General features: G+C 66.0%; 50 protein-coding genes (2 of these 50 cut by a window edge). 21 read left to right on the top strand and 29 right to left on the bottom strand.

What is annotated here, in order from left to right; all coding sequences use genetic code 11:
* Positions 1–684, bottom strand: partial view of a penicillin-binding protein 1A gene (locus tag J3U95_RS05440; protein WP_229519649.1) — the 5' end (the start) only. 1,743 nt of this gene lie to the left of the window's left edge; the window shows 684 of its 2,427 coding nt (coding positions 1–684); it begins with the start codon at positions 682–684; its stop codon lies off the left edge, out of view.
* Between the two features lie 193 nt (positions 685–877).
* On the opposite strand from J3U95_RS05440, the gene J3U95_RS05435 reads away from it, so the two are divergent.
* Positions 878–3,148: an OPT family oligopeptide transporter gene (locus J3U95_RS05435; protein WP_208277618.1), complete on the top strand. Its 2,271-nt coding sequence runs from the start codon at positions 878–880 to the stop codon at positions 3,146–3,148.
* Positions 3,149–3,202: 54 nt separating this feature from the next.
* On the opposite strand, the gene J3U95_RS05430 is transcribed toward J3U95_RS05435, so the two are convergent.
* A complete protein-coding gene (locus tag J3U95_RS05430; RefSeq protein WP_208277617.1) occupies positions 3,203–4,114 on the bottom strand; it encodes an NAD-dependent epimerase/dehydratase family protein in 912 nt (303 codons plus the stop codon).
* A gap of 105 nt (positions 4,115–4,219) precedes the next feature.
* Here J3U95_RS05430 and J3U95_RS05425 point away from each other — a divergent pair, with 105 nt between their 5' ends.
* Positions 4,220–5,119 (top strand): LysR substrate-binding domain-containing protein, encoded by a 900-nt coding sequence (locus J3U95_RS05425; RefSeq protein WP_208277616.1) that lies wholly within the window; start codon positions 4,220–4,222, stop codon positions 5,117–5,119.
* A 60-nt stretch (positions 5,120–5,179) separates the two neighbouring features.
* On the opposite strand, the gene J3U95_RS05420 is transcribed toward J3U95_RS05425, so the two are convergent.
* The gene (locus J3U95_RS05420; RefSeq protein WP_441295262.1) at positions 5,180–6,628 is read right to left on the bottom strand and encodes a peptide MFS transporter; all 1,449 of its coding nucleotides are present in this window, start codon (positions 6,626–6,628) and stop codon (positions 5,180–5,182) included.
* 323 nt (positions 6,629–6,951) lie between these two features.
* Between J3U95_RS05420 and ppnN the strand changes: the two genes are divergently transcribed.
* The gene (gene ppnN, locus J3U95_RS05415; RefSeq protein ID WP_208277614.1) at positions 6,952–8,358 is read left to right on the top strand and encodes a nucleotide 5'-monophosphate nucleosidase PpnN; all 1,407 of its coding nucleotides are present in this window, start codon (positions 6,952–6,954) and stop codon (positions 8,356–8,358) included.
* A 132-nt stretch (positions 8,359–8,490) separates the two neighbouring features.
* Here the strand turns inward: ppnN and lysS are convergent, their stop codons facing one another.
* The 3 genes from lysS to prfB form a co-directional block, all read right to left on the bottom strand.
* Positions 8,491–10,029: a lysine--tRNA ligase gene (gene lysS, locus J3U95_RS05410; RefSeq protein WP_208277613.1), complete on the bottom strand. Its 1,539-nt coding sequence runs from the start codon at positions 10,027–10,029 to the stop codon at positions 8,491–8,493.
* A gap of 26 nt (positions 10,030–10,055) precedes the next feature.
* Positions 10,056–10,721: an HAD family hydrolase gene (locus J3U95_RS05405; RefSeq protein ID WP_208277612.1), complete on the bottom strand. Its 666-nt coding sequence runs from the start codon at positions 10,719–10,721 to the stop codon at positions 10,056–10,058.
* 15 nt (positions 10,722–10,736) lie between these two features.
* A protein-coding gene (gene prfB, locus J3U95_RS05400; protein ID WP_109343710.1) for a peptide chain release factor 2 occupies positions 10,737–11,841 on the bottom strand; the annotation gives its coding sequence in 2 pieces (ribosomal slippage) (positions 10,737–11,759 and positions 11,761–11,841; 1,104 coding nt in all).
* 153 nt (positions 11,842–11,994) lie between these two features.
* On the opposite strand from prfB, the gene J3U95_RS05395 reads away from it, so the two are divergent.
* Complete coding sequence (locus tag J3U95_RS05395) at positions 11,995–13,977, top strand: bifunctional 2',3'-cyclic-nucleotide 2'-phosphodiesterase/3'-nucleotidase (protein ID WP_502572560.1); 1,983 nt, start codon at positions 11,995–11,997, stop codon at positions 13,975–13,977.
* Positions 13,978–14,016: 39 nt separating this feature from the next.
* Here the strand turns inward: J3U95_RS05395 and J3U95_RS05390 are convergent, their stop codons facing one another.
* From J3U95_RS05390 to J3U95_RS05380, 3 genes are read right to left on the bottom strand one after another with little or no spacing between them, the layout of a single operon-like run.
* A complete protein-coding gene (locus J3U95_RS05390; RefSeq protein WP_208277610.1) occupies positions 14,017–14,337 on the bottom strand; it encodes a DUF2288 domain-containing protein in 321 nt (106 codons plus the stop codon).
* Positions 14,338–14,348: 11 nt separating this feature from the next.
* Positions 14,349–15,035 (bottom strand): RES domain-containing protein, encoded by a 687-nt coding sequence (locus tag J3U95_RS05385; protein WP_208277609.1) that lies wholly within the window; start codon positions 15,033–15,035, stop codon positions 14,349–14,351.
* A gap of 3 nt (positions 15,036–15,038) precedes the next feature.
* On the bottom strand, positions 15,039–15,476 hold the full coding sequence (locus tag J3U95_RS05380) for an antitoxin Xre/MbcA/ParS toxin-binding domain-containing protein (protein WP_208277608.1): 438 nt from the start codon (positions 15,474–15,476) through the stop codon (positions 15,039–15,041).
* Positions 15,477–15,600: 124 nt separating this feature from the next.
* Between J3U95_RS05380 and J3U95_RS05375 the strand changes: the two genes are divergently transcribed.
* The gene (locus J3U95_RS05375; RefSeq protein WP_208277607.1) at positions 15,601–16,053 is read left to right on the top strand and encodes a YybH family protein; all 453 of its coding nucleotides are present in this window, start codon (positions 15,601–15,603) and stop codon (positions 16,051–16,053) included.
* 7 nt (positions 16,054–16,060) lie between these two features.
* Here J3U95_RS05375 and J3U95_RS05370 read toward each other — a convergent pair whose 3' ends face one another.
* Positions 16,061–16,492, bottom strand: a complete 432-nt coding sequence (locus J3U95_RS05370; RefSeq protein WP_208277606.1) for a PACE efflux transporter — start codon at positions 16,490–16,492, stop codon at positions 16,061–16,063.
* 93 nt (positions 16,493–16,585) lie between these two features.
* Here J3U95_RS05370 and J3U95_RS05365 point away from each other — a divergent pair, with 93 nt between their 5' ends.
* Entirely contained in the window at positions 16,586–17,479 is an 894-nt protein-coding gene (locus tag J3U95_RS05365) for a LysR family transcriptional regulator (protein WP_208277605.1), read from the top strand.
* Positions 17,480–17,565: 86 nt separating this feature from the next.
* On the opposite strand, the gene J3U95_RS05360 is transcribed toward J3U95_RS05365, so the two are convergent.
* From J3U95_RS05360 to J3U95_RS05350, 3 genes are read right to left on the bottom strand one after another with little or no spacing between them, the layout of a single operon-like run.
* Positions 17,566–18,387 carry a hypothetical protein gene (locus J3U95_RS05360; RefSeq protein WP_208277604.1) on the bottom strand — a complete coding sequence of 274 codons (822 nt, stop codon included), beginning with the start codon at positions 18,385–18,387 and terminating at the stop codon, positions 17,566–17,568.
* A 4-nt stretch (positions 18,388–18,391) separates the two neighbouring features.
* Positions 18,392–19,111, bottom strand: coding sequence for a hypothetical protein (locus J3U95_RS05355; protein WP_208277603.1), 720 nt, complete (start codon positions 19,109–19,111; stop codon positions 18,392–18,394).
* Positions 19,111–20,274 (bottom strand): sialidase family protein, encoded by a 1,164-nt coding sequence (locus J3U95_RS05350; protein ID WP_208277602.1) that lies wholly within the window; start codon positions 20,272–20,274, stop codon positions 19,111–19,113. The genes J3U95_RS05355 and J3U95_RS05350 overlap by 1 nt, the downstream gene beginning before the upstream one ends.
* Positions 20,275–20,601: 327 nt before the next feature.
* Between J3U95_RS05350 and J3U95_RS05345 the strand changes: the two genes are divergently transcribed.
* Positions 20,602–21,690 (top strand): MBL fold metallo-hydrolase, encoded by a 1,089-nt coding sequence (locus tag J3U95_RS05345; RefSeq protein ID WP_208277601.1) that lies wholly within the window; start codon positions 20,602–20,604, stop codon positions 21,688–21,690.
* A gap of 3 nt (positions 21,691–21,693) precedes the next feature.
* Here J3U95_RS05345 and J3U95_RS05340 read toward each other — a convergent pair whose 3' ends face one another.
* Positions 21,694–22,806, bottom strand: coding sequence for a metallophosphoesterase (locus J3U95_RS05340; protein ID WP_208277600.1), 1,113 nt, complete (start codon positions 22,804–22,806; stop codon positions 21,694–21,696).
* A gap of 179 nt (positions 22,807–22,985) precedes the next feature.
* Between J3U95_RS05340 and J3U95_RS05335 the strand changes: the two genes are divergently transcribed.
* Both J3U95_RS05335 and J3U95_RS05330 read left to right on the top strand, forming a co-directional pair.
* Entirely contained in the window at positions 22,986–23,771 is a 786-nt protein-coding gene (locus J3U95_RS05335) for a YdcF family protein (RefSeq protein WP_208277599.1), read from the top strand.
* Between the two features lie 14 nt (positions 23,772–23,785).
* A complete protein-coding gene (locus tag J3U95_RS05330; RefSeq protein ID WP_208277598.1) occupies positions 23,786–24,130 on the top strand; it encodes a DUF2185 domain-containing protein in 345 nt (114 codons plus the stop codon).
* Positions 24,131–24,145: 15 nt separating this feature from the next.
* Here the strand turns inward: J3U95_RS05330 and recJ are convergent, their stop codons facing one another.
* The gene (recJ, locus tag J3U95_RS05325) at positions 24,146–25,849 is read right to left on the bottom strand and encodes a single-stranded-DNA-specific exonuclease RecJ (protein WP_208277597.1); all 1,704 of its coding nucleotides are present in this window, start codon (positions 25,847–25,849) and stop codon (positions 24,146–24,148) included.
* On the bottom strand, positions 25,846–26,871 hold the full coding sequence (locus J3U95_RS05320; protein ID WP_208277596.1) for a hypothetical protein: 1,026 nt from the start codon (positions 26,869–26,871) through the stop codon (positions 25,846–25,848). Before J3U95_RS05320 ends, recJ begins: the two co-directional genes overlap by 4 nt.
* Before the next feature lie 159 nt (positions 26,872–27,030).
* On the opposite strand from J3U95_RS05320, the gene J3U95_RS05315 reads away from it, so the two are divergent.
* The 8 genes from J3U95_RS05315 (at position 27,031) to J3U95_RS05280 (ending at position 39,838) form a co-directional block, all read left to right on the top strand.
* Positions 27,031–28,314, top strand: a complete 1,284-nt coding sequence (locus J3U95_RS05315; RefSeq protein ID WP_208277595.1) for a lipoprotein-releasing ABC transporter permease subunit — start codon at positions 27,031–27,033, stop codon at positions 28,312–28,314.
* 48 nt (positions 28,315–28,362) lie between these two features.
* Positions 28,363–29,628: a lipoprotein-releasing ABC transporter permease subunit gene (locus tag J3U95_RS05310; RefSeq protein WP_208277594.1), complete on the top strand. Its 1,266-nt coding sequence runs from the start codon at positions 28,363–28,365 to the stop codon at positions 29,626–29,628.
* Positions 29,621–30,322, top strand: a complete 702-nt coding sequence (gene lolD / locus J3U95_RS05305; RefSeq protein WP_208277593.1) for a lipoprotein-releasing ABC transporter ATP-binding protein LolD — start codon at positions 29,621–29,623, stop codon at positions 30,320–30,322. Before J3U95_RS05310 ends, lolD begins: the two co-directional genes overlap by 8 nt.
* Positions 30,323–30,325: 3 nt before the next feature.
* Entirely contained in the window at positions 30,326–31,132 is an 807-nt protein-coding gene (locus J3U95_RS05300; RefSeq protein WP_208277592.1) for a TatD family hydrolase, read from the top strand.
* 128 nt (positions 31,133–31,260) lie between these two features.
* Positions 31,261–34,083 (top strand): type VI secretion system Vgr family protein, encoded by a 2,823-nt coding sequence (locus J3U95_RS05295; RefSeq protein WP_208277591.1) that lies wholly within the window; start codon positions 31,261–31,263, stop codon positions 34,081–34,083.
* The gene (locus J3U95_RS05290) at positions 34,080–35,786 is read left to right on the top strand and encodes an esterase/lipase family protein (protein ID WP_208277590.1); all 1,707 of its coding nucleotides are present in this window, start codon (positions 34,080–34,082) and stop codon (positions 35,784–35,786) included. The genes J3U95_RS05295 and J3U95_RS05290 overlap by 4 nt, the downstream gene beginning before the upstream one ends.
* A 47-nt stretch (positions 35,787–35,833) precedes the next feature.
* Positions 35,834–37,474 carry a T6SS immunity protein Tli4 family protein gene (locus tag J3U95_RS05285; protein WP_208277589.1) on the top strand — a complete coding sequence of 547 codons (1,641 nt, stop codon included), beginning with the start codon at positions 35,834–35,836 and terminating at the stop codon, positions 37,472–37,474.
* A 12-nt stretch (positions 37,475–37,486) separates the two neighbouring features.
* Complete coding sequence (locus tag J3U95_RS05280) at positions 37,487–39,838, top strand: DNA internalization-related competence protein ComEC/Rec2 (RefSeq protein ID WP_208277588.1); 2,352 nt, start codon at positions 37,487–37,489, stop codon at positions 39,836–39,838.
* A 5-nt stretch (positions 39,839–39,843) separates the two neighbouring features.
* Here the strand turns inward: J3U95_RS05280 and J3U95_RS05275 are convergent, their stop codons facing one another.
* The 3 genes from J3U95_RS05275 to J3U95_RS05265 all read right to left on the bottom strand — a co-directional run bounded on the left by J3U95_RS05275 (position 39,844) and on the right by J3U95_RS05265 (position 43,547).
* Entirely contained in the window at positions 39,844–41,382 is a 1,539-nt protein-coding gene (locus J3U95_RS05275) for a glycosyltransferase family 87 protein (RefSeq protein ID WP_208277587.1), read from the bottom strand.
* A gap of 106 nt (positions 41,383–41,488) precedes the next feature.
* On the bottom strand, positions 41,489–42,859 hold the full coding sequence (locus J3U95_RS05270) for a sensor histidine kinase (RefSeq protein WP_208277586.1): 1,371 nt from the start codon (positions 42,857–42,859) through the stop codon (positions 41,489–41,491).
* A gap of 1 nt (position 42,860) precedes the next feature.
* Positions 42,861–43,547: a response regulator transcription factor gene (locus tag J3U95_RS05265; RefSeq protein ID WP_208277585.1), complete on the bottom strand. Its 687-nt coding sequence runs from the start codon at positions 43,545–43,547 to the stop codon at positions 42,861–42,863.
* 135 nt (positions 43,548–43,682) lie between these two features.
* Here J3U95_RS05265 and J3U95_RS05260 point away from each other — a divergent pair, with 135 nt between their 5' ends.
* From J3U95_RS05260 to J3U95_RS05250, 3 genes are all read left to right on the top strand, one after another.
* Positions 43,683–44,234 carry a Spy/CpxP family protein refolding chaperone gene (locus tag J3U95_RS05260; protein WP_208277584.1) on the top strand — a complete coding sequence of 184 codons (552 nt, stop codon included), beginning with the start codon at positions 43,683–43,685 and terminating at the stop codon, positions 44,232–44,234.
* Positions 44,231–45,139 (top strand): peptidase associated/transthyretin-like domain-containing protein, encoded by a 909-nt coding sequence (locus J3U95_RS05255; protein WP_208277583.1) that lies wholly within the window; start codon positions 44,231–44,233, stop codon positions 45,137–45,139. The genes J3U95_RS05260 and J3U95_RS05255 overlap by 4 nt, the downstream gene beginning before the upstream one ends.
* 66 nt (positions 45,140–45,205) lie before the next feature.
* Positions 45,206–46,012, top strand: coding sequence for an alpha/beta fold hydrolase (locus J3U95_RS05250; RefSeq protein WP_208277582.1), 807 nt, complete (start codon positions 45,206–45,208; stop codon positions 46,010–46,012).
* Between the two features lies 1 nt (position 46,013).
* Here J3U95_RS05250 and J3U95_RS05245 read toward each other — a convergent pair whose 3' ends face one another.
* Entirely contained in the window at positions 46,014–46,268 is a 255-nt protein-coding gene (locus J3U95_RS05245) for a hypothetical protein (RefSeq protein WP_208277581.1), read from the bottom strand.
* Positions 46,269–46,414: 146 nt separating this feature from the next.
* On the opposite strand from J3U95_RS05245, the gene dcd reads away from it, so the two are divergent.
* A complete protein-coding gene (gene dcd / locus J3U95_RS05240) occupies positions 46,415–46,981 on the top strand; it encodes a dCTP deaminase (protein WP_005670287.1) in 567 nt (188 codons plus the stop codon).
* A gap of 7 nt (positions 46,982–46,988) precedes the next feature.
* Here dcd and J3U95_RS05235 read toward each other — a convergent pair whose 3' ends face one another.
* The 9 genes from J3U95_RS05235 to J3U95_RS05195 all read right to left on the bottom strand — a co-directional run.
* Complete coding sequence (locus J3U95_RS05235; protein WP_208277580.1) at positions 46,989–47,879, bottom strand: sigma-70 family RNA polymerase sigma factor; 891 nt, start codon at positions 47,877–47,879, stop codon at positions 46,989–46,991.
* Between the two features lie 84 nt (positions 47,880–47,963).
* On the bottom strand, positions 47,964–50,222 hold the full coding sequence (locus J3U95_RS05230; RefSeq protein ID WP_208277579.1) for an arginine/lysine/ornithine decarboxylase: 2,259 nt from the start codon (positions 50,220–50,222) through the stop codon (positions 47,964–47,966).
* Between the two features lie 177 nt (positions 50,223–50,399).
* Entirely contained in the window at positions 50,400–51,032 is a 633-nt protein-coding gene (locus J3U95_RS05225; RefSeq protein ID WP_208277578.1) for a DUF4337 domain-containing protein, read from the bottom strand.
* On the bottom strand, positions 51,029–51,532 hold the full coding sequence (locus J3U95_RS05220) for a dihydrofolate reductase (RefSeq protein ID WP_208277577.1): 504 nt from the start codon (positions 51,530–51,532) through the stop codon (positions 51,029–51,031). The genes J3U95_RS05225 and J3U95_RS05220 overlap by 4 nt, the downstream gene beginning before the upstream one ends.
* Complete coding sequence (gene thyA / locus J3U95_RS05215; protein ID WP_208277576.1) at positions 51,529–52,323, bottom strand: thymidylate synthase; 795 nt, start codon at positions 52,321–52,323, stop codon at positions 51,529–51,531. The genes J3U95_RS05220 and thyA overlap by 4 nt, the downstream gene beginning before the upstream one ends.
* A 4-nt stretch (positions 52,324–52,327) precedes the next feature.
* Positions 52,328–53,443, bottom strand: a complete 1,116-nt coding sequence (locus tag J3U95_RS05210) for a threonine aldolase family protein (RefSeq protein WP_208277575.1) — start codon at positions 53,441–53,443, stop codon at positions 52,328–52,330.
* 33 nt (positions 53,444–53,476) lie between these two features.
* Positions 53,477–55,498, bottom strand: coding sequence for a methyl-accepting chemotaxis protein (locus J3U95_RS05205; RefSeq protein ID WP_208277574.1), 2,022 nt, complete (start codon positions 55,496–55,498; stop codon positions 53,477–53,479).
* 158 nt (positions 55,499–55,656) lie between these two features.
* Positions 55,657–57,504, bottom strand: a complete 1,848-nt coding sequence (locus J3U95_RS05200; protein WP_208277573.1) for an ABC transporter transmembrane domain-containing protein — start codon at positions 57,502–57,504, stop codon at positions 55,657–55,659.
* A gap of 42 nt (positions 57,505–57,546) precedes the next feature.
* Positions 57,547–57,671, bottom strand: the 3' portion of a protein-coding gene (locus J3U95_RS05195) for a lipocalin-like domain-containing protein (RefSeq protein ID WP_208277572.1). It continues 943 nt past the right edge of the window; only the last 125 of its 1,068 coding nucleotides appear in the window; its start codon lies beyond the right edge, outside the window; the stop codon is at positions 57,547–57,549.

Raw genomic sequence — 57,671 nt, 5'->3', positions numbered from 1 at the left:
GCGCTTGAGGATGGCGTGCTGGCGCGCCTGCGCGCGCTTGGGGTTGGACACCGGATTGGTGCGCGCCGGATTCTGGGGCAGGCCGGCCAGCATCGCGGTCTCGGCCAGGGTGAGCTGGTCGAGCGTCTTGCCGAAGTAGCTGCGCGCTGCGCTCGAGAAGCCGTAGGAGCGCTGGCCCAGGTAGATCTGGTTCATGTACAGCTCGAGGATCTGGTCCTTGGTGAGCGAGTCCTCGATCTTGTAGGCCAGCGCGATCTCGGTGAACTTGCGCGCGAGGGTTTTTTCGTTGGTGAGGAAGAAGTTGCGCGCCACCTGCATCGTGATGGTCGACGCGCCTTGCCGGAAGCCGCCGCGCAGGTTGGCGCGCGCCGCGCCCAGCGCGCGGATGAAGTCGATGCCACCGTGTTCATAGAAACGCGTGTCCTCGATCGCGAGCACGGCGGTCTTCATCATGGCCGGGATTTTCGCGATCGGCACGAAGTCGCGGTGCTCGACGCCGAACTGGCCGATCAGCACATTGTCGGCCGTGTAGACCCGCAGCGGGATCTTGGGGCGGTAGTCGGTCACGGCGTCGATCGGCGGCACCTTGGGCAGGATCGCCGTCATCACGTAGACGACGGCGCCGGCGCCGGCGAGCAGCAGGGCCGCCAGCACGAGCAGGATGAATGCACTCACATGCTTCATGCGGATTGGGTTTCCGGACTTCTTGTCGGTGTCGCTCACTGCCTTACTCTCGCTATTACGCCATATTTACGGCCATGAGCGGGCGATTATAATCGCTTTCAATCTGCGCTTTCTTTCCGTTCGTGCATGTGCGATATTCTCGCTTTGGGTCCGCCGCCGGCATGGCGGGCCGCATCCGCAACGAAGGAATTCCATGCCATTCGACTCGAAACCGGCGGGCTTCAAGCCCTACATCCCCGCCACCGCCCAGCTGCCAGAGATGACCCCGCGCGCCCTGATCATGGGCGTCATCCTGGGCATGATCTTCGGCGCGTCCTCGCTCTACCTGGTGTTGAAGGTGGGCCTGACCGTCAGCGCCTCGATCCCGGTGGCGGTGATCGCGATCACGCTGTTCGGCATGGCGAAGAAGCTCGGCGCGCGCGAATCGACGATCCTCGAGAACAGCGTGGCGCAAACGGCCGGCTCCGCCGGCGAATCGCTGGCCTTCGGCCTGGGCGTGACCATGCCGGCCATCATGATCCTCGGTTTCGACCTCGAGATCTCGCGCGTGATGCTGGTCGGGGTGCTGGGCGGCCTGCTCGGCATCCTGATGATGATCCCGCTGCGCCGCACGCTGATCGTCGACCAGCACCGCGAGCTGAAATACCCGGAAGGCACGGCCTGCGCCGAGGTGCTCAAGGCGGCCGCCACCGACGTTTCGCGCGAAGCGGCAGGCGAAGTGCGCGATCCGGCAAGCGCGGAAGGCAGCGAGGCCATGAAGACGGCGAAACGGCGCGCGATGCTGATCTTCGGGGGCTTCGGCATCGGCATCCTCTATAAAACCCTGAGCGTGTCGTTCAAGGGCTGGCGCGACACCATCAACTTCGAGTTCGGCGCGCCGCTCAAGACCGGCAGCATCGGCGCCGAGATCTCGCCCGAACTGGTGGGCGTCGGCTACATCATCGGCCCGCGCATCGCCTACACGATGGCGGCCGGCGGGGTGCTGGCTTCGCTGCTGCTGGTCCCGATGATCAAGTTCTTCGGCGAGCTGGCGACCGTGCCGCTGTCGCCGGCCACGATCCCGATCCGCGACATGACGGGCGACGACATCCGCGCCTCCTACATCCTGTATATCGGCGCCGGCGCGGTGGCGGCGGGCGGCCTGATCTCGCTGGCGCGCTCGCTGCCGACGATCTGGAATGGCCTGCGCGGCGGGCTGGCCGGCGTGAGGCAGGGGTCGAAAGGCGACGTGTCCCTGCGCACCGACCGCGACATCCCGATGAAGTGGGTCGTGATCGGCTGCCTGGCCATCATCGCCATCATCTCGCTGGCCACGCCGCTGCACATGAACGTGCTCGGTGCGGTGCTGATCCTGGTGTTCGGCTTCCTGTTCGCCACCGTGTCCTCGCGCCTGACCGGCGAGATCGGCTCGTCGTCGAACCCGATCTCGGGCATGGCGGTGGCGACCCTGCTGTTCACTTGCCTGATCTTCCTGGTGATGGGCTGGACCGGCGGCCAGTATTATGTGACCGCGCTGTCGGTCGGCGCCATCGTCTGCATCGCCGCAAGCAATGCCGGCACCACCTCGCAAGACCTCAAGACCGGCTACCTGGTCGGCTCGACGCCGCGCATGCAGCAGTATGCGATCCTGTGCGGCGCCTTCGCCTCGGCCCTGATCCTGGGACCGATCCTGCTCAAGCTGAACGAAGCCGGCACCGTCTACGTGCCGGCGGCGCAGGTGGCGCCTGGCCTCACGGTCGACGCCACGACATTGACCGACACCGCGCAGCTGCAGGGGCCACAGGCCAAGGACGACCCCAACACCTACAAGGTCTGGCACAAGACGGACACGGTGGGCGGCCCGGCCGGCAAATACTTCGTCGACGCCGCGGGCAAGGTGGCATACCTGGTCGATCCGGGCATCAACGGCCACCACAGCACGCGTCCGGACGGCACCGAGGTCAAGAAATACGATGCGCCGAAGGCGGTGCTGATGTCCTACATCATCAAGGGCATCCTGGACCAGGAACTGCCATGGACCCTGGTGCTGTTCGGCGTGATGATCGCGATCGTGCTGGAGATGGCGGGCATCGCCTCGCTGGCCTTCTCGGTCGGCGTCTACCTGCCTCTGGTGGCGACCCTGCCGATCGCGATCGGCGGCACCGTGCGCTGGCTGGCCGATCGCCGCAACAACAAGCTGCCGCAGAATGCGCACCTGAACGAAGAAGAGCGCCAGGCGGCGGGCGACCGCAGCGCGGGCGTGCTGCTGGCCTCGGGCTATATCGCCGGCGGCGCGCTGGCGGGCATCATCATCGCCATCACGGCCGGTGTCTTCACCGACTTCGACGCCGCGATCGGTGCCTGGGCCCAGGCCTCGAACCCGTTCTTCGAAGGAGCGAGCGCGAACTGGCTGAGCATGATTCCGTATGGCGCGATCGTGCTGCTGCTGTGGTGGGTGGCGCGCGAGAAGGCGAAACAGGCCTGAGCGCAAACGACAACGCCGGCTTCGAGCCGGCGTTGTCGTTTGACGGGATGTGGTTCAGACGTGGGCCAGATCGTGCTGGCGGATCGCGCTGTCGATCCAGTCGCCGGTATGGCTGAAGCGGTAGCCGAGCTCCGTTGCGCGGCCGGTGTCGAGCATCAGCGGCGTGAGCAGGTCGAACGGCGATGGACTGCCTGCAGCGACCTTGCGCGTGCGCGCCGCGACGCCCAGCGCCGCCGCCACGCAGCCATGGAGCTCGTAGGCCGACAGCGCGCCGTCGGCCGCCGCGTTCACCGGCCCCGTGAAGTCCTGGGCGCCGGCCCATGCGAGGAAGTCGGCCGCCTCGCGCGCCTCGAGGAAGGAGGTGCGCGCCTTCGCGTTCGTGTAATGCAGGACGACGCCCTGGCGCACCAGGTCGACGTAGTGGGCCAGGCGGCCGGTGAAATCGTCCGGGCCGCCCAGCACGTGGCCCAGGCGCACGGTCGCCACCGGCATGCTGCCGGCGCGGTACAGATAGGCTTCGGCCTGCACCTTGCCGGCGACATAGCTGTCGACCGCGTGCGCCGGATCGTGCCATGGATAGGCGGTATCGATCGGCTGGGCGTCGACGTGCAGCGACTCTTCGTCGAAGGCTTGCGACTGCGGCTCCAGTGCGCGGTAGACGTCGATGGTCGAGGTCATGACGTAGCGGCCGACATTGCCGCCGAAGACGCGGCTCGAGATGGCGGCGTCCAGCGGCGAATAGCACATCTGGTCATAGATGATGTCGAACTTCAGGCCGGCAAAGGCGGCGCGCATGGCGTGCTCGTTGCGGCGGTCGACGCGCACCCGGGTAATGCGCTGGCCGAAAGGATCCCGTGCGTAGCCGCGGGTGGCGATGGTGACGTGGTGGCCGGCCCGGACCAGGCGCTGCACCAGCAGCTTGCCGAAAAACCGGGTTCCACCGATCACGAGAATATTCTTGGGCATGGTGTTTCCTTGTGTGATCACTACTATTTTCCTCGGAGCAGTACAATTCATCAAACGAGAAAAATTCGTTACAATGAATAAGAAAAACTTAGCCATGAGGTCCATGTGAAAGCCTTGCGCAGCCTGTCCGGCCTGATCGACTTCGAGTGCGCCGCGCGCTGGGGCAGTTTCAAGCTGGCCGCGCACGAGTTGCACAAGACCCCGGCCGCGGTCAGCCTCCAGGTCAAGCAGCTGGAAGAGAATGTCGGTTTCGCGTTGTTCGTGCGGCATCCGCGCCACATCGCGTTGACGGAGAAGGGACAGGAGCTGGCGATCGCCACCGCCCGCATGCTGGGCGAGTTGCGCGCCAAGGTCACCGCCTTGCAGAGCGGCGACGAAGAGGCGGTGCTGCGCATCGCCACTACCCACTCGTTCGCGATCAAGTGGCTGGTGCCGCGCATGCACCGTTTCACGAAACTGTATCCGGAACTCGACATCCGGCTCGACTCGAACGACGCGCCGGTCGACCTGCAGGCCGACAGCACCGACGTCGCGATCCGCTATGGTCCGGTCACGGACGGCGATCCGACGGTGCTGTTTCGCGAGCGGCTGGTGCCGGCCTACAGTCCCGAGCTGCTGGCGCCGGGCCAGGCCGCGCTGACGCTGGGCGACCTGGATGAGCATCGCCTGTTGATCGTGCACTCGCCCGAAGCTTGGCTGCAGCTGCTCAACGAAAACCGCGCGCTCAAAGGGGACTACGATTTCTCGCGCGCCTACAGCCATTGGGGCGTGCTGGTGCAGGCGGCGGTAGCGGGGCAGGGCGTGGCCCTGGTGCCCTACGGGATCGCATTCCAGGACATCGCCTCGGGCGCATTGCGCCTGATTCCCTGCCGCAGCGTGCCGTTCGCGAACGGCTACCGTTTTCTCGCCAACCCGCACAAGGAACACATGCTCAAGGTGCGGCGTTTCCGCGAATGGATGGTGGCCGAGATGGCGGCCATGAGCGCGCATCTCGATTACCGGTAAGCGGCCAGGCATGAAAAACGGCGGCCCGAAGGCCGCCGTTTTCAGTTGAAGCGGACGCGCTTACTTCACGCCGTGCATCAGCTTCTGGATCACCGGCGCCAGCAGCAGCAGCAGCACGCCGCCGCCCAGCAGCGACCAGAAGCCGAAGCTGTAGCCGCCCAGTGCCGAGGCCACCGACATGCCCGACTCGCCCGAGACGTGCGAGGCGAAGATGCCCGACAGGTTGTTGCCGATGCCGGTCGACAGGAACCAGCCGCCCATGCCCAGGCCCACGAGGCGGGTCGGGGCCAGCTTGGTCACCATCGACAGGCCGATCGGCGACAGGCACAGCTCACCGATCGACTGGATCACGTAGACCGCGAACAAGGTCCAGAACGGGATCTTGCCGTTGTCGTTGATCAGCTGCGACAGCGCGTACATCAAGAGGCCGAAGGCCAGCGCGTTGAACACCAGGCCGAGACCGAACTTGCGCGGGATCGACGGGTTCGCGTTGCGCTTGCCCAGCATCACCCAGACCGCGGCGATGATCGGCGCGAACACGATGATGGCGACCGAGTTCACCGACTGGAACCAGGCGACCGGGAAGATCCAGCCGCCGAAGTCGCGGTCGACGATATTATCGGCCAGGAAGGTGAACGAGCTGCCGGCCTGCTCGAAGAAGCACCAGAACAGGATGTTGAAGAAGAAGATGATCATCATGGCCCAGGTCTTGTCGCGCGCAACCTTGCCTTCGCGGATGCCTTCGATGACCAGCATCGCGGCCAGGCCGACGAACAGGATGGTCAGGAGGACCTGCAGGTTGTTGGCGCCGGCCTGCAGCAGCAGGTACATGACCGGGATGACGACCAGCGCGCCGACGACCGTGAAGATCAGGCGCTTCGGATTGGCCAGGTCGCCGATCGGCGCGCCGATGCCCTTCAGGGACTTGCGGCCGATGTAGAACCAGACCAGCGAGATCAGCATGCCGATGCCCGAGGCCAGGAACACGATTTTGTACGACGGCATGGCCTGGGTGCCGAACACTTTCTCGGCCAGGATCTGGGTCAGGATCGGCGCGAAGAAGGCGCCGACGTTGATGCCCATGTAGAAGATGGTGAAGCCGGAATCGCGGCGGGTATCGTTCAGCGCATACAGCTGGCCGACCATGGTCGAGATGTTCGGTTTGAACAGGCCGTTGCCGACGATGATGGTCGCCAGGCCCAGCTTGAAGACGTCATGGTTCGGGATCGAAATCATGAACAGGCCGGCGGCCATGAAGATCGCGCCGACGAGGATCGAGCGCTGGTAGCCGATGATGCGGTCGGCGACATAGCCGCCGAAGACGGCGCCGGCATACACCAGCGCAAGGTAGGAACCGTAGGTGAGGTTGGCGTCGGCCTGGCCGGCCGCGTCGCCGCCGTAGAATTGGGCGACGATGTAAAGGACCAGTGCCCAACGAATGCCGTAGAAAGCGAAGCGCTCCCAGAATTCGGTCATGAACAGCATCCACAGCGGTGCTGGGTGGCCCATGATCTGCTTGAATTCTGGAAGAGGTCGGCTGGCGGGTGTAGTAGCTGCACCGCTCATGCGGTTCCTCCCGAAAATGTAATGACTGAGTAATAGTTATATGGAGCGGTTCGAAGGTCGAACATTCCAATAGGCACGCATTCTAGTGCATATTCTTCATCACAAGAAAACTTTTTCCAGATGTGTTAATACGGTTCGAAGATGGTGCACTGCACCCTGCCAGACTCACGGTTTTGGGGCATGCACGGGCCACAAACTGCAGCGGTTTGGCGTATATTGCTGTAAAGGCTGTAACGTTTCTTAGAAGAGAAGAGGAAAACAGGATCATGACCCACGAAGTAGTCGATACACTCGTTTCACCTGAAAGCCTGCAACTGGTCGATACCCTGATTTCGCCCCAAGGACGGCTGGAAGTCCTGTCGAAGGCAGAAGTAGCCAAGCTGCTCGAAACCGGCAAGGCCGGCCTGTACGACGTCTTCCGCAAATGCGCGCTGGCGGTGCTGAACACCGGCAGCGACATCGACGACGGCAAGGAGCTGCTGGAGCGCTATGCGTCCTTCGACATCAGCATCCTGCAGCGCGAGCGCGGCATCAAGCTCGACATCCGCAATGCGCCGGGCAATGCCTTCGTCGACGGCAAGATGATCCGCGGCATCCACGAGCACCTGTTCTCGGTGCTGCGCGATATCGTGTTCGTGAACTTCGACGTCACCGACAACCCCAAATTCGACCTGACCCGCAGCGAGGGCATTACCGACGCCGTCTTCCACATCCTGCGCAACGCGAACGTGCTGCAGCCGCAGCGCAATCCGAATCTGGTAGTGTGCTGGGGCGGCCACTCGATCAGCCGCATCGAATACAACTACACCAAGAAGGTCGGCTATGCGCTGGGCCTGCGCGAGATGGATATCTGCACCGGTTGCGGACCGGGCGCCATGAAAGGCCCGATGAAGGGCGCCACCATCGGCCACTCCAAGCAGCGCCTCGGCAGCGGGCGTTACCTCGGTATCTCGGAGCCGGGCATCATCGCGGCCGAATCGCCGAACCCGATCGTCAACGACCTGGTGATCATGCCGGACATCGAAAAGCGCCTGGAGGCCTTCGTGCGCACCGGCCACGGCATCGTCGTGTTCCCTGGCGGCGCCGGCACCGCCGAGGAGATCCTGTACATCCTGGGCATCCTGCTCCATCCGGACAATGCCGAGATCCCGTTCCCGCTGGTGTTTACGGGACCGGCCTCCGCGCGCGACTACTTCACCCAGATCGACCAGTTCATCGGCGTTACCCTGGGCGAGGAGGCGCAGCGGCGCTACCAGATCATCATCGACGACCCCGACGCGGTGGCGCGCGCGATGCAGGCCGGCGTGCAGGAGGTGCGCGCTTTCCGCAAGGCGAACAGCGACGCCTATTACTACAATTGGCGGCTCAAGATCGACCACGAGTTCCAGAAGCCGTTCAGGCCGACGCACGAGAACATGCGCAACCTGGACCTGCACCGCGGCATTCCGACGCACCTGCTGGCGGCGAACCTGCGCCGCGCCTTCTCGGGCGTGGTGGCGGGGAATGTGAAGGAAGAGGGGATCCGCGCGATCGAGAAGTACGGCAAGTACGAGATTCAAGGAGAGGCGGAGATCATGGGGCCGATGGATGCGCTGCTGGCGTCGTTCGTCGAGCAGAGCCGCATGAAGTTGCCGGGCAAGGCGTATACGCCTTGCTATACGATCGTCCAGTAACGCGTCACCGGGCTGCGTCATCTCGCACGTCGTCCCCGCCCTCGCGGGGACGACGTGCGAGGGGCTCCGGCCGTAGTGTCAAAGCGCCAGTCGATCGACGAAAAAAAGCCGCCTTTCGGCGGCTTTCGTCTATCAGTCTTCCTTGCGCAAGTGCGGGAACAGCAGCACGTCGCGAATATTCGGCGAGTCGGTGATCAGCATCATCAGGCGGTCGATGCCGATGCCGCAGCCGCCGGCCGGCGGCATGCCGTGTTCGAGCGCGCGGATGTAGTCGGCGTCGTAGAACATCGCCTCGTCGTCGCCCGCATCCTTGGCGGCCACCTGGGCCAGGAAGCGTGCGGCCTGGTCTTCAGGGTCGTTCAGCTCCGAGAAGCCGTTGGCGATCTCGCGGCCCACCATGAACAGTTCGAAGCGCTCGGTCACGCCTTCACGGGTGTCCGAAGCGCGCGCCAGCGGCGAGACTTCGGCCGGATAGTCGACGATGAAGGTCGGCTCCCACAGCAGCGCTTCGGCGGTCTCTTCGAACAGCGCCAGTTGCAGCGCGCCCAGGCCGGCGGTGGCGAACGGCTTGACGCCGAACTTGGTCTTCAGTTCGGTCTTGATGAACTCGGCGTCGTTCAGCTGTTCCGGCGTATAGCCCGGCGCGTACTTGTCGATCGCCTCAACGATGGTCAGGCGCTGGAACGGCTTCGACAGGTCCAGCTCACGGCCGCCGTAGCTCAGCACTGCGCTGCCCTGGGCGTCGATCGCGGCCTGGCGGATCACCTGCTCGGTGAAGTCCATGATCCACTTGTAGTCGGTATAGGCCGCATAGAATTCCATCATCGTGAATTCCGGGTTGTGACGGACCGACACGCCTTCGTTGCGGAAGTTGCGGTTGATCTCGAACACGCGGTCGAAGCCGCCCACCACCAGGCGCTTCAGGTACAGTTCCGGCGCGATGCGCAGGTACATTTCCATGTCCAGCGCATTGTGGTGGGTGATGAAGGGCTTGGCCGCGGCGCCGCCCGGGATCGGGTGCAGCATCGGGGTCTCGACTTCCATGAAGCCGTTCTTTTCCATGAAGCGGCGCATCGACGACATCGCGGCGGTACGCGCCTTGAAAGTGCGGCGCGTCTCTTCGTTCATGATCAGGTCGACGTAGCGCTGGCGGTACTTGGTCTCCTGGTCGGCCAGGCCGTGGAATTTGTCCGGCAGCGGGCGGATCGCCTTGGTGATCAGGCGCAGCGCGGTCACCTTGACGGTCAGTTCGTCGGTCTTGGTCTTGAACAGCGTACCCTCGACGCCCAGGATGTCGCCCAGGTCGTAGCTGCGCAGCGCTTCCATCGCTTCTTCGCCGGCGTTGTCGAGCGCGATATAGACCTGGATGCGGCCCGATGCGGCCGGGCCGGAACTATCCTGCAGGGTGGCGAAGGCGGCTTTCTTGCCCGCTTCGCGGCGCAGCATCATGCGGCCGGCCAGCTTGACGGCGACCGGTTCGGCTTCCAGCTCTTCGCGGGTCTTGCCGCCATAGGTTTCGACCAGGTCGGCCGCCTTGTGCTGCGGGACGAAGTCGTTCGGGAAGGCGACGCCTTTTTCGCGGATCGCACCCAGCTTGGCGCGGCGCTCGGCCATGATCTTGTTCTCGTCGGCCGCCAGCAGCGGGGCCTGTTCTTGGTTTTCGGTGTTCATATTATGGTGTTCTAGTCTTGGTTGATTCAGGCCAGCAGGGTCTCAACGTCCAGCTGCGTGAAATCGTTGACGACGGCGATGACGTTGTCGAACTCGGCGAACGCTTCGGCCGGCAGGGTGGTGGTGAGCACCACCGCGCGCATGCCGGCGCGGCGCGCCGCTTCCACGCCCAACGGCGCGTCCTCGAACACGATGCACCCGGCCGGCATCGTCTCGCAGCGGTCGGCCGCCTTCAGGAAGACGTCCGGATGCGGCTTGCCGCGCGGGACCTCGACCGTGCCGACCACCACCGCGTCGAAGCGGGGACGCAAGTCCATTTCGTCGAGGATGAAGCGCGCGCTGCCCGGCGAGGCCGAGGTGGCCACCGCCAGCTTCCAGCCCCGGGCGCGGCCGGCCTCGATGAAGTCGTCGAAGCCAGGGATGGTCGCGCGGTGCGGGCCGTACAGTTCGCGGTACAGCTCTTCCTTCTCGTGGTTCAGCGTCGCCAGCTCGTCGTCGGTGAGGTCTTCGCGGATGTAGTGGCGCAGGATTTCCTTGCCCTGGCGGCCGGCCGTGTCGCGAAAAAAGGCATCGGGTTCGATGACTTTCCCGCGCCGTGCGAAGAAGGTGATCCACGCCTTGGTGTGGAAGTCCATATTGTCGACGATGGTGCCATCCATGTCGAAGATCAGCGCGCGGGCGGGAGTGGTCATCGGGGCTCTACCTTATTAAACGTTCTGCTTGAGGGATGCGGAGATGAAATCGTCCAGATCGCCGTCGAGCACGTTCTTGGTATTGCCCGTTTCGAAGCCAGTACGCAAGTCCTTGATGCGCGACTGGTCGAGCACGTAGGAGCGGATCTGGTGGCCCCAGCCGACGTCGGTCTTGGAGTCTTCCAGTTTCTGCTGCTCGCTCATGCGGTTACGCAGTTCGAGCTCGTACAGCTTCGCACGCAGCATGTCCCAGGCCTCGGCCTTGTTGCGGTGCTGCGATCGGTCATTCTGGCACTGGACCACGATACCCGATGGGCCGTGCGTCAGGCGCACCGCAGAATCGGTCTTGTTGATGTGCTGACCGCCGGCGCCCGATGCGCGGTAGGTGTCGATGCGCACGTCGGCCGGGTTGATCTCGATCTCGATCGAGTCATCCACTTCCGGATACACGAACAGCGAGGTAAACGAGGTATGGCGGCCGTTGGCCGAGTCGAACGGCGACTTGCGCACCAGGCGGTGCACGCCGGTCTCGGTGCGCAGGTGGCCATACGCATACTCGCCGTCGACCTTGATGGTGGCGGTCTTGATGCCCGCGACCTCGCCCTCGGACTGTTCGAGGATCTCGGCCTTGAAGCCCTTGCGTTCGCAGTAGCGCAGGTATTGACGCAGCAGCATCGAGGCCCAGTCCTGGGCTTCGGTGCCGCCGGCGCCGGCCTGGATGTCGATGAAGCAGTTCGCGTGGTCCATCGGATTGCTGAACATGCGGCGAAATTCCATCGCCTCGATGACCTTCTGCACTTCATCCAGGTCGCCGGACACGGCTTCGATGGTGTCGTCGTCGCCTTCTTCGCGCGCCATGTCGAACAGGTCGCGCGCGTCGGCCAGGTCAGCCTTGGCTTTCTCGAGCACGAGGACGACGCCTTCCAGCGCCTTCTTCTCTTTGCCCATTTCCTGGGCTTTCTTCGGGTCGTTCCAGATCGATGGATCTTCCATCTCCTGGTTGACCTGTTCTAGTTTCTCCGACTTCTTATCGAAGTCAAAGATACCTCCGAAGTTCGGCCTCACGACCGGTCAGGTCGTTCAGCAGGGCGGAAATGGCGTTGATGCGTTCGGCTTCCATGGTCTCGGCAGTCTCATTAGTTGGTTGAATCGAACCGGGGATTATACCCGACGTGGCCGTATGGATTGCCACGGTCGTGGCCACTGCCGTATCATCGGCCCCGTCTTGTTTCCAGAACTTCTCATGAATTCCTCCCTGCGTTACCAAATTGGCATGGCCTTCGCGCCGCTGCTGCTCATCCTTCCAGTCCACGCCGCCCCGGCCCCGAGCGGTTCGACCGCCGTGCTGGCCGTGCTCGAGACGTCCGACCTGCACTCGAACGTGGTCGGCTACGACTACTACAAGCTGGCGCCGGACGCCTCGATCGGCTTCGACCGCACCGCCACGCTGGTCAAGCAGGCGCGCAAGGAATTCGCCAACACGCTGTTGCTCGACAATGGCGACACGATCCAGGGCACGGCCTTCGCCGACTACCAGGCGCTCGTGAAACCGCCGAGCTGCGAGCAGGTCCTGGGCATCTACAAGATCATGAACGCGCTCGGCTACGAGGGCGGCACGATGGGCAACCACGAGTTCAACTACGGCCTGCCATTCCTGAACCAGATCACCGGCAGCAGCTTCAAGGTCAAGGACGTCGCGCCGCAGGCCAAGCCTTGCGCCGGCCCGAACTTCCCTATCGTGCTGGCCAATATCCACAGCCTGCAGACGAACCAGCCGCTGTTCGCGCCCTACAAGATCATCGACAAGAAGATCGTCGCCACCGGCAAGGACGGCAAACGGGTCGAGAGCACGGTCAAGGTGGGCATCATCGGCTTCACGCCGCCCGAGATCATGGCCTGGGACAAGCGCTGGCTCGAGGGGCGCGTCAAGCCGGTCGACATCAAGGCCAGCGCCGAGCGCTACATCCCCGAGATGCGCAAGAAGGGCGCCGAGCTGGTGGTGGTGCTGGGCCATTCGGGCCTCGACGACGCCGCCTATTCGCCGAAGATGGAACATACCAACTGGCACCTGGCCAAGGTGCCGGGCGTCGACGTGGTGCTGATGGGCCATTCGCACCAGCTGTTCCCGAACAAGGACAGCAGCGTGCCCCAGTTCAACCTGCCGGGCGTGGACAAGGCGCGCGGCCTGGTGCACGGCGTGCCGGCCGTGATGCCGAGCCAGTGGGGCAAGCATCTGGGCGTGGTCCAGCTTCACCTGGTATCAAGCGGCAAGCGCTGGACGGTCGAGAAGGACAAGACCGTGGTCGAGGCGCGTTCGACCCAGATCGGGCCGAAGACCTTCGTCGAGCCGGATGCGGAAGTGACGGCGCTGGTGCGCGCCGAGCACGAGGCGACCATCGCCTACGTCAAGACGCCGGTCGGCCGTTCGGCGTTCCGCATGACGACCTATTTCGCCGACGTCGGCGATCCATCGGCACTGGAAGTGGTCAACCGCGCCCAGGCCGGGTATGCCCGCAAGTACGTCGAGGCCAACCTGCCGCAGTACGCCAGGCTGCCGGTGCTGTCGGTGACGGCGCCATTCAAGGCCGGCTTCCCGACCGTGGCCGATTACACCGACGTGCCGGCCGGCGACCTGGCATTGAATAATGCGGCCGACCTGTACCTGTTCCCGAATTCGCTGTATGTGGTCAAGGTCGACGGCGCGGGCCTGAAGGCGTGGCTGGAAACGGCGGCGGGGCGCTTCAACACCATCGATCCTGCGAAGCTGGAGGCGCAGGAGCTGGTCAACAGCCGCTTCCCGAGCTTTAATTTCGACACCATCACTTCGCCCGACGTCAGCTATGAGATCGACGTGACGCGCGCGCCGGGTGACCGTATCCGCAAGCTGTCGTATCAGGGCAAGCCGGTCGAGCCAAAGCAGGAATTCCTGGTGGCGACCAATAACTACCGCGCCAGCGGCGGCGGCGGCTTCCCGGGCCTGGATGGCAGCAATGTGGTGCTGGCCTCTCCCGACAATAACCGCGACATCCTGATCGACTACATCCGCGGCGCGAAGGAATTGAGCCGCAAGACCCAGGGCGCGGCGCGCAGCTGGCGCTTTGCCCAGGTGAAGACTGCCGGACCCGTGGTGTTCCATTCGGCGCCGGACCTGGTCGCGCTGGCCCGGGAGGCGGGGATCGACAACGTCAGCCAGTTGAAGGCCGACGATGGTAGTGGCAAGGGCACCGCGCTGTATGCGGTGGACCTGTCGAAGTAGGTGAATCAAAAAACGCCGGCGATTGTGCCGGCGTTTTTCTTAGTGCAGCTGCTTTTTCTCCGCCTGCACCAGCACGAACGGGCTCACAACCGACGCCCACAAGACCTCATCCGCCTCCAGCCAGCCCTGCGCCTGCGCGTCGCTGACCTTGGCCACGCTGCCTTCGTTCATCCAGCGCGCCACACTTTCGCGGTCGTCGTGGGCTACGCGCAGGGCGACGTCGATCAGGTCCAATGCTTCGCTGACCCAGATCACCGAGCCACTGGCGAAGTGGCGTTGCAGCTCGCTCCATTTGATGCGGCCGGTCTCGCGGTTGATCTTGTCGTGCAGTTCGGTGTCTTTCTCGGGTTTGGTTTTCATCGTGAATCTGTTCAAAGAATCTCGACCGCAGGATGCGGCGAACCCGCCCATGTTAACCGATAGGTCTGCGCCTTGCGTACATTGCCGACCAGCGCTGGCCGAAAGCACGCCAGGCAGGTGCCGCCTGGGTGCCGCACGCTGGGGTAGATGACCCCCATCGACCCACCCTCGAGCAACTCGCTCGCCAGCGCCTGCGAAGCGACGTAGCTGCCCGGGTCGAGACAGTCCTCGTAGGCAACGATGCCGCGCACGTCATGGAAGCTGGCGCTGAAATCGGCCAGCAGGCACTGGTAGGTGACGCTGTCGTCGAAGCGGTCGATCTCGGCGTATTCCACCGTCTTGTGGAAGATCACCTCGGCCAGCGAGGTGTCGGCGTCGAAGCCGCAATACCAGGCGCCGCGGTCGCCGTCGTTGAAGCGGCTGCCCTCGGGCCGCGCATAGGTAAAGGCGGCATTGATGATGCGGAAGTTCGGCACGCCGAACACGAGTTCGTCCACGCCGATGCCCGGCAACAGCCCGGATTCGCCGCGCAGGCGATCGTTGGTGGCGTTATCGAGGTCGAACAGGTCGCGCAGCACGTCGTCGCCCTCGGCCAGCGGCGCCAGCACCGAGTCTTCCATGTCGGCGAAGCGCGAGGGGATCAGGCGACAGGTGTCGTTCTGGCGCAGGGGCGTCAGCCGTGGCCGCAGATTACCCATCGATCACAGGCCGCCGCGGCGGGCGTCGAGCAGGCGGCGCACGCTCTGCATCGCGAGCAGGCCGCCGCCGAGCATGAAGGCGAGCGGCGTGCGGCCGGCGAAAATGGGGTTGGTATTGGGCAGCTGGATCCATTCGTCGGCCAGCTTGTCGCCATACAGGATGTGCAGGCTTTTATAGATGCCGAGCAGGTAGGAGATGCGGGTGATGCGGTCGACTTCGAGCAGCCGGTCGGGGTTCTTTTTCCAGTCGTAGAACGCCGAGGACGACAGGCCGCCGAGCAGTTCGCGCGCATCCTCGTCGCGCAGGTTCCAGGAGGCAGCGAGGCGGAAGAAACCCTTCAGGGCCGATTGCGACAAGCGCGCGCGCTCGGCCCGCGAATTGAGGTCGACCAGCGTCGCCGGTTCGAAGCGGCTCTTGGGATAGGCATAGGCCAGGCTCATGATTCCTCCGTTCTTGGAGTATTTATACTCCGTTTCAGGGTAGTGTGCAAGGGGCGGTTGTCAAGCGGGCCGCCCCATGACAGAATCGCTCAATTGCCAAACAGCAAAGTTTTCATCCTACTGTATGCGCCTCAGTTCGCTATCCCTGATCGTCGTCTGCCTCGTCGCCGCCATTGCCGCCGGCCGTGCGCGAGTGTCGCATGACGACTTGCGCAACCAGGTGATGGCGCACGAGCGCGCTTTCGCCGCCACCATGGCGGCGCGCGATTTCGAGGGTTTTGGGCATTACCTGTCGCAAGAGGCGGTGTTCATGGCGGGCGACGATGCCCAACGCGGCAAGGACGCGGTGCTGAAAGCCTGGCGCCGCTATTACGACGGCCAGCAGCCGCCGTTCTCGTGGGAGCCGGAGCAGGTGGAAGTGGTCGAGTCGGGCACGTTGGCATACAGCACCGGGCCGATCCGCGATGCGGTGGGCCGCCGCATCGGCAGCTTCAACACGGTCTGGCGGCTGGAAGCGCCGGGGAGATGGGCGGTCGTGTTCGACCGCGGGTGCGACTGCAGGAGCCAGGCGCACTGACACGACATCATGCGCTGTGCGGCGCCGTGCCCGTGATGGGAAACACGCGGTCATACGCCAGGTTGAACAGGAAGCCATACACCAGGTAGAACGTCACGATGGCCAGGTCCATCAGCAACGCCGCCCAGAGGCCGATGCCCAGGTACCAGGCAATCAGCGGGATCAGCATCGCGACCAGCCCCGCCTCGAACAGGAATGTATGCGCGACCCGGATCGCCATCGTCTTGTCGATGCTGCCGCGCAGGCGCAGCATGGCCCGGTCGAATCCCATATTGAATGCGAAGTTCCAGACGGTGGCGATGGTGGCGGAGGCGACGCCGATCACGCCCATGTGGTCGACCGGCTGGTCGAACAGCGCGGCCGATCCCGGGATGAAAATGGCAAGGGCGACGGCCTCGAACAGGAGCGCGTGCCGAACGCGGTCGCGGAAAGTACGCATACAAAACAACCTATGTGAAGACGTGGGGGCAGCATCATGGCACACACGATAAATATATGCACAGAGGAAAATTCGAGGCATCATGCCTCAAATATGAAACACACCAATTGGGATGACTTGCGCCTGCTGCTGTTGATCGTGCAGGAAGGCGCCCTGCGCAGTGCGGCGCGCAAGGCCGGCCTGAGTCCGGCGACGCTGTCGCGCCGGCTCGACGACCTCGAAGAAGCGCTCGGACAAAAGGTGGTCGAACGATTCCAGGGTGGTTGCGTGCCGACCGCCTTCGGCGCCGACATCATCGCCTGGGCCGGCCAGATGGGCGAGATCGCGCTGGAAATTGAGCGCACTCGCGACCGGCAGGACGCGCATGCGGCCTCGGGCATCGTGCGCATCAATACCGATGAGTGGCTGTCGTATTTCCTGACGACCCGCTTCGCGCGCTTCCACGATCAATATCCCAACGTCGAGATCGAGATCGTGACCTCGCACCGGCCGTACAGCCTGGCGCGGCGCGAAGCGGATATCGCGATCCGGCCATTCCGGCCCGAACAGCTCGATCTGGTCACGCGCCGCGTCGGCACCTTGTCATTTGGCCTGTACTGCAGCCGAGAGGTGGCGGCGGTCCATGCGCCCGCGCTGGCGAAGCGCGACTGGGCCAGCCTGCCATTCGTCGGCTTCGACGAGCCGCGCGCGGAATTCCAGTCCGACCGCTGGCTGCGCGCGCTGCCTGGCGCACCAGCACCGTGGATACGATGCAGTTACGGGCTCGGGATCCTGGATGGCGTGGCGCATGGCGCCGGACTTGGCGTGCTGGCGACGTTTCTCGCCACCGACCAGGAAAACCTAGTCGCCGCGATCCCCCATATTCCCGAGCTGGATCAAGATATCTGGCTGTCGATGCACAGTAGCCTGCGCACGAGCGCGCGTATCCGGGCGGTGGTGGATTTTATGGGAGAGGTGTTCAGCGAGTATCGGCAAGCCGGCGGCTGATAAAGGACTGAAATTGTGCGGGTCGGCGCGGTGGTGCTGGCCGACCCGGAGATTTGCTCTGGCACGCGGGCGCGCGCCTGGCTCGCCTAGTCCGCGCCCAGTCCCGCGGCGATGGCCGCATCGGCGCCGGCGCCGGCGCTGAGTACCCAGCCCATCATCAACAGGTAGAACATCAGCAGCGTGAACAGCACCGACACGCGGCGCGCGTTGATGCCTTCGAACAGCGGCTTCTTGTTATAGGCGACGCCGACGAAGTAGGCGCCGAACACGGTGGCCATATAGTGCACCGCGCCGAAGGTCTCGCCCAGCTCGCCCTTGCGTGGATGGTCGACCAGCAGGTGCGACAGGATCACCAGGACCAGGTAAGGCACCGAGGCGGCCAGCGGCGGCAGGTACAGGCCGAAGCGCTCGACGAAGTCGCGGATCGCCGGACGCTTGCGGGCCAGCAGCGGCAGGAACAGGTTGTGGATCAGGCCCGTGATGACGATGATCTTCAGCAGCACCGCCTTGTGCAGGCTTTCTTCGCCGAAGCCCAGGTTGTGCAGATTGGTTTCGGCCTGGCGGTTATTTTGCAGGAACCATTCCGGCGACTGGATCTGCAGGACGCGCTGGAACCAGCTGACTTCTTCCAGCGCGGCCAGGGCGACCAGGCCGGTCAGGCCCGCCAGCACCAGCACGCCGAGATTGAACCCCTCGGTATTGTAACGGTCGATCGCGACGTAGCCGAGCAGGCCGGACGTCAGGGAAAATGCCAGGAACTGCATCCATTCGACGATGCCGTCTTCCACCAGCAGGCGCGACAGTTCATGCGGATTGTTGGCCCAGATCAGGGCCAGCAGCAGGCAGAATGCGTTGATGATGGTGGCCGAGATGATCACCGGATGCTTGTACCATTTGTTATCTACCACTAAATTACTCCTTCAAAGACGAAAAATGTTCGGTCGCCAGCGGCTGCAGCCCTGGGGCTGACCCCGGCGTTGGGACCGGATCGGGTTCAGCTTCCTGCCGGCGGTCGGAAGCGCGGCGTCCGGTGCGGCGCAGCGCGGCGGCCAGCAGGGCGGCCACGGCCCAGGCCCACAGCAGCGGGTCGATCAGGGCATCCCACAGATTGCCGGTCGGCAGGCGCAGCAGGGCGAAGAGGGCGAGCGCGCCCAGCAGGCTCGCCGCCGGCCCGCGCGCATGGCCACGCACGATGGCCAGCACGCAGACGATGGCGGCAGCGATGCCGAGCAGTGGCGCGGCGGCCTGGCCGAAGCCGGCATAGTAAAAGCCGCGCGCGAGGAAACCGACGGCGTCGAGATACAGCAGGGCGCCGCTGACGACCAGCACGCCGGCCAGCGCCTGCGGCATGACCTGGCTGCGGCGGATGCCGTTCCAGCGCTCGGCCAGGCGCAGCAGGCAGCAGCCGACCAGCAGTCCGCTCGGGTACTGGAAGGCCAGGCCCAGCCACCAGGCCGGCGACAGTTCGCCCGGCAGGGCCATCGCTGCCAGCGATAGCGCCATCACTGAAGCCAGCGCCACGCGCGACATCGGCGCCGAGCGGCGGCACAGCGCGCACACCAGGGTGGCGAGGACGATGGCCCAGCCCAGGCGGCCGTAGAGGATTTGCGTCGAGAGATCCGGCAGGTTCATCAAATGGTCCCTCCGGCATTGATGCGATAGCGGTGGTGGGCGATCGCCTGGCGCTGCCAGGTGTAGGTCACGTGCAGTTCGTCGCCGACCTGCTGCAGGGTCGGATACGAGAATTCGTCGCCTGCCTGGCCCTTGGCGATGTCGGCCACCGTGCGCCAGGTGCGCATATCGTCGGAGATCGACAGGCGCAGCACGCTCCGCGCCGAGGCGTCGTCGGCGGCGTGATTGTGCAGCATCAGGAACTGGCCGCTGGACAGGCGAATGGCCGCCATCGAAGTATTGTGGTTGGGCAGGTCGAGCGCCGGCAGGTCTTGCCAGCTGGCGCCACCATCAAGGCTGGCGGCGTGCTGCATGCGGCGCGCTTCGCTGTCGTCGCGCAGCAGGGCGCGCACCTCGGTCTTCGACACCGCCACGATCGCCGGTTGCAGGGTCGAGGTGCTTCTCCCGATGCGCGCCAGCGAGGTCGGGTTGCCCTGGGCGTCGAACGCCATCAGCATCGGATATTTGTTGCCGATTTCAAAATAGACGGGTAGCCACCAGCCGCCGTCGCTCAGCGCCAGCGGCGAGGTGCGCACCAGCGCGCTGGTGTTGAATAGCGGCGAGGTCGGCAGCACGCGGCGTACGCGGAAGCTGGCGCCCTGGTCGGTTGAGACGATGTGGGCGATGCGCGACGCCGCCCAGCCGCCCAGGCCGGTGGCCACGACATACAGGTGGATCTTGCCGTCGCGGTCGGTCCAGGCGACCGGATTGCCGATGCGGCGCACGCCGAAACCGAGCGCGGCGCCGAGCGATTCACGGCTGGCGACCATCCACGGCGCACTCCAGGCGCCATTGGCCCAGGTCGAGGCGTACACCTTGACGTCGGGGCCGCTCTCGCGGCTGCCGGCCCACCAGAAGGCCAGCATGCGGTTGCCCGGCAGCGGCGTCATCGAGCTGGCGTGGGCCGACGGCATGCCATGCGGCGCCGGAATATGGGTGCTCGACAGTTCGGTGAGCGTGACCGCGCCGCCGTGCGTGGAGCCGGCCAGGCTTGGCTGGGCGGCGGCGTGGGCGCTGCGGCTCCAGCGCAGGCCCTCGGCGCCGAGCATGAGCAGCACGAGGAGCACACAGCCGAGCAAGACGAGATTGCGGGGGCGCGGCCGAGGGATCGGGGGATTCTCCATTCGCTTCCAGTAGAGGGAACCCAGCAGTTGCGACCTGCACCGGCGGGTTCGAGCATCGAAAGTCCCGGGGAGCGAGGATGTCGCTGCGGGATTGCCGACGCAATATGGCCGGCCAGCAAAGGCGCTATCGTACCGGAAAGCGGCGGAAAACACATCAGGCAGGGGCGTTAACTGGCTGAAATCGACGCCCAAAACCGCGTCATTGCACCCGCCTCGGCCGCCAAGCCAGGCAGATCATGGCAAGCTTGCCAAGTTATCGGCAATTTCTCGATAACAAGCCCGCAACTCAGCCTATACTTGCGTTTTCGACAGCCTGAGCTCCGCCGCATGCGTATCGTACCCGCATCGCTCATCCTGATCCTTGTTTTGCTCGGAGCTGGATGTGCGAACCAAAATCCCTATTTCGACTCCAACAAGCCGCATCACAGGCTTGAGGGGTTCGCCAACAACTATCCGAACAATCCCGCCTACCAGCGGCCGAAACTTGGCTTCTTCGAGGGCTGGGCGGCGCGCATCAGGAACTGGACCGAGGACGAAGCCGAGCGCGCCCCGAGCGCGCCGATCCCGACCGTGGCGCCCGATCTCGCCTTCATCCACGCCAATCGCGACACGCCGGCGCTGACCTGGATCGGCCATGCGACCTTCCTGTTCCAGACCGGTACCGGCGTCAACCTCCTGTTCGATCCGGTGTTCGACGAGCGCGCTTCTCCACTGTCCTTCGCCGGCCCGAAACGGCACCAGCCGCCGGGCGTGGCGATCGCCGACCTGCCGCGCATCGACGTCGTCCTGATCAGCCATTCGCACTATGACCACCTGTCGCGCGACTCGCTACGCCAGTTGTATCGCCAGGCCGGCGGACCGCCGCTGCTGGTGGCCCCGCTGGGCGTGGATCGCTGGCTGGAAAAGAACGTCACCGGCGGCGACCGCTCGCGCATCGTCAGGCTGGACTGGTGGGACAAGACCGTCTACCAGGGACTCGAGTTGCACCTGCTGCCGGTGCATCACTGGTCGGCGCGCTCGCTGTGGGACCGCAACGAGACCCTGTGGGGCGGCTTCGCGGTGACGCGGCCGGGGCATTCCTTCTTCTTCTCGGGCGATCTCGGTTACTCGAAGGACATCCAGGACATCGCGGCGCGCTTCGATGGCTTCGACCTGGCGGCGATCGGCATCGGCGCCTACCAGCCGGTCTGGTACCGCAATTCCCACGTCAGTCCGGACGAAGCGGTGCGCATCCACCGCGAGCTGCGCGTCAGGCGCAGCGTCGGCATGCACTGGGGAACGTATCCGATGGGACAGGAGCGGCTGGACCAGGCCGCGATCGACCTGGCCATCGCGCGCAAGGCGCAGGGCGTGGCCGATGACGAATTCTTCTCGATGAAGATCGGGGAGACGTATCGCTCGTCGGCCCCGCGCTGACGCTTAGGTTTGCGGCGCGCGCAGCGTCAGCTTGAGGATCTCGCCCGGCTGCCACAGCCGCATGCGCGGCCCCCAGCCGCCGGCGCCGCGGCTGATCACCAGCTGCATGTCGCCTTCGCGGTGCACCCCGACCAGGTGCGGGAATTCGCGCTTTACCAGGTAGCTGAACGGCCAGATCTGGCCGCCGTGGGTGTGCCCGGACAGCATCAGGCTCACGCCTTCGCGCGCCGCGCGTTCGACCAGGCCGGGCGCCGGGATATGCGCCAGCAGGATCGTGGCGCCCTGTGCGTGGCTCGGGATCGTGCGTCCTAACCCGGCGTAGATGTCGCCGCCGCCGCGCATGGCGCGGCCGATGTCGTCCAGTCCGGCCAGGTGCAGGCCGGGCGCGATCTCGACCCGCTCGTCGCGCAGCCATTTCACGCCGCCGGCGGAGAATTCCTCGATCGTGCCGCCGGCGTCGCCGTAGTATTCGTGGTTGCCGGTCACCGCCCACACGCCCAGCGGCGCGCGCAGGCGTTTGAGCACCGGCGCCAGCTGGTCGTCGTTGATCGGCTCGTCCTCGACCTGGTCGCCCAGCATCATGACCGCGGCCGGTTCCAACGCATTGATCTGGTCGACCCGCTTGCCGAGCCAGGCGGCGCGGCGCTGGGCGCCCAGGTGGGTGTCGCTGATCGCGACCAGGGTCATGCCGTCCAGTTCTTGCGGGAGGCCCACCAAGGTCAGTTCGTGTTCGACGATGCTGGGCGCGCGCACTGCCTGGAAGATGGCGAAGGCACTGACCGACACGCCGGCGATGGCGCCGGTTGCAAGAATCTTCGGCGCCCACTTGCGCAGCCACAGCCCGAAGCCGGTCAGCAAGTCAGCCAGCAGCAGGTACTGGGTCATGACGAACAGGATGCCGAGCCAGGTCATGGCGAACTGGCCCGGCCACCAGCGCCAGTCGAGGGCGGCGTCTCCCAGGCGCACGCCGAGCAGGTAGACCGCCCAGATCACCACGGCACCGAGCCACCACCAGTGCGCCTTGACGCGCGTGCGTATCGGGGCCAGCGCATACAGGCGATGCGCCACATAGAAATGCATCAGCGAGCCAATGCCGTTGAGGATGAGTGAAAACATGCGTACTTACGCCGGAGTCTGGCCGGCCGGTAGTCCAGAACCGGGCAATCATAGCGAGAAAGCAAGCATCATGGCGCCAAGAACTATCCGGAGCGCATATTTACAGCGCTTGCTAATAGGACTTGCGAATCGGGCGCCTGCACCTGTATGGTTGAGTCCCGCCCACTACCTCCAGCCCCGTGCTCGACCTGATCAACGCGATTCCGCGCAACCTCATCCTGCCGCCGGCCAGCCTGTTCCTGTCGATCGGGGCCGGCCTCCTGCTGTCGCTACGCTGGCCGCGCGCTGGGCGCGCCGTCGCGGCGACGGGCTTCGCGGCGCTGGCCTTCCTGTCGACCAGCGGTGGGGCGGGCCTGCTGGTCGCGCCGCTGGAGCGGATGACCGCGCCGCTGCGCGCGCCGGAGGATAGCGGCGCCCAGGCAATCGTGGTGCTGGCGGCCGGCCGCCTGCGCGACGCGCCGGAATACGGCGACCGCGACATTCCCGACCACACGGCGCTGGCGCGCCTGCGCTATGCGGCCCACCTGCACCGGCGCACCGGGCTGCCGATCCTCGTCAGCGGAGGCAATGGTGCGAGCGGCGTCGATCCGGCCGCGACCGACAACCGGTATGCGAAGGCCGACGCGATGGCGACGGCGCTGCGCGAGGATTTCGGGGTGCCGGTGAAATGGGTGGAGCGCGGCTCGCGCGACACGGGAGAAAACGCGTCCGCGAGCGCCGCGCTGCTGCGCCAGGATGGCGTGACGCGCATCCTCTTGGTGACCGATGCGATGCACATGGCGCGCGCCCGCGCCGTCTTTGCGCGCACCGGGCTGGCGGTGACCGATGCGCCGACGATGTTCGTCAGTCACGTGCCGCTGGGACCCGGCGGCTGGCTGCCCAGCGCCGAGGGCATGCGCCGCACGTGGTACGCTTCCTATGAGCTGCTTGCGCTCGTCTGGTATCGCTGGGCGCGCTCCCCGTAGAAAAGGACAACGGCATGAAAAAATTTGCGTTGAACGCCGATCGGATTCAGCCCCTTGCAACCGGTCGAGGTGGGTGTATTGCCACGGACAGGATCACGGTCGACGGCATGCCCGTCGGCTATATGGTCCGTGAGCCGACCGACCGCGAGGGTGACAGCGGATGGTGCTTCATGGCCGGTGACGAGACGCAGGACTACATGGACGATCCATCCCATCATGGCATTTATGACGTGAACACGATCGCCAACTACTCTCCCGATATCACACCGCTGCTCGATGCGCCCGCATGCAGCGCTTTTGAACGCGATGCGGACACCGGAGAGCTGGTTGAAGTCGATTACGAGGAGCCGCTCGAATAGAGCCGGGTTTACAAATCAGGCCGCTTCGGCGTGCTCGACCAGCAGCTGCACCTTGGTCACGCCATTGTATTCATTCGCATCGAGCCGGAACGCCACCCGTGCCCGCTCGGGCAGGCTGTCGGGATGCCCGAACCAGATCGCGTCGTAGCGGCGGCCGTTCTTTTCCAGCAGCAGTTTCAGATGGCGCTCCTTCAGGATGCGCTGGCTGACCACGCGGAACTCGTCGCAGAACACCGGCGGCGCGAAGCCCTGGCCCCAGACCTGGCCATCCATCAGTTCGATGAACTGGGTCGAGTAAAACTCATCCTCCAGCGGGCCGTCGGTCTCGACGATGCGCTCGAGCTGGGCCTCGGTCAGCCAGGCCTGGCCGACCGCCTCGAAGGCGTGGCAAAAATGCTCGAAGGCGTCGTGGCGGATCGACAGGCCGGCCGCCATCGCGTGGCCGCCGAACTTGTCGATGAGGCCTGGCACGCGCTTGGAGACCAGGTCGAGCGCGTCGCGCAAGTGAAAGCCCGGGATCGAGCGGCCCGAGCCCTTGATCCAGCCGTCGCCGGCCGGGGCGAAGGTGATCGTCGGCCGATAGAATTTTTCCTTCAGGCGCGAGGCCACGATGCCGATCACGCCCTGGTGCCAGCCTTCGTCGAACACGGCGATGGTGCTGGCGCTGGTCGGCTCGAAGCTGTCCAGGTGCAGCAGGGCGGTGTCCTGCATCTCGGCCTCGATCTCGCGCCGTTTGAGGTTGATTTCGTTGAGCTGCTGCGCGATGGCCCAGGCGCGGCCCTCGTCGTCGGTGGTCAGGCACTCGATGCCGAGCGCCATGTCTTCCAGCCGGCCGGCGGCGTTCAGGCGCGGCCCGACGGCAAAGCCCAGGTCGAACGGCGAGGCGCAGCGCGCTTCGCGGCCGGCCACGCGGAACAGGGCGGCCACGCCAGGATGCATGCGTCCGGCGCGCATGCGCTTGAGGCCTTGCGCGACCAGGATGCGGTTGTTGGCATCCAGCTTGACCACGTCGGCCACCGTGCCCAGCGCCACCAGGTCGAGCAGGCTGTCCAATTTTGGCTGGGTCTGGGCGTCGAACACGCCGCGCCGGCGCATCTCGGCGCGCAGCGCCAGCAGCACATAGAACACGACGCCGACGCCGGCCAGGTTTTTACTCGGAAAGCCGCATTCGGGCTGGTTCGGATTGACGATCACGCGCGCCGGCGGCAGGGTGTCGCCCGGCAGGTGGTGGTCGGTGACGACGACCTCGATGCCGAGCCGGTTGGCCTCGAGCACGCCCTCGATGCTGGCGATGCCGTTGTCGACCGTGACGATGATGTCGGGGTTCTTTTCGCGCGCCGTGATCTCGACGATGCCGGGCGTGAGGCCGTAGCCGTGCACCACGCGGTTGGGCACGAAGTAGTCGACCTCGGCGCCCATCGCGCGCAGCCCGCGCAGGGCGACCGCGCAGGCGGTGGCGCCGTCGCAGTCGTAGTCGGCGACGATCGTCATGCGCTTGCCGGACTGAATCGCGTCGGCCAGGAATACGGCGGCGGTGTCGATATGCTTCAGGCCCGAGGGTGGCGACAGCGCCGCCAGCTCGCTCGAGAGTTCGCGCACGTGCTCCAGGCCGCGCGCGGCATAGATGCGCGCCAGCACCGGGTGGACGCCATCCTGGCGCAGCAGTTCCGAGATCCGGAACGGGCAGGGGCGGGTGGAGATACGGGTCTTCTGGGTCAAGTCAGTGAATCCAGTGTCGGGCGGCGCCAGAATTTGCGCTGCGCCATCGCGGTGGTCGTGTAGTCAGCAAGGGCCTCGCGGCTGCTCAGGACCAGGCGCAGTTCGCGCACGCGGCCATCCTTGAGGGCAGCCAGCAGCGGCGCGAACAGTGTGTCTTCGAGATGCTGCATGCCCTGCAGCCAGCCGTTCCAGTCGGCGGCCAGCGCGGCTTCGCCCAGGTTGCCGGCGACCAGCAGGCCGCCTTGCGCCAGGACGTCGTCCAGGCGCTCGAGCGAGGGCAGGCGCTGCTGGCCGAGGGCGGCCAGCCAGCCGGGGACGGCATAAGTGGCCATCTTCGTTTCGGGCTGCTGCGCTTGCACGCTCGCACCCCACACCCAGAACGCGTTCACCACCGGCAGCCGGCGCGCCTCGCGCGCGGCGTTCACGGGATGCGCGTGCCAGGCCATCTGCACCTCGTTCTGCAGGCGCCGGTAGGCTTGCGCCCCGGCGCCCTTGGGCATGAAGTCGGTCAGGTCCATATTGGCAACGGTGTCCGGGCTGGCGGTCTCGAAACCGGTCCAGTCGTCGGCGCGCAGGAACCAGGTGTGGGCGTCGCCATAGCGCAGTTCGTGGCCGATCTCCTCGCACAGGCTCCTGGCGGTCTCGAACAGCGCGCGGCCATCGGCGTCGTCCAGGCTCACCTGGCGCGTATCGGCCATCATCAGGTGGCTGCGCGCGATCTGGATGTGGGCCGGCGTGACGATATGCCAGCGGCCGGCGCCGGGTTCCAACCCGAAACCGCGCATGGCGGCGACGGCGAACGGGGTGTGGCCATCGCGGCTGTCCGGAATCAGGCCGAGTTCGCGCGCCAGCCAGGTTTCATGCGGCAGGGCGTGGGCAATGTCGGCCTTGGGGGCGCGCCGGTCGCTCGACGTGCGCGACAGCAGCGCGGCCAGGGCCGGCGCTTGCAGGGCGCGGACGAGGTCGGGGGCGAATTCGGGGAGTGGGAGGGCGAACGGCAGGACAAGCGTAATATGAGCCATCCCGCTATTTTAGGCCAAAATCGGCCGGCTGGCGGGTTTGATCTTGGCTTGCCGAGCGGCGTTTGCACATGGTTTTTTGCTAATCCGCGCCACAAAAGTGGTTTGTCTGGCAAACTGCCGGGTTGGCGAAGCCAAAAGAACAAGAACCGACAGGATTGTATGCGTATCACCCATAAACTTCCGTACGAATGGCAGATCGGCCTGCGCTATACCCGCGCCGGCAAGCGCAGCGGCCGCAACAGTTTTATTTCGTTCATCTCGATGGCGTCGGTGGCCGGCATTGCCCTCGGCGTGGCCGCCCTGATCGTGGTGCTGTCGGTGATGAACGGCTTCCAGAAGGAAGTCACCAACCGCATGCTGTCGATGCTGGCCCACGTCGAGGTCTTCGATGCGCGCGGCGCGCTGCCGGACTGGCGCGCAACCGGGGCCGAGGCGCTGCGCCATCCCGAGGTGCGCGCCGCCGCGCCTTTCCTCGATGCGCAGTCGATGCTGCTGGTCGATGGCGTCATGAAGCCGGCCCTGCTGCGCGGGGTCGAGCCGACCGAAGAAGCCAAGGTCTCCGACGTCGCAAAACAGATGAAGGAGGGCAGCCTCGATTCGCTGCGTCCGGGTTCCTTCAATGTCATTCTGGGCCGCGCGCTGGCCAAGTCGCTCGGGGTCGGAGTGGGCGACCGCGTGTCGCTGCTAGTGGCCAGCAGCGGCATCCTGGGTGGCGCCGCCTCGCCCGGCGAGAATCCCTTGCCGCGCTCGCGCGCATTGACGGTGTCCGGCATTTTCGAGGCCGGTCACTTCGAATTCGATTCCACGCTGGCCCTGGTGAACATCGTTGATGCCGAGACCGCGACCGGGGCCACGGCGCCGCTCGGCCTGCGCCTGCGCCTGGCCGACCTGCAGCAGGCGCCGCGCGTGGCCTATGAATTGCAGCAATCGATGGCGGGCGACCTGATCATGCGCGACTGGACCAAGGTGAACACCGTGTGGTTCGCCGCCGTGCAGTCGCAGAAGAACATGATGTTCATTATCCTGACGATGATCGTGGCGGTGGCCGCCTTCAACCTGGTCTCCACGCTCGTCATGACGGTCAAGGACAAGCAGGCCGACATCGCCATCCTGCGCACCCTGGGCGCTTCGCCGCGCGGCATCATGAAGATCTTCATCGTGCAGGGCACGCTGGTCGGCATGCTGGGCGGCCTGCTCGGTGTCGGACTGGGCGTCCTGGTGGCGCTGAACGTCGACGTAATCGTGCCGGCCATCGAGCGCGTGCTCGGCGTGCACTTCCTGTCGCAAGAGGTGTACCTGATCAGCGAGATGCCGTCCGAGCTGCTTTGGCGCGACGTCGGCTGGATCGGCGGCGTGGCCGTGCTGCTGTCCTTCCTTGCCACGATCTACCCGAGCTGGGCGGCATCGCGCGTCAAGCCGGCCGAGGCGCTGCGGTATGAATGAGCGCGGCGCGATGGCACACACCGGTTCACTTTTTCGATTCAGGAACGCATGAGCATCATCCACAAACTGCCGTATGAGTGGCAGGTCGGCCTGCGCTATACGCGCGCCGGCAAGCGCAGCGGGCGCAGCAGCTTCATCTCTTTCATTTCGCTGATCTCGGTGGCCGGCATCGCCCTCGGCGTCGCTGCACTGATCATCGTGCTGTCGGTGATGAACGGCTTTCAAAAGCAGGTCACCGACCGCATGCTGTCGGTGCTGGCCCATATCGAAGTATTCGACGATTCCGGCAGCATGCCCGACTGGCGCGCGTCCGCGAAGGAGGCGCTGCGCAATTCGAACGTGCTGGGCGCCGCGCCTTTCGTCGAGACCCAGGGCCTCTTGGTGCGCGACGGCGTGATGCGTCCGTCGATCGTGCGCGGCGTGCTGCCGGGCGAAGAAGACAATGTCTCGACTGTGGCGCGCCAGGTGCGCGCCGGCAGTTTCGACGCATTGAAGCCTGGCCAGTTCAATATCGTGCTGGGTTATGCGCTGGCGCGCGCGCTCGGCGTCGGCCTGGGCGACAAGGTCACGATGGTGCTGGCCCAGGGCCAGGTCACGCCGGCCGGCATGGTGCCGCGCACCCGCAGCTTCACCGTCGCCGGCATCTTCGAGGCCGGCCACTTCGACTTCGATGCGGCGCTGTCCTTCATCCACGTGGAAGACGCCCAGCGCCTGGAGCGGCTGCCGGCGCCGTCGGGCCTGCGCCTGCGCATCGCCAATATGCGCGAGGCGCCCGAAGTCGCCGAGCAACTGAAAGGCCAGATGACCGGCGACCTGACGGTGCGCGACTGGCCCAAGCTCAACGCCAACTGGTACGCTGCCGTACAGACCGAAAAAAAGATGATGTTCATTATCCTCACCCTGATCATCGCGGTGGCCGCCTTCAACCTGGTCTCGAGCCTGGTGATGACGGTGACCGAGAAGCAGGCCGATATCGCGATCCTGCGCACGCTGGGATCGTCGCCGCAATCGATCATGAAGATCTTCATGGTGCAGGGAGGGGTGATCGGCGTGCTCGGGACGCTGGCCGGCGTCGGCATGGGGGTGGCGGTGAGCCTGAAGATCGATGTCATCGTTCCGTTCATCGAACGTTTGCTGGGAGTGGAGTTCTTGTCCAAAGATATATATTTGATCAGTACCGTGCCGTCCGACCTGCATGGCCCGGACGTCGCCATCATCGGCGTCATCTCGGTGCTGCTGGCATTCGCCGCCACTGTCTATCCAAGCTGGGCCGCCTCGCGTGTGAAACCGGCGGAGGCGCTGCGTTATGAGTGATGCATTCAACGGTAACCCGGTGCTCGCCTGCCGCGGCCTCGGTAAAACCTTCAAACAGGGCGACGCCAATGTGCGCGTGATCGACGGCATCGATTTCGCCGTCCACCGCGGCGAGCGGGTCGCCATCGTCGGCGCTTCCGGCTCCGGCAAATCGACCTTGCTGCATCTGCTGGGCGGCCTGGATACGCCGAGCAGCGGCTCGGTGACCCTGCACGGCGAGGATTTCGCCAACCTGTCCGAGGCGCGCCGTGGCGAACTGCGCAACACCGCGCTGGGCTTCGTCTACCAGTTCCACCACCTGCTGCCCGAATTCACGGCGCTCGACAACGTCATGATGCCGCTCCTGATCCGGCGCGAACAGCGGCCGGTCGCCATGGAGCGTGCGCAAGCGATCCTGGAGCGCGTGGGCCTGGGCAAGCGCGTGGTGCACCGTCCGGGCGAACTGTCGGGCGGCGAGCGCCAGCGGGTGGCGCTGGCGCGCGCGCTGGTCACCCAGCCCGCATGTGTGCTGGCCGACGAACCGACCGGCAACCTCGATCACACCACGGCGCAAATCATCTTCGACCTGATGCTCGAACTGTCGCGCACCCTCGGCACCGCCTTCGTGATCGTCACCCACGACATGGAACTGGCGCGCCGCTGCGACCGGGTGCTGCGCATGACCGAGCACGGCCTGCAGCCGGCGGAAGGCTGAGCGATGTGGATCGATACCCACGTCCACCTGGATGCGCGCGAGTACGGCGGCGACGGCGCTGGCGTGGCGCGCAAGGCGCAGGAAAGCGGCGTGTCGATGATCGTGATCGTGGCGGTCGAGCGGGGCAACTTCGACGCCGTCGCCAGCCTGGCGCACGGCAGCCCGAACGCCTGTTATGCGCTAGGCATACACCCGATCTGCGTGCCGCAGGCGCAGGACGAAGACCTGATTTATATGCGTACCCGGGTGGAGCAGGCCATGAGCGACCCGCGCTTCGTGGGCATCGGAGAAATCGGCCTGGATTTCTTCATCCCGGAGCTGACCGAACCTGCCATGCGCGACAAGCAGGAGCGGTTCTTCCGCGAACAGCTGCGCATCGCGCGCGACTTCGGCCTGCCGGTCTTGACCCACGTGCGGCGCTCGCAAGACCAGGTGCTCAAGCACCTGCGCCAGATTCGCCCGCCGGGGGGGATCGCCCATGCATTCAACGGCAGTTTTCAACAGGCGCAGAATTTCATTGAGCTTGGATTCCACCTGGGATTCGGCGGCAATATGACTTTCACGCGTGCGCTGCAGATCCGGCGCCTGGCGGCCGAGCTGCCTCTGGAATCCATCGTGCTGGAGACCGATTCGCCCGACATCGCGCCGAGCTGGATTCATCCGGGACGCAACAGTCCCGACCAACTTCCCGGCATCGGCGCCACCCTGGCAGAACTGCGCGGGATAAGCGTCGACGAGGTGCGTGTTGCGGCATATCGTGCTTCGCTCGCCGCGATTCCCCGTCTTTCCGGGCTGTGTGGTGCCATTTAGACGACCATCAGCCCTTTGGGAAGTTCAATCGATCTCACTCGACAGTTGCTGACACGCCCCAAATCCCGTATTTACCCGCTGTGACAAGATGTGCTTCCTCATGAGTAGAAACCGGACGGGAGACACACTTGGACAGCGCGAGCGAATTCCTGCGCATGCTGCAGCACGAGAAATCGCTGACGACGGCCCATCGGGCCATCCGGCTGCGCCTCGGTCACGCCGACCACCTCGCCGATGAGGTGCTTCTGCCGCAGCGGGTCAGCGGCAGCGAATCGGTCTGCGGCAGCCTCGAATACATCGTCACCTGCGTCGCCTCGACCCCGCGCCTGCCGCTCAAGGAACTGATCGCGCTGCCGGCCGAGATCCAGTTCGTCACCGACCGCGGCCAGTTGCGCGGCGCCTGCGGCATCGTCGCTGAGGCCAGGGCCGGCGACTACGACGGCGGCCTGGGCGTTTATCAACTGGTGATCCGGGATGCGCTGGCGATCATGGAAAAGCGCGTCAACAGCCGCGTGTTCCGCTACCAGAACGAACTCGAGATCGTGCAGGTGCTGTTCGACGAATGGCGGCAGTCGAACGGCGTGCTGGCCAGCGCCTTCGAATACGAACTCGATCCGCTGTTCGACATGCGCCAGTTCCCGCCGCGCGAACAGACGATGCAATACAACGAGTCCGACGCCGCCTTCGTGCGCCGCCTGCTGCGCCGGCGCGGCGTGGCCTGGACCTTCCGCCCCGGCCATGCGCGCACCCGGACCCTCGAGGTCGAGCGCGACACCTCGCCGGTGCACACGCTGGTGCTGTTCGCCGATTCCAACTCGCTGCCGCGCAACGGCGCCGGCACCGTGCGCTACCACCGCGGCGGCGCCAGCGAAGAGCGCGACACCATCGTCTCCTGGAGCGCAGCGCGCCGCCTGCAGGCGGGCAGCACCACGCGCCACAGCTGGGACTATCGCAACCCGCTCGGCACCCAGTTCATGACCGCCACCGCGCGCAGCATGGCCGACCAGGGCCGCAGCGGCAACCAGCTCGCCGCCAGCCTCGACGACTACCAGGTCGAGATGCCGCATGCCGGCAACGACGTCGAAGACCACTGGCGCCTCGGCCAGGTGCGCATGAACCGGCACGAATTCGAGACCAAGTGCTTCCATGGCGAAGGCGGGGTACGCGACCTGCGCGCCGGCGAATGGTTCACCCTGAGCGGCCACCCCGAGATCGACACCCACCCGGCGGCCGAGCGCGACTTCACCATCACCGCGCTGCACGTCGAGGCCGAGAACAACCTGCCGGCCGACGTCTCGGCGCGCGTGCGGCGCCTGATGGGCGCCTGGATGGACGACGCCGCCTTTCCCGAGATCCCGCCATCGCTGGACGCGGTGCGGGTTCGGGTGAGCTTCGACGCGGTCCGGCGCGGCATTCCGCTGGTCCCCAGCTTCGATCCCCGCGTCGACCTGCCGCATCCGCAGCTGCAAAGCGCGATCGTCACCGGTCCGCCCGGCGAAGAGGTGCATTGCGACGCGCTGGGCCGGGTCAAGATCCGATTTCCCGGCATGCGGACTAGCGACCACCGCCATGCGCACGGCGCCGGCGCCTCCGACACGCCGGCCGATTCGGCCTGGGTGCGGGTGGCGTCCAACTGGGCCGGCGCCGGGCCGGGCAGCCAGCAGCAGGCCGGCGCGCTCGGCCTGCCACGCGTCGGCACCGAGGTGCTGGTGGCCTTCATGGGCGGCGACCCGGACCGGCCGGTGATCCTGTCGCAGCTGTACAACCAGCGCGCGCAGCCGCCGGCGCTGAGCCGGGCGGGGGAGTTGCCGGGTAATCGGTATCTGTCGGGGATGCGCAGCCGCGAGATCGGGGGCGCGCGCGGCGGCCAGCTGCTGTTCGACGACACGCCAGGCCAGATCGCGGTGCAGCTGGCCAGCGAGCATGCGGCTTCGGAGCTGAATCTCGGTTGGCTGTCCGAACCGCGCGCGAACGGACAGGCCGGCCCGCGCGGAGAGGGCGCCGAACTGCGCAGCGACAAGGCGGTAGCGCTGCGCGGCGGCGAAGGCATCCTGCTCAGCGCGGGCGGCAAGCAGATTGACGCCGGCGCCCAGCTCGAGCGCGCCAGCCTGGTCGGCATCGTGGAGACGATGCACGGCGTGCTCGACACGCTCGGGCGACTGGCGGGCGACCATGGCGAGAACGAAGAAGCCAAGCCGCGCCTGGACGCGCTGGCAGAACGGCTGCGCCATTGGCACGACGGCTCGAACGTCGCGCCGGGTTCGGGAGCGGGCGGCGAGCCGCTGGTTGCCGTGAACGCGCCGGCAGGCGTGGTGATCGCGAGCGACGACAGCATCGCCCTCGGCGCGCAGACCAAGGTCGACATCGTCTCGACCGGCGACGCCGAACTGGCGGCCGGGCGCAGCCTTTTTTTGCGCGCCTCGCGCGCGCTCAGCATGTTCGCTTATGAACTGGGCATGAAGCTGATCGCCGCCCGCGGCGACATCGTGGTAGAGACCCACCGCGGCGACATCGAGATCAAGTCATCCAGCCGCATCCGCCTGATCGCCGCCACCGGCATCGAACTCGAAGCGCCATCGGTGAAGGTGGTCTCGCAGGGCACCCAGACCGACTGGGACGGCGGCACCATCACGCACCAGAGCAACGGCAAGCATGTGGTCAGGGCGGCGTCGGTAGAGCATCTTTCTCCCGGCGGCGGCACTCCCGCCGGCCTCCGCCTGCCGGCGACCGAACTGGAAACGGACGAGCGGGTGGTGGTGCTCGACCGTCAGACGAACCTGCCGGCACGGGGCAAGCGCTATGTCGCCCGCCACGAAGACGGCACCCGCATCCAGGGCGTCACCGACGACGAGGGACGCACCAGCATCCTGAGCAGCTATGCGATGGGCGACATCGAAATCCGCCTGTTGCCCGACGACGAACCAGACAATCCCGGTGCGGGCCGGGCATGAAGGAGCCGACCCGTCCAATTCCCCAGCCAACTGTCGACAGCGATGGAAGCCTGGTGGCGCATACGGTCGCGACGCCGACGGCCTTCAAGGTGAGGGCCAGGGTCACTATTGGGTCGCGCAAGGTGATTCCGGTGATATTCGTGCCGGGCATCATGGGGTCGAATTTGCGTGCCAGGCGCGACATGGTGGCCCGCAAAGACGATATTCTCAAGCCGGGTGAGGCGGCGTGGCGTCCGCCAAATGGCGCCGTTGATGGATACAAAGAGGCACGGAAATGGTCGCGCCGAGGCCCGTCACATCGCCAGCGCATCCTGGATGGAAGTCTTCTGGAGGTCGATCCCGGAGGTGAGCTGGAGTTCGCACCTTACGCGCTCGATCGTCGAGAGCTGCGAGAGCGCGGCTGGGGTGAGGTCTATGCGGATTCCTATGGTGCCTTGCTCGTGGATCTGCAGAGGCATCTGGACAAGACCTTCCAGGTAACGCCACACGGCAACCGCGAGATCCGCCACTTCTGGCGCCGGGTTATGCAGTGTCAGCCGGCACAGTGGGGCGTACGCAATGTCGACCGAGTTACCGAAAGCGAGTTGGAAAAGTACGCGGCATTCCAGTATCCCGTCTATGCGTTCGGTTACAACTGGTTGGAGTCGTGTTCCGTCTCGGCTCGACGGCTGCGTCAGCGGATCGACGAGATCAAGAAGTTCTGGATCGAGCGGAAGCATGAATGCCGGACAGTGATCCTAGTGACGCATTCGATGGGCGGACTGGTTGCCCGGGCATGTGCTCGGGCGAGTCATCCTGGTGATGGCAGCGCCCCGGATATCGCCGGCATTGTTCATGCCGTGATGCCGGCCTTGGGTGCGCCTGTCGCATACCGTCGGATTGCCAGCGGCACTGAGGGCGGTAATTTCACGAATGGGATTTCCGACAACCTGAGGGCAGGGAAGTTCGCCGAGATAGCGGGTGATACAAGCGCCGAGACAACACCGGTGATGGCCGTGTCGGCCGGAATACTTCAGTTACTGCCGAATCATCTTTATCCTAAGCCTTGGCTATCGATTAAGACGGTAAGGGTGGTCAATCGGCAGGAACAGGTGCGGGATCATCTTTCGCTACCGGACGGGAATCCATACGACTTCTATCGCGATATGAAGTCGTGGTACCGGATGATCGACCCGACGCTGGCAGATCCGGCCGGCAGATATACTTCATCCAGAGGAGGCGCCGAAGCCCTGATCGTCAAGTCGATCGACGAGGCTGAGCGCTTTCATACCGAGGTGCTCACGACGAGTGGCGGCAAAGATGCACCCATGCGCCCCTACTATCACCCGAACTCGTATGCGTTCTACGGCGCAGATCGGACGTTCAAGGCGTACGGGCAGATTCGGTGGGTCGCTCGTGAAGAGAGTACCGGTTCGACCGTACTAACGGCGGGGAACATTCGCTCGGGGAGGCTGGTCCTGTCTGCCGAGAATGGCGCGCGTGATGTGGACATCGAGACGAACCTGCGGCTGCGGTTCGCGTTGTGGCCGCAGGACTCGCATGGTGACGAGACTGTCCCGGTCCAATCCGCTTCTGCCCCGGCTCAGTACATTCGCCAGATATTCGCACCAGAAGGATTTCGTCATCAAGAGAGTTTCCAGCATGAGTCGATGCTTCTTCTCACGAGGCATCTGATTGTCAAGATTGTCCAGGAAGTCCAATGAAGCGGCTAGGCAGCCGGAGAGTACGGTGGGTGTGCGGGGTCACAGCGTTGGCACTGGCGCTCGCGTCGTTCTTCGCCAACTCGGTGCAGACCGTCCATGACAAGCAAAAGGTGGCAAAGATGACGGACACGATGAAGACCGTTTGCGTGGGTCGCTTTCTGATCGATCTTCCTGCACAAGCCGAGGTGACGATCGGTCGAGGGGCCATCGGTGGAATCGACTTGTCCAGCACCATGCACGAATCTGAGGAAGAGTTTGCAAGCCGGGTTCAGAAGACGGAGACCGACATCGCGCGCACCCTGAACGAAGAATCCCGGGTAAGCCTCGAATCTGTCAGGCAGCTTTCAGGCGAGGCAGCCAAAGGCAAGCTGTTTGTCCACAATCGGAGGCGATCGAAACTGCATAGAGGAGACCACATCGTCTCCGTGGAGAATGTTGCCGTCCATAGCGTGCTGCGCTTTCCTGGTCTGAGCATTACCGGTAATGCAGATTGGCTAGACCCGGATTATGTCGATGATGTCATGCGTCTTTTGGGACGAATTCGACCGTTGCATCCAAATGAGATACCCAAAGAACGCGGCTTCTGTCTCGCCGATGCCCTGGTGCGTGATCCATACGAGCATCGAAATTCCGAAAGCGTTGTCATGTTTGCCGGTCTCCCGGGGCATCCTGACGTCAACATCGTTTTATCGTCGATGTCGGGCACTAGTCCTGCGCCCGGACTTTTGCAACGCAATGCTGCCGCGGCAGCCCGTGAGCCTGTGTTCGTGCAAATGGCATTCACAAATTTGCGTGAACAGGCACGCGCCATCAATGGACTGCAGGGCGAGGAACTGATAACGCGCATACGCGAGCCGAACTTCACCACCGGCTATTCGTTTCAATGGGAGGCGCAGGGCGAGAAGGACGACGTTCTCGCGCCTTTACTGACTCTCGAACTCGAGTCTGGCACTAATCCTGTTACTGGCGGCAAGCCGGTGCAGTCCACGTTGTCGGAAGAGGCAATGTTCGATCTATGGGAACAGATCGCGAGCAGCATTCGTTTGCGTCCGACCGAGCCGGATAAGGCAACAGTACCCGAGTCTGTCACCATGGCGCTCGGAACCGGCGCCTACGCCGGGGACGTCTGCCCACAGACAGGCTGGTGGCAATGCGGCGACAGCGGTCCTGCGACCGGGATCCTGGGCGGCGAACGCCAGTTCCTGAAGCAAGGCCAGCGAATGCCTCAAGCCTTGCTGCTGCCACAGCCCACCATGTGGCAACGATTGCGTGGCGTGCAGCCAAGTTATGAGAACCGTCATCCGACATTATGGACTCTGGTAGATAAGAGGAATAGTGTGCGTGTCTCGACGCCGGCTGTTCTCGAGCAAGCCATATCGGGGTCCGAACTGCTCACGATTCCTGCCAGTGATACGCCAACGGCGCATATCGAGACACCGATCGGCAGCGTGGCAAAAACGGGAACGGCGTGCCCGGCAAGTGGATGGTGGCGTTGCGAGGACAGCCATGCCCTTGACGGGACCCGTTGGTTCGCCGCCGGGAGTTTGTTGCCTGCGGCAACATTCCATGCGCAGTTGCATGGGCGAGTCAATACACATCCTGAGCTGATTCATCGGCGCAGTGCCTGGCAGCTCGTACGCTATGCGGATAAGCCGAGCCATGCTGACACCGGTCGGCTGGAAACGTAACGTCCCGATTCCATGCGCAGCGCGATCCTCGCGTTCGCCGCCGGCGCGGCCGGTCTCCAGCTTCAATCCACGCTGCCGCCCGCCAGCATGATGCTCGCCTGCGCAGCCGCGACGATCGTGGCCTGCCTCCTGCTGCGCGGCCTGCCCCGAAGGATCACGACCGGCGTCCTGCTCGGCTTCTGCTGGGCCGCCTCCTGCGCCCACCTTGCATTGAGCAACGCCTTGCCCCACGACGACGAAGGCCGCGACATCACCGTCACCGGCACCATCGCCAGCCTCCCGCACCGCTTCGACGGCGGCGTGCGCTTCCAGTTCGACGTCGCGCACACCGAAACCCGCGGCGCCACCGTCCCCCCGAAAATCGTCCTGTCCTGGTACGGCGCCACCGCCGCCGATCCCGCTTTCATCCACCCCGGCGAACACTGGCGCCTGGTCGTGCGCCTGCAACGCCCCCACGGCAACGCCAATCCGCACGGCTTCGACTACGAAGCCTGGCTGCTGGAGCAGGGCGTGCGCGCCACCGGCTACGTGCGTCCGGCAGGCAGCCGGAACGAACGCCTCGACGACTGGACCCCCGGCGCCGGCTACGCGATCGAACGGGCGCGCGGCTACCTGCGCACGCGCATCCTGGCCATCCTCGAAGGCGAGCCTTACGCGGGCGTGATCGTGGCCCTGGTCATCGGCGACCAGCGCGGCATCGACCAGGACGACTGGGACGTCTTCAACCGCACCGGCATCAGCCACCTGGTGTCGATCTCCGGCCTGCACATCACGATGGTGGCGGGCCTCGCGGCCTGGATCGTCGCCAGCCTGTGGCGCCGCTCGTTCTGGACCGACGCCCAGCTGCCGCTGCGCCTCCCGGCCCAGAAGGCCGCAGCGCTGGCAGGAGCGCTGGTGGCGCTGATGTACGTGCTGCTGGCGGGTTTTGGCGTGCCGGCCCAGCGCACCTTCTACATGCTGGCCGTGGTCGCGGCCGCGGTCTGGTGCGGCCGCATCGCGGCCAGCTCGCACGTCCTGTGCCTGGCGCTGGGCATCGTCGTGCTGCTCGATCCCTGGGCCATGCTGTGGCCCGGTTTCTGGTTGTCCTTCGGCGCCGTCGCCGCGATCCTGTACGCCTGCAGCGGGCGGCTCGGAGAACGGACGCGCGGCTGGCGCGCGGGGCTGCTGGTGGCCGCGCGCACCCAATGGGCCGTCACCATCGGCCTGGCGCCGCTCACGCTGCTGCTGTTCGGCCAGATTTCCCTGGTCAGCCCATTGGCGAATGCGGTGGCGATCCCCGTCATCAGCCTGTTCGTGACGCCGCTGGCGCTGGTCGGCAGTATCCTGCCGTCGCCGCTAGCCGGCCTGGTCCTGGGCGTGGCCCATCTGGCGATCGAATGGCTGGCCTGGCCCCTGCAGCGGCTGGCGGCGCCGGCGCTGGCGGTGTGGACCGCGCCGGCGCCGGCGCCCTGGATCCTCGCGCTGGCGCTCATCGGCACCGCATGGATGCTGGCGCCGCGCGGCTGGCCGCGGCGCTGGGCAGGCCTCGCGGCCTGGACTCCGCTGCTGACGCAGCTGCCGACGGCGCCGCCGCCCGGCGCGTTCAGCGTCACCGCCTTCGACGTCGGCCAGGGCATGGCGCTGCTGGTCGAAACCCACCGTCACCGCCTGCTGTACGATACCGGCCCGCAGTACGCGCCCGGCACCAGCGGCGCCACCCGCGTCATCCTGCCTTACCTGCGTGGGCGCGGCGTCGGGCGCCTGGACACCCTGGTGGTGTCGCACAGCGACCTCGATCACGTCGGCGGCGCCGACGCCGTGCTCCAGGCGCTGGAGGTCGACAGCCTCCTGTCGTCCCTGCCGGCCACGCATCCCGTGCTGCGCACGGCGAAGCATACGCGCCGCTGCGCGGCCGGCCAGGAGTGGACGTGGGATGGCGTGCGTTTCGAGATGCTGGGCCCGGACCCGGCCAGCTATGCCAATCCGCGCCTGAAGGCCAATGCACGCAGCTGCGTGTTGCGCGTGAGCGCCGCCGGCACCGCCATGCTGCTGGCGGCCGACATCGAAGCGGCGCAGGAGGCCGAACTGCTCGTCACGGCCGGCGAGCGCCTGCGGGCGAAGGTCCTGCTCGCGCCCCATCACGGCAGCGGCACGTCCTCGACCGCCGCTTTCCTGTCGGCGGTGCGCCCCGACCTGGCGCTGTTCCAGGTTGGCCACCGCAACAGATATCGTCATCCAAAGAAGGAGGTGGTCGAGCGTTACCGCGCCATGGGCATCGCCCAGATGCGGACCGACCGGACGGGGGCGATCACGCTCGATTCAGCCGATGGCCTGGCCGCGCGCGCTTACCGGATCGAACACGCCCGCTACTGGCATGGCCGTTGACGAGCCTAGGGACCGGGCACGCAGGTGAAGGGCGCATGCAGGTACTCCCATTCTCGCGAGACGTCACGTACGTCGTGACCTTGCAGCGTCTCGCCCGCGGCGCACAGGCCGGGCGGCGCGTTCCGGTTCGATCGATGCCGCATGATCTTGGTCGGCTTGCCGTCGACGCTGAATACCGAGATGCTGTCTTTGGGCAGCGGCAGGGTCACGCGTTTCTGGTTGCGGGCATGGAAGATCTCGGCTTCGGGGTTGTAGTGCTGCGGGAAGTGGCTGAGCGCCCAGCGTGCCGGCGCCGAGTGTTCGATGAAGATGGTCTTCTCTCCCAGCAGGCCGGTGCCCGACAACACCACTGCCTGCAGCGCCACGCCTGCGAGCAGCAGCGCAGTCCGCGACTTGGACGACGACAGGCGCGCGGCCAGCAGGGCCAGCGCCAGCAGCGGTACGCTCAGCCAGTAGCTGTAGCGCGTCATGACCACGCCGCCCGAGTTCCAGTTGATGGTGCTCAGCGCGGGCAGGGCCATCAGGATGATCAATGCCAGCACTAGCGCCGCCATGACCAGCCACGGGGTTCGCAACCCTTTGGGCAGCGCGATAAATCCGAGCAGTACCGCCAGCGCGATACCGGGGCTGCCGATGACCATGCCCTGGTTCAGGTCGAAGAACAGCGAGAACAGGCGGGCGCCGGTGACGAATTCGGATCCGTTGAAGTCGCGCGCGATCACGCTCGGCGTGCCGAACGTCCACTGGAAGAAGGCGAACGGCGCCAGGGTCAGCAGGATGCCGGCCGCGGCCAGCACCAACTCGCGCCAGTCCACGGGCGCGGCGCTGCTGTCCGGCCATTGCAGCCTGGGATACCTGACGATCAGGACGCGCCAGGCACAAGCAAAGGGGATCAGCAGCGCCAGCGGTGGATTCTGGCTCGCGGCCAGGCCGGCGCACAGGATGGCCAGCCCGGCCTGGCCGCGCAGGCTGGCAAGGCAGGCGATCAGCACGCAGCTGGCGGTCATCACCTCGGGGCCGGTCCAGTTCAGGTAGAACGTCGTGCCCCCCAGCAGGAACAGCAGCATCGCGAGCGAGGAGTGCTCGGGCATCGCGCGCCTGATGTACAGGAATGCGCCGGCGCAGAAGCACAGGTTGAGCAGGGTGAAGGCATAGTAGGGTTGCGCGCCGAAGGCTTTCAGCAAGGCGTAGAAGGGCAGGGCCAGCAGCGAGTACAAGCCAAAATGGATGCCGTAGAAGCGGCCCGCATCGTTGGGCACGATCGTGAAGGTGTAGGCCGGCGTCTTCTCGGGCGCGCGCAGATGCTCATGGAGCTGCGGCATCAGGTCGCCCAGCGTCCCGCCATAGAACGGCATGCCTCCCGCGCTGAGTTTCAGCGACTCCAGGTCGGCGTGGGTGATGTCGGGCGTACCATGCTCGTACAGCGCCTGCATGGTCAGCATGTATTCATAGCCATCGCCGGTCAGCGAGGTCGTGACCAGGGCGAAACCGGCGATCGCCAGGAGCAGGGGGGCAAACCAATAGGTGGACAGGCGCTTGAGCAAAATCGCTCCTGGTATGCGAGCGATAGCACTCAGGTGGAGAAGGCCGCCGTATTCTACCTCCCTGCTGGTTCCCTGGGCAATATCGACGGGTTGACGCCCAGCCGATTCAGGAGCGCGGCAGCGTGATCGTCACCTGCAGGCCGCCGCCCTCGCGGTTACGCGCCACGATATCGCCGCCATGTGCCAGTACCACGCGCTGGGCGATCGCCAGGCCCAGGCCGTGACCATCGACGCCGGTGCGCGAGGCGCCGGCGCGGAAGAAGGGCTGGAAGACCGCCGCCAGGTCTGCCTGCGGGATGCCCGGCCCCCGATCGAGCACGTCGATGCGCGCCAGGCCCTGGTCGGCGCTCAGCGCGACGGTCACGATGCCGCCCTGGGCGCCGTGCTTGGCGGCGTTGCGCACGACGTTTTCCAGGGCGCTCCACAGCAGGTCGGGGTCGCCGCTCACGCTGACCACGCCTTCGGCCTCGATCAGGATCCGGGTCGACTCGGCCGCCTCGAAACGGGCGTCGCCGACGATGCCGTCCGCCAGCTCAACCAGGTCGACCGGCTCGCGCCGCAGCGCGTCGGGCATGGCCTCCAGGCGGGACAGGGTCAACAGCTCGCCGACCAGCTTGTCCATGCGGTTGCTCTCGTGCTCGATGCGTTCGAGCGTGCTCGCGAACTTGTCCGGCTGCTGGTGCGCCAGCCCGACCGCCGCCTGCATGCGCGCCAGCGGTGAGCGCAGCTCGTGCGAGACGTCATGCAGCAGGCGGCGCTGGCCGTCCATCAAGGCGCGCAGGCGGCCGCTCATGCGGTCGAAGTCGCGTCCCAGGTCGGAGAGTTCGTCGCCGCCCTTGGTGGCGCGGCCGAAGCGCGGCGCCAGGTCGCCGGCGGCGGCCGCCTCGAAGGCGCTGCGCAGGGCGCGGATCGGACGCGAGAAATACCAGGCCAGCAGGGCGGCGAACAGCAGGCTGGCCACGACGGCGGCGCCGATCACGACGGTCTGGCCGATGCGGCGGCGTGCGCCCGGGTCGAGCGCCGGTGTCAGCGGATCCGGCGGGCCGCCGCGCAGTCCCTCCGGCCGTCCCGACTGGCGCGGGACGAAGGCGAGGTACTGCTCGCCGCCAGGCCCGACCAGGTGGCGTGCGCCGCGCCAGGCGCCGCGCTGTTCACCGTTGCCGAGTTGGCGCTCGGCCTCCTTCAGCAGCTCGGCCGGCACCGGGCGCCCGAGCAGGTCGCGCCGCCCCGCGTCGAGCACGTACAGCTGCGGGCGCCGCAGGTCGGCCAGCAGTCCGCGCAGCGCCGCTTCTCCGCCATGGCGCAGGGTGGCGGCCGCGGCGTCGAGGGCGACCGCGGAAGGCGGGCCGGAATCGAGGCTCGAGCTGGCCTTCTGGCGCGCCTGGTCGCGCAGCCAGAAGGCGCCGCCAATGGCGATAGTGGCCGTCAACTGCGCCAGCAAGATACAAAGGAAGAACTTCCAGAACAGCCGCCCCATGCTACTCCTTGATCAATTGGTAGCCCTGGCGGTAGATGGTCTGCAGGCAGGAACGGCCGTCCGCCAGCGGTCCCAGCTTGTGGCGCAGGCTGCTCAGGTGGACGTCGATATTGCGGTCGAAGCGTGCCAGCGGCCGGCCCAGCCCTTGTTCGGACAGCTCGTTCTTGCTCACCGGCTTTCCGGCGTTGCGCGCCAGCACTTCGAGGAGGTTGAATTCGGTGCTGGTCAGGTCCAGCGGCGCGCCGTCCCAGGTCGCGCGCCGTCCCTCTGGATGCATGGTCAGCTTGCCGACCGTGAGGGCCGCGCCCGGGCTGCTCTCGGGCTGGGCATGGGTGCGGCGCAGGATGGCGCGCACCCGCGCCGTCAGTTCGCGCGGCGTGCAGGGCTTGGCCACGTAGTCGTCGGCGCCCAGTTCGAGGCCGAGGATGCGGTCGGCGTCGTCGCCGCGCGCGGTCAGCATCAGGACCGGGATGCGGCTGGCGGCACGGATCTGGCGCAGGGCGTCGATGCCGCTGGTCCCGGGCATCATGACGTCGAGGATGGCGATGGCGTGGCGGCCGCTGAGCGCTTCGCGCGCGCCATCGTCGCCATTGTGGACGCAGGTGACCCTGAAACCTTCCTGTTCGAGGTATTCGGCGAACATGCCGACGAGCTCGACGTCGTCGTCGATAAGCAATACATGGTTCATGGCGACAGGATAACGCAGTCGCGCGTTCCGGTCTTTTCCGCACCGCGTGGCTTTACCCGGATTTACTTCGCTTAGGCGCGCTTTACACCTGCGCGCCACACAATGGCCGCGTTCAACACCACAGGAGGACCCTCGATGACACTGCCAACCACATTCACTGCCTTGCGCGCCGCCGGCGCACTGTGCGCCTGCCTGCTGGCGGCGCCCGCCGTCCTGGCGCAACCGATGCCGCCCTTTGACGGTCCCGACGCCGGACCGGGCGTCGAGCAGCTTGATGCCCGCGCCGGCGGCCCGTTCGGCGGATTTGGCGAAGGCATGCGCGGCGCCCCACCGTTCCTGCGTGGCCTCGACCTGAGCGAGGAACAGCATGATCGCGTGTTCGCCATTCTGCACGCCCAGGCGCCGAAGCGGCGCGAGCTCCACAAGGCCGAGCGCAAGGCGTTCGAGTCGCTGCGCGAGCTGGCGCGCGCGCCGCAACTCGACGAAGCGCGCGCTTCCGCCAGCGCCCAGGCACTGGGCCAGGCAATCGCCGACCAGGAGTTGCTGCGGCTGCAGAGCGGCGCCCAGATCAAGGCGGCGCTCACACCCGCGCAGCGCGCGCAGCTCGACGCGCCGCGCGGCGAGGGGCGCAAGGGCCGGGGCGACAAGGCGAGCGCACGCGCGAAACAGCGCGAGGCCGGCAAATGAGCGCGCCGGCGGCCGTGCGGGCCGTGCACGAGGAGAATGACGATCACCACCTTGGCCTGGACGCCGACCTCGCGCGCCTGCTGGCGCGTACGGTCACGCGCCGCCAATCCCTGCGCTGGCTGGGCCTCGGGGCCGGCGTGGCGGCCATGCCGCTGGCCGGCTGCGGCGGCGGCAGCGCCGACGACGGCTACGGCATCTCGACCTCGACCACCACGACCGGCAGCGGCACGAGCGGTGGCACGGTGGGAGGCAGCGCGGCCTGTTCCGTGATCCCCGAGGAGACCGGCGGCCCTTATCCGGGCGACGGCACCAACCGCAACGCCAACGGCGTGGCCAATGCACTGACCCTGTCCGGCATCGTGCGCAGCGATATTCGCGCCAGCGTGGGCGGCGCCAGCGGCGTGGCCCAGGGCGTGCCGCTGGTCATCCGCCTGAAGATCGAGAACGTGGCCCAGGGCTGCGCCGCGGCGGGCGGGGCGGCCGTCTACCTGTGGCATTGCACGCGCGAAGGCGGCTACTCGATGTACTCGAACGGCATCGTGGACGAGAATTACCTGCGCGGCGTGCAGGAAGCCGACAGCGACGGCTGGGTCACGTTCACGACGATCTTCCCGGGCTGCTATGACGGCCGCATGCCGCACGTTCACTTCGAGGTCTATCCAAGCCTGGCCAAGGCGAACAGCGCGGCGAACCGGATCAAGACCTCGCAGTTCGCCTTCCCGCTGGCGACACTCGATGAAGCCTATTCCAGCAGCGGCTACGCCAGCAGCGTGCGCAACCTGGCGCGCATCAGCTACGCGACGGACAACGTCTTCAGCGACGGCACGGCGCTGCAGATGGCGAGCGTAACAGGCAATGCGGTCCAGGGCTATACCGCCGAGCTGCTTGTAGGCGTTTCCTTCTAAAGGCGGACCGCCCGGCAGCGCTGGACATTACAATGGGGCGCTCCTGCATTCGATCGCGCCCGCCCCATGTCCAGACCCCTGCTTCATTTCGCCCATGGCAACAGCTACCCGGCCGGCACCTACAACCGCCTGCTGGCGCAGCTGCGCGAGCACTACGACGTGCATACCCTGGACATGCACGGCCACGATCCGCGCCATCCGGTCGCCGACGGCTGGGGGGCGCTGGTCGACGAACTGGTCGAGCACCTGGAGGGCTATGGCCGGCCGGCGATCCTGGTCGGCCATTCGCTGGGCGGTATGCTGTGCATGCTGGCGGCCAAGCGCCGCCCCGACCTGGCGCGCTGCGTGGTGATGCTCGATTCGCCGGTGGTGGCGGGCTGGCGCGCGCTGGGCTGGCGCCTGGCCAAGCTGGCCGGCTGGGGCGAACGCCTGTCGCCGGCGCGCTTCGCCCGCAAGCGCCGCGAGCTGTGGCCGAGCCGCGAAGCCGCCTTCCAGCACTTCAGCGCCAAGCCGATCTTCCAGGCCTGGGCCCCGGGCGCGTTGGACGACTACCTGGAACACGGCCTGGCGCCGCATCCGGACGGCGTGACCCTGCGCTTCCGGCGCGACGTGGAATCGGCCATCTACCAGACGCTCCCGCACCACATGGATGCCGTGATCCGCGAACCGTTCCCGGTGCCGGTCGGCTTCATCGCCGGCACCCGCTCGGAAGAGATGCGCCAGGCCGGCATGACCGGCACCCGCAAGCTGGTGGGGGAGAACCTGGTGACGATCGAAGGCGGCCACCTGTACCCGCTCGAAAAGCCGCAGGAGACGGCGCGCCTCACGCAGGCGATGATCGAGCGGCTGCTGGCCGCGCCCTCGCGGCCCTAGCTTACTGGCGGTCGAGCGGCTTGGCCTGGTTGTCGAACGAGTCGCGCGCGTCGCGTGAGCCGACGGTCTTGACCGTGCGGTCGCCGCCGCCTTTTTTCGGAATCCGCGAGCCGGTATTGGTTTCATCGTAGACCTTGGCCGCGATGGCGGGCGCCGCCGCGGCTGCGGGTGCCGGTTGCTCGGTGGCGGGCGCGGTCGTGCATGCGGCGAGGGTCAGGACGGACACGCCGATCAGGGCCCTGGGCAGATGCTGCATGTGATTCTCCATCGAATAGGTTGACTTATGGTATTCACAATTGCAGTTGTTCGCAATGAATATTGACAGGATGGCCAGCGCCGACCATCACCGGCGCCGCCATTTCGCGTAAAATCGCGGGATTTTCTCCCTGCTGGAAACCGACAATGACTATCAAGAGCGACAAATGGATCCGCCGCATGGCGGAAAGCACCGGCATGATCGAGCCGTTCGAGCCGAAGCAGGTACGGGAGCAGGACGGCCGCCGCATCATCTCCTTCGGCACCTCCTCGTACGGCTACGACATCCGCTGCGCCGACGAATTCAAGGTGTTCACCAACATCAACAGCACCATCGTCGACCCGAAGAACTTCGATTCGAACTCCTTCGTCGACGTCAAGAGCGACGTCTGCATCATCCCGCCGAACTCGTTCGCGCTGGCGCGCACCATCGAATACTTCCGCATTCCGCGCAACGTGCTGACGGTCTGCCTGGGCAAGTCGACCTATGCGCGCTGCGGCATCATCGTCAACGTGACGCCGTTCGAGCCGGAATGGGAAGGCTATGTGACCCTGGAATTCTCGAACACGACCCCGCTGCCGGCCAAGATCTACGCCGGCGAAGGCTGCGCCCAGGTGCTGTTCTTCGAAAGCGACGAAGTCTGCGAGACCTCGTACAAGGACCGTGGCGGCAAGTACCAGGGCCAGCACGGCGTGACCCTGCCCAAGACCTGACCGGTCTTCAGTTTTCCTGGCGCGCCCGGTGTCCCGAGGGCGCCAGGTGTCCCAGCTTGTCGGGATTGCGCATCACGTAGATGGCCTTGATGCGCCCGTCGTCGATCTCGAGCGCCATCGTCTGCAGCATGGCATCGGGTTCGAGCGTGATCCGCCCCGGCAGGCCGTCGATGCTGGGCGACTCCAGCAGCTCGGCCGCATCCCAGGCCGCCTTCACCTTCTGCGCCAGCAGGAAGCGCAGCACCTTCTCTTGCCCGAAGATCGGGTTCACCGTGGCCGGACGCTTGCCGCCGCCATCCCCATAGAACACCACATCGCTCGACAGCAGTCGGGTCAGCTGCGCCACGTCGCCGCTGCGCGAAGCGGCGAAAAAGGCGGCGGCGATCTCCTCCTGGCGCTCCGAAGGCACCGGGAAGCGCGGCCGCGCGCCGGCCAGGTGGGCGCGCGCGCGGCTGGCCAGCTGGCGGCAGGCCGCCGGTTCGCGGCCGATCGCCTCGGCCACCTCGTCGAACTCCATCTCGAACACGTCGTGCAGCAGGAAGGCGGCGCGCTCCAGCGGCGACAGGCGCTCCATCGCCAGCATCAGGGGCAGGGTGATGTCGTCCTTCTCTTCCTCGGCGGGGTCAATGAAGGGTTCCGGCAGCCAGGGGCCGATGTATTCCTCGCGCTTGACGCGCGCCGACTTGAGCACGTCCAGGCACAGGCGCGTCACGGTGCGCACCAGGAAGGCTTCCGGTTCGCGCACCGCCCCCTGGTCGGCGCCGTGCCAGCGCAGCCAGGCGTCCTGCACCACGTCCTCGGCCTCGGCCACCGAACCGAGCATGCGGTAGGCGATGCGCTGCAGGCGCGGGCGGCGGGCGGTGAAGAAGGAAGCGGAATCGAAATCGGTCGGGTTCATGCGCTGCGATGATACGCGAAAAAAAAGGCCCGGATTCGATCCGGGCCTCTCTCGGCGGGCAGAGGCCGCGGCCTCCAGTCCCGATTACGCGTCCTGCATCACGCAATCGACGAAGTAGCCGCGCTTGCCGTCGACTTCGCGCTTGACCAGGCCGTGGACGTCGGTCTCGAAGCCCGGGAAGCGTTCATTGAAGTCGCGCGCGAAGCGCAGGTAGTCGACGATGGTCTTGTTGAAGCGCTCGCCCGGGATCAGGAGCGGGATGCCCGGCGGGTAAGGCGTCAGCAGGATCGCCGTGATGCGGCCTTCCAGCTCGTCGATCGCAACGCGCTCGATCTTGCGGTGCGCCATATTCGCGAAGGCGTCCGACGGCTTCATGGCCGGCACCATGTCCGACAGGTACATCTCGGTCGTCAGGCGCGCCACGTCGCGCGACTTGTAGAAGGTGTGGATCTCGGTGCACAGGTCGCGCAGGCCGCGGGTTTCGTAGCGCGGGTTGGCCGAGGCGAACTGCGGCATCACGCGCCACATCGGCTGGTTGCGGTCGTAGTCGTCCTTGAACTGCTGCAGCGCCGTCACCAGCGTGTTCCAGCGGCCCTTGGTGATGCCGATCGTGAACATGATGAAGAACGAGTACAGGCCGCACTTCTCGATGATGACGCCGTGCTCGGCCAGGTACTTGGTGACGATCGAGGCCGGGATGCCGGTCTCGCCGAACTGGCCCGACAGGTCCAGGCCCGGGTTCACGATGGTGGCCTTGATCGGGTCGAGCATATTGAAGCCCGGCGCCAGCTTGCCGAAGCCGTGCCAGTTCTCTTCGGCGCGGATCATCCAGTCGTCCTGGGTGCCGATGCCTTCTTCCGAGAACTTATCCGGACCCCAGACCTGGAACCACCAGTCATCGCCGTAGTCCTCGTCGACCTTCTTCATCGCGCGGCGGAAGTCCAGCGCTTCCAGGATCGATTCCTCGACCAGGGCGGTGCCGCCCGGCGCTTCCATCATGGCCGCGGCGACGTCGCACGAGGCAATGATCGAGTACTGCGGCGAGGTCGAGGTGTGCATCAGATAGGCTTCGTTGAAGGCGTCCTGGTCGAGCTTGACCGATTCGGACTCGCGCACCAGCACCTGCGACGCCTGCGACAGGCCGGCCAGCAGCTTGTGCGTCGACTGGGTCGAGAAGATCATCGACTCCTTGGCGCGCGGGCGGTTCTCGCCGATCGCGTGCATGTTCTGGTAGAAGCTGTGGAAGGTCGCGTGCGGCAGCCAGGCTTCGTCGAAGTGCAGGGTGTCGATCTTCCCGTCCAGCATTTCGCGCAGGGTCTCGACGTTGTACACCACGCCGTCATAGGTCGACTGGGTGATGGTGAGGATGCGCGGCTTCTTGTTGACGGCGTCGCGCGCGAACGGATTCGCCTCGATCTTGCGGGCGATCGATTCGGGCGTGAATTCCTCGAGCGGGATCGGACCGATGATGCCCAGGTGGTTCCGGGTCGGCATCAGGAACACGGGGATCGCGCCGCACATGATGATCGAGTGCAGGATCGACTTGTGGCAGTTGCGGTCCACCACGACGATGTCGCCCGGCGCCACGGTCGAGTGCCACACCATCTTGTTCGAGGTGGAGGTGCCGTTGGTCACGAAGTAGCAGTGGTCGGCGCTGTAGATGCGCGCGGCGTTGCGCTCGGACTTGGCCACCGGGCCGGTGTGGTCGAGCAGCTGGCCCAGTTCCTCGACCGCGTTGCAGACGTCGGCGCGCAGCATGTTCTCGCCAAAGAACTGGTGGAACATCTGGCCGATCGGCGACTTCAGGAAAGCCACGCCGCCCGAGTGGCCCGGGCAGTGCCACGAATAGGAGCCGTCGTAGGCGTAGTTCACCAGCGCGCGGAAGAACGGCGGCGCCAGGCTGTCGAGATAGGCCTTGGCCTCGCGGATGATGTGGCGCGCCACGAATTCCGGGGTGTCCTCGAACATGTGGATGAAGCCGTGCAGCTCCTTCAGGATGTCGTTCGGGATGTGGCGGCTGGTGCGCGTCTCGCCATAGATATAGATCGGGATATTGGCGTTCTTGTGACGGATCTCCTTCACGAAGGCGCGCAGGCCGACCAGTGCGAAATCGGTCTCTTCGAGCGAGCCGCCGCCGAATTCCTCGTCGTCGATCGACAGGACGAAGGCCGATGCGCGCGATTGCTGCTGGGCGAACTGGGACAGGTCGCCATAGCTGGTCACACCGACGACCTCCATGCCTTCCTGTTCCATCGCGGCCGCCAGGGCGCGAATGCCGAGACCGGAGGTGTTCTCCGAGCGGAAGTCCTCATCGATGATGACGATAGGGAAACGAAATTTCATGGACAGCTCCAAAACGAAGCGCCGTGGAAGCGGCAGGTCCTCGCCGGTCGTTCCGACAGAAGCTGGCCGCCGCGCACGGCACCGTAGAAAAATGAGAAGCGGATTTTCGCAGAAAACACGGGTCCCGGTGAAAGTTTTTTTGCTAGGTTAGCCACTGTTCCGGAAGGGTGGCGCACTCTAGTCGATTCTTCGCCCGGCGCGTCGGATCCCCTCGGTCAATAGCGCCGCAACGAGAGCGCCGACGAGCGGGATCGGTGACAGCGCAGTGACGCTGCCGTGCAGGAAGGCGAACAGCCCCAGCGTGATGCCGAAGGCCGCCACCGCTCCGGTGAGCGTGAGCAGCCAGGTGCGGCGCGCCAGCAGCGTGATGGCGGCCAGCGAGATCGCGATCTGCTGGGCCACCGAGGCGGCGGCCCACTGGCGCTGGCGGTGCAGCGCTTCTTCGGAGCGGCGGTTCGACTCGCCCGACGCCGCTTCCCAGCGCTCGGCCTCCTTGCGGATGACGTCCTTCTCTTCCCGGTAGCGCTCGGCTTCGTCGCGGTAGCGCACGCCGTCGACGCCGGGCAGGGTCGCGGCCAGCTCGGCCAGGTTCTGGCGGCTCGACTTGGCCTGGTAGTGGCTCCAGGCATTGGCGGCGCTGGTCTTTTCCATCGCCGCCTGGGTCTTGTACAGGCTGGCGTCATTGTGCGACGACGTGCCGAGGAAGGCGAACAGGGTGCCGAGCGTGGCCAGCACCGCGATCAATACCGCGATGCGGCCGGCGAAGCCGTCGCCGCCGCGCGAGCCAGGGGGGCGTGCCGACTCGTTCATGGCGTCGCCTCGCGCCGTGCATAGGTCACGAAGGCGTAGTCGAAGCCGTTGGCTGCGCTGTGGTGGGTGTCGCGCGCAGTTTCGCGCCACACGGCCGCGTCAATCGGCGGAAAGAAGGTGTCGCAGTCGAAGACGCGGTCGATGTGGGTGACGATCATGGTGTCGGCGACGTCCATGGCCTGGGCGAAGATCTGGGCGCCGCCGATGATGCTGGCCGGCGCGCCGCCGAGCATGGCGATGGCTGCCTCCAGCGACGCCGCGCGCTCGGCGCCTTCGTGCGACCAGCCGGCGTTGCGCGTGACGACGATGTTGCGGCGTCCGGGCAGGACGCGGCCGATCGAATCGAAGGTCTTGCGGCCCATGATCACCGGCTTGCCGAGCGTGACGCGCTTGAAGTGGGCGAAATCCTCGGGCAGGTGCCAGGGCATCTTGTTGTCGATGCCGATGCCGCCCTTGGCATCGGTGGCGACCACCAGGGTCAGGCGGGCGGCATCGCTCATACGGCCACCGGCGCCTTGATCGCCGGATGCGGATCGTAGCCCGTGATGTCGAAGTCGTCGAAGCGGTAATCGAACAGCGAATCGGGCTTGCGCTTGATCTCGAGGCGCGGCAGCGCGCGGGTCTCGCGCGACAGCTGCAGCTCGACCTGTTCCATGTGGTTCGAATAGAGGTGGCAGTCGCCGCCGGTCCAGACGAAGTCGCCCACCTCGAGTCCGGCCTGCTGGGCCATCATGTGGGTCAGGATCGCGTACGACGCGATGTTGAAGGGCACGCCCAGGAAGATGTCGGCGCTGCGCTGGTACAGCTGGCAGGACAGCTTGCCGTCGGCCACGTAGAACTGGAATAGCGCATGGCAGGGCGGCAGTTTCATCTGCGGCACATCGCCCACGTTCCAGGCCGAGACGATCATGCGGCGCGAGTCGGGCGTGGTGCGGATCTGTTCGAGCACCTGCGATATCTGGTCGATGTGCTGGCCGGATGGCGTCGGCCAATTGCGCCATTGGTAGCCGTAGATCGGGCCCAGGTTGCCTTCGGCATCGGCCCACTCGTCCCAGATGGACACGCCGTTTTCCTTCAGGTAGGCGATATTGGTCGAGCCCTGCAGGAACCAGATCAGTTCATGGATGATCGACTTCAGGTGCACCTTCTTGGTGGTCAGGAGCGGGAAGCCTTCCTGCAGGTTGAAGCGCATCTGGTAGCCGAACACCGAGCGGGTGCCGGTACCGGTACGGTCGGTCTTGATGGCGCCATGCTCTTTCACATGGCGCATGAATTCGAGATATTGGCGCATTGCGTTACGGGTTCGGAGAATCTGACATTTTAGCATTCGGCACCAGTGCCGAGGCAAATCGCCGCAGCGCTTCGCGCACCGTATCGTCAGGCATCGACAGCAGGTTGTCGCCGACATAGATCTCGACGACGCTCGATGCCGGCAGCGCGCCATGCACGGCGCGGTTGAACATCCAGATGCCATGCTCGCGCGCCAGCGCATCGCGTACCGCGAGCGCGCATTCGCGGTCGACCGGCAGATGAATATGCAGCATGTTCGCCTGCGGCGCGACCGGGTTGACGCGCAGTTCGGGATAGGCGCGCAAGGCCTGGTAAAGAAAGCGGGTGCGTTCGAAGTACGCGGGCATCGCGGCCAGCCGCGCGTCGAACCCCATGGCCGCGGCCACGATATACGGGGAACGATGGATGACGTTGCCGCCCTGGCGCCGGAACCATTCGGCGCAGCGGTCCACGAAGGCACGGCTGCCGAGCAGCATGGCGCCGCCCAGCCCGCCGATGCCCTTGTACAGCGACACGTAGACGGAATCGAAGCCGGACGCGATGTCGGCGACATTGCGGCCATAACCGGCTTGCGCCTCCCACAGGCGCGCGCCGTCCATGTGCAGGTGGATGCCGCGGGTGCGGCAATGGCGCTTGATCGCTTCCAGCTCGTCCCAGGCGGGCAGCTGGCCGCCGATCTCGCGCATCGGGATCTCGAGGCCGATGGCGCCGAGGCGGTCCGGCACTGCCGCCAGGTCGGCCTCGACGCAGGGGCGGTGACGGTCGCCGACGGACAGCGCCTGGAAATGGTCCAGCAACTGGTAGTTGGAACGCTCGTGAACGAAGATGTGCGAGGTCGGATGCAGGGCCACCAGCCGGCTACCCCGATCCTCACCCCCGAGGCGCAAGGCCGTGACCTGGGCCATGGTGCCGCTGATGCAGAACACGGCCGCCTCGAAGCCCAGCAGGGCGGCGACCTTGCGTTCGAAGTCCTGGATCAGGGCGCCGTTGCCGTAGACGTCGTGGTCGACGTCGTGCTCCTCGCACCAGGCGGCCATGGCGGCGAAGAGTTCGGCCGGTCGCAGCTGGCGATGGCCGGGGAAGATGGCGTGGCAGCGGCGCTGCAGGTCGGTGTCGGGCAAAGCGGGCTCCTGGAAGGCGAGCCCGCTACTTTATCAGTTCGCGATCAGCGCGCGGCGCTTCGGCGCGGTCAGCGCGGCGGCGTCGCGTTCGTCGGCCAGGCGGAAGCGGCGCACCGAACGCGCCAACGCGTCGGCCTGCTCGTGCATGGCCTGGGCGGCGGCGCTGGCTTCTTCGACCAGGGCTGCGTTCTGCTGGGTCACGGTATCCATCTCGACCACCGAGCGGTTGATCTCTTCGATGCCCTGCGTCTGTTCCTGGCTGGCGCTGCTGATCTCGGAAATGACGTCGGTCACGCGCTGCACGCTGTCCAGCACTTCCTGCATCGTCGCGCCGGCCTGGGACACCAGCTGGCTGCCGGCGTCGACTTCGCTGTTGGAGGCGTCGATCAGCACCTTGATTTCCTTGGCGGCGGCGGCCGAACGCTGCGCCAGGTTGCGCACTTCGCTCGCGACGACCGCGAAGCCGCGGCCCTGTTCGCCGGCGCGCGCCGCCTCCACGGCCGCGTTCAGCGCCAGGATATTGGTCTGGAACGCGATGCCGTCGATGACGCCCGTGATGTCGGAGATCTTGCGCGACGCCTGGGAAATCGAATCCATGCGCGCCACCACCTGCGACACCGTGCTGCCGCCCTTCTGGGCGACCTCGGAGGCGCTGCGGGCCAGCTGGTCGGCCTGGCGCGCATTGTCGGCGTTCTGGCGCACGGTCGTGGTCAGCTGGTCCATCGACGAGGCGGTGGTGGCCAGGCTGGCCGCTTGCTCCTCGGTGCGGCTGCACAGGTCGAGGTTGCCGGTCGAGATTTCCTGCGAGGCGGTGGCGATGTGCTCGGCGCCGTCGCGCACCTGGCCGACCACGCTCGAGAGGCGCGCGCCGATCTCGTTGATGGCGCCGGTGAGGCGGCCGATCTCGTCGTCGCGCCGGGTCTTGACCTGGGCGGTCAGGTCGCCGTCGGCGATGCGGGTGGCGACCGCCTGCACCTCGGCCAGCGGACGGGTGACGGTGGCGCGCACCAGGAAGTACAGCACGGTGGCCAGCACGGCCAGCGCCGCCAGGCCGAATACGATGAAGCGGTTGCGCAGCTCGGTCGCGGCGGCGGTGATCTCGTCGCGGTAGGTGCCGCCGGCGATGACCCAGTTCCAATCCTTCATCTCCGAATAGGCCGCGAATTTTTCGCGCGCGCGCAGCTCGCCCGGGTTCTGCCAATCGTAGCTGATCGTGCCTTCTTTCTTCTCCAGCATCTCCTTGATGAAGGCATGGCCGTCGGCCGACTGGCTGTCGAGGATGTTCTCGCCTTCCTTGTTCGGGTGGACGATCAGGTCGCCATAGGTCTTGGGCGCCGACGACAGCACGAAGAAGTAGCCGGTATCGCCGACCTTGACGGCGCGGATGCGCTCCTTGAGCGCGGCGACGTCGGCGCTGATGTCGACCCCGACGTAGAGCGCGCCGACGACCTTGCCGGCCGCGTCGCGCACCGGCTCGTACTGGGTGATGAACTGCTTGCCGAACAGCGTGGTCAGGCCGACATAGGTACGGCCGGCGCGCAGCGCCGGGTAGGCCGGCGAGGCCTTGTCGAGGGCGGTGCCCACCGCGCGTTCGCCGTTTTCCTTCTTGACCGAGGTCGTCACGCGCACGAAGTCCTCGCCGGAGGCGGCGAAGATGGTGGCGTTGCCGCCGGTGCGGTCGGTGAACGCGTCCGGGGCGCTGAAATCGAGGTTGAGCGGATGGCCGGCCACGCTCAGGGTCGGCACCTGGCGTCCGCCGACGTCGACGACCGTCGCCTCGTCCAGCGCGAAGTCGCCCGGCAGGCCGGCGCGGAAGATGCGGCCGAAGCTGACGGCCTGGCTGCTGACGGTCTTGTTGAAAAGCTCGACGGTGCTGGTGACGCCGTGCAGCTCGTTCCTCACGCTGTCGATGGCGCGCCGTTCCAGCATGCCGGAGGTCAGGACGGTGATGGTCGCGATCAGGGCGGCGATGATGGCGCCGGCCAGCAGGAAGGTGACGGCACTGATGCGCGTGCCAACATTCCAGCTGGCCGGACTAAATTTGCGGTTGCTCATGTATTGTGAGGGAAAATAGGGGGGATATAACCCCGGATCATACCTCGCAAACTTTTCGTGCCGCAACAATTAGTGAGTTTTGGAATGCTACCTGGTATCCCCGCTACAACAGCTTGCTGGATCGCTACGTAGTACCACGAATTGCTTCATGTGCGTGTTTACGCTGCCACCGGCGCATGCGTTTGGAACTGCAGCGCCGCCAGGTTGGCATACACGCCACGCAGCGCGATCAGCTCGGTGTGGGTGCCGGATTCAACGATCCGGCCCTCGTCCAGCACGATGATGCGGTCGGCGCGCTGCACCGTCGCCAGGCGGTGGGCGATGATGATGGTGGTGCGGCCGACCATCGCGGCTTCGAGCGCGCGCTGCACCAGGCGTTCGGACTCGGCGTCGAGCGCACTGGTGGCTTCGTCCAGCAGGAGCAGCGGCGGGTTCTTGAGCAGGGCGCGCGCGATCGCGATGCGCTGGCGCTGGCCGCCCGACAGGCGCACCCCGCGCTCGCCCAGGAACGATGCATAGCCCTGCGGCAGGCGTTCGATGAAATCGTGGGCCGCGGCCATCTTCGCCGCCGCGATCACCTCGTCGTCGCTGGCGTCAGGGCGGCCGTAGCGGATGTTTTCCATGGCGTCGAGCGAGAAGATCACGGTGTCCTGCGGCACGATGCCGACCGCGCCGCGCAGCGTGTGCAGGGCCAGGTCGCGCACGCCGACGCCGTCGAGGCGAATGCTGCCCGCCTGCGGATCGTAGAAGCGCAGCAGCAGCTGGAACAGGGTGGTCTTGCCGGCGCCGGAAGGACCGACCACGGCCACCGTCTCGCCGGGGCGGATGTCGAGGGCCAGGTGCGACAGGGCAGCTTCGTCCAGGCGCGACGGGTAGGCGAAGGTCACGTCGTCGAGCGTCACGCGGGCGCCGTTCTCGGTGCGCGCGGGAAGAAGCCTGGGCTGCAGCGGATCCTGGATCTCGGATTGCGCGTCGAGCAGCTCGAGCAGGCGTTCGGTGGCGCCGGCGGCGCGCTGGGCGTCGCCCATCACTTCCGACAGGGCGCCGACCGAGCCGGCCACGATGCCGGCGTACAGGATGAACTGGCCAAGGTCGCCGCCGGTCATCGTGCCTTCGAGGACGGCGTGGGCGCCGAGCCACAGCACGAACACGATGGCGCCGAACACCAGCACGATGGCCAGCATGGTGAGCGTGGCGCGGGCGCGGATGCGGCGCATGGCGGTGGTGAAGGCGCCTTCGACCTCCTTGCCGAAGCGGCCGGATTCATGGCCCTCTCGGGTAAACGCCTGCACGGTCGGCATCGCGTTCAGGATTTCGCCGGCCACCGCCGAGGCGTCGGCGATGCGGTCCTGCGAATCGCGCGAGAGCTTGCGCACGCGGCGGCCGAACAGCACGATCGGCAGCACCACCAGCACCAGCAAGCCCAGGATGATGGAGGTCAGGCGCGGGCTGGTCACGAACAGCATCACCAGGCCGCCGAAGAACAGCAGCGTATTGCGCAGCGCCAGCGAGATGCTGGTGCCGACCACGGTCTGGATCAGTGTGGTGTCGGTGGTCAGGCGCGACAGCACTTCGCCGGTGCGGGTGGTCTCGAAGAATTCGGGGCTCTGGCGCACGACGTGGCCGTAGACCGCGCTGCGAATATCGGCGGTGACGCGCTCGCCCAGCCAGGACACCATGTAGAAGCGCGCCGCGGTGGCCACCGCCAGCACCGCGGCCACGCCGAACAGGGCCAGGAAGGTGGCGTTGATGTGTTCCAGGCTGCCGCCCTCGATCGCGGCGCCGGCGGCCGCGGTCGCGCTGGCGGCGCCGAAGCCCAGGTCGATCATCTGCTTGAAGGCCGCGGGAATCGCCAGCGTGGCGCCGGCCGCGAACAGCAGGGCGATGCCGGCCAGCAGGAACTGGCGGCGGTAGGGACGCAGGAAGGGGCTCAAGCCCCTGAGGGTGGCCAGGCTGCTCTTGCGGGATGGTTCTTGGTCGGTCTTGCTGGTGTTACGGGTGGTCATCGTGTTTTGGTGTGTCGGTCGTTCTTGTTATCGTTATTGTTATTAAAGCTTCATGGCTTGCACATAGCCGGTCATCTCGAGATAGCCGCGGCCCACCCGGCGGCCGTTCTGCTGGATCGTGACCGCGCCTTCCCAGTACACGGCGCCGGTCGAGCGGCGCGAATCGA

It is taken from the genome of Massilia oculi (assembly GCF_017582745.1).
Lineage (GTDB): Bacteria > Pseudomonadota > Gammaproteobacteria > Burkholderiales > Burkholderiaceae_D > Telluria > Telluria oculi_A.
This window is presented reverse-complemented; position numbering and strand designations above follow the sequence as displayed.

Coding starts and splice junctions, on each gene's coding strand:
- J3U95_RS05435 (WP_208277618.1), top strand. CDS start 878: ATGCCATTCGACTCGAAACCGGCGGGCTTCAAGCCCTACATCCCCGCC.
- J3U95_RS05430 (WP_208277617.1), bottom strand. CDS start 4,114: ATGCCCAAGAATATTCTCGTGATCGGTGGAACCCGGTTTTTCGGCAAG.
- J3U95_RS05420 (WP_441295262.1), bottom strand. CDS start 6,628: ATGGGCCACCCAGCACCGCTGTGGATGCTGTTCATGACCGAATTCTGG.
- ppnN (WP_208277614.1), top strand. CDS start 6,952: ATGACCCACGAAGTAGTCGATACACTCGTTTCACCTGAAAGCCTGCAA.
- lysS (WP_208277613.1), bottom strand. CDS start 10,029: ATGAACACCGAAAACCAAGAACAGGCCCCGCTGCTGGCGGCCGACGAG.
- J3U95_RS05405 (WP_208277612.1), bottom strand. CDS start 10,721: ATGACCACTCCCGCCCGCGCGCTGATCTTCGACATGGATGGCACCATC.
- J3U95_RS05395 (WP_502572560.1), top strand. CDS start 11,995: ATGGCCTTCGCGCCGCTGCTGCTCATCCTTCCAGTCCACGCCGCCCCG.
- J3U95_RS05390 (WP_208277610.1), bottom strand. CDS start 14,337: ATGAAAACCAAACCCGAGAAAGACACCGAACTGCACGACAAGATCAAC.
- J3U95_RS05385 (WP_208277609.1), bottom strand. CDS start 15,035: ATGGGTAATCTGCGGCCACGGCTGACGCCCCTGCGCCAGAACGACACC.
- J3U95_RS05380 (WP_208277608.1), bottom strand. CDS start 15,476: ATGAGCCTGGCCTATGCCTATCCCAAGAGCCGCTTCGAACCGGCGACG.
- J3U95_RS05375 (WP_208277607.1), top strand. CDS start 15,601: ATGCGCCTCAGTTCGCTATCCCTGATCGTCGTCTGCCTCGTCGCCGCC.
- J3U95_RS05370 (WP_208277606.1), bottom strand. CDS start 16,492: ATGCGTACTTTCCGCGACCGCGTTCGGCACGCGCTCCTGTTCGAGGCC.
- J3U95_RS05365 (WP_208277605.1), top strand. CDS start 16,586: ATGAAACACACCAATTGGGATGACTTGCGCCTGCTGCTGTTGATCGTG.
- J3U95_RS05355 (WP_208277603.1), bottom strand. CDS start 19,111: ATGAACCTGCCGGATCTCTCGACGCAAATCCTCTACGGCCGCCTGGGC.
- J3U95_RS05350 (WP_208277602.1), bottom strand. CDS start 20,274: ATGGAGAATCCCCCGATCCCTCGGCCGCGCCCCCGCAATCTCGTCTTG.
- J3U95_RS05345 (WP_208277601.1), top strand. CDS start 20,602: ATGCGTATCGTACCCGCATCGCTCATCCTGATCCTTGTTTTGCTCGGA.
- J3U95_RS05340 (WP_208277600.1), bottom strand. CDS start 22,806: ATGTTTTCACTCATCCTCAACGGCATTGGCTCGCTGATGCATTTCTAT.
- J3U95_RS05330 (WP_208277598.1), top strand. CDS start 23,786: ATGAAAAAATTTGCGTTGAACGCCGATCGGATTCAGCCCCTTGCAACC.
- J3U95_RS05320 (WP_208277596.1), bottom strand. CDS start 26,871: ATGGCTCATATTACGCTTGTCCTGCCGTTCGCCCTCCCACTCCCCGAA.
- J3U95_RS05315 (WP_208277595.1), top strand. CDS start 27,031: ATGCGTATCACCCATAAACTTCCGTACGAATGGCAGATCGGCCTGCGC.
- J3U95_RS05310 (WP_208277594.1), top strand. CDS start 28,363: ATGAGCATCATCCACAAACTGCCGTATGAGTGGCAGGTCGGCCTGCGC.
- lolD (WP_208277593.1), top strand. CDS start 29,621: ATGAGTGATGCATTCAACGGTAACCCGGTGCTCGCCTGCCGCGGCCTC.
- J3U95_RS05300 (WP_208277592.1), top strand. CDS start 30,326: ATGTGGATCGATACCCACGTCCACCTGGATGCGCGCGAGTACGGCGGC.
- J3U95_RS05290 (WP_208277590.1), top strand. CDS start 34,080: ATGAAGGAGCCGACCCGTCCAATTCCCCAGCCAACTGTCGACAGCGAT.
- J3U95_RS05280 (WP_208277588.1), top strand. CDS start 37,487: ATGCGCAGCGCGATCCTCGCGTTCGCCGCCGGCGCGGCCGGTCTCCAG.
- J3U95_RS05270 (WP_208277586.1), bottom strand. CDS start 42,859: ATGGGGCGGCTGTTCTGGAAGTTCTTCCTTTGTATCTTGCTGGCGCAG.
- J3U95_RS05265 (WP_208277585.1), bottom strand. CDS start 43,547: ATGAACCATGTATTGCTTATCGACGACGACGTCGAGCTCGTCGGCATG.
- J3U95_RS05260 (WP_208277584.1), top strand. CDS start 43,683: ATGACACTGCCAACCACATTCACTGCCTTGCGCGCCGCCGGCGCACTG.
- J3U95_RS05255 (WP_208277583.1), top strand. CDS start 44,231: ATGAGCGCGCCGGCGGCCGTGCGGGCCGTGCACGAGGAGAATGACGAT.
- J3U95_RS05250 (WP_208277582.1), top strand. CDS start 45,206: ATGTCCAGACCCCTGCTTCATTTCGCCCATGGCAACAGCTACCCGGCC.
- J3U95_RS05245 (WP_208277581.1), bottom strand. CDS start 46,268: ATGCAGCATCTGCCCAGGGCCCTGATCGGCGTGTCCGTCCTGACCCTC.
- dcd (WP_005670287.1), top strand. CDS start 46,415: ATGACTATCAAGAGCGACAAATGGATCCGCCGCATGGCGGAAAGCACC.
- J3U95_RS05235 (WP_208277580.1), bottom strand. CDS start 47,879: ATGAACCCGACCGATTTCGATTCCGCTTCCTTCTTCACCGCCCGCCGC.
- J3U95_RS05230 (WP_208277579.1), bottom strand. CDS start 50,222: ATGAAATTTCGTTTCCCTATCGTCATCATCGATGAGGACTTCCGCTCG.
- J3U95_RS05225 (WP_208277578.1), bottom strand. CDS start 51,032: ATGAACGAGTCGGCACGCCCCCCTGGCTCGCGCGGCGGCGACGGCTTC.
- J3U95_RS05220 (WP_208277577.1), bottom strand. CDS start 51,532: ATGAGCGATGCCGCCCGCCTGACCCTGGTGGTCGCCACCGATGCCAAG.
- thyA (WP_208277576.1), bottom strand. CDS start 52,323: ATGCGCCAATATCTCGAATTCATGCGCCATGTGAAAGAGCATGGCGCC.
- J3U95_RS05205 (WP_208277574.1), bottom strand. CDS start 55,498: ATGAGCAACCGCAAATTTAGTCCGGCCAGCTGGAATGTTGGCACGCGC.
- J3U95_RS05200 (WP_208277573.1), bottom strand. CDS start 57,504: ATGACCACCCGTAACACCAGCAAGACCGACCAAGAACCATCCCGCAAG.